Below are 56,832 nucleotides of genomic sequence, written 5' to 3' on the forward strand. Positions count from 1 at the left end.
GGCGCCGGCGGGCAATTCGATAAAGCCGGATCAACCTTGCTGCGTTGCTCCGGCGCTCTTCAGAACTTCCTGCAGCTCGCCGTTTTCATACATCTCGCGCATGATGTCGCAGCCCCCGACGAATTCACCGTTCACGTACAGCTGCGGGATCGTCGGCCAGTTGGCGAACTGCTTGATGCCGTTACGGATTTCGTCGTTCTCGAGAACGTTCACCGAGAAGAACTTCGGCACGCCGCTGTTCTTGAGGATCTGCACGGCGGTCGATGAGAAGCCGCACTGCGGGAACTGGGGCGTGCCCTTCATGTACAGGACGACGGGGTTCGTGGTGACCTGTTCGCGGATGACTTCCTGGGTGTCCATGGTCTATATCCTAAAAAGTTGAGTGTTTCAGTCGGGTAATTCTATGGATGGACGCCGCACGCGTCAATAGCCTCCGCACGCCGTGCGAGCGCGGGACTTGCCGCGATCAGCGACCGCGCCATTGCCCTCCCGACACCCGCTCGATGCCCGCCAGATCCTTCCAGGACGCGATCGACGAAAACCCGCCATCGGTCAGCAGCCCGCGCACCGCGGCAGCCTGGTCGAAGCCGTGTTCCATGAACAGCCAGCCACCGGGTTCGAGGTGACGTGGGGCCTGCGCGGCGATGGCCGCGAGGTCGTCGAGCCCGTCGGGGCCCGCGACAAGCGCGGTGCTCGGTTCGAAGCGCACGTCACCCTCGTCGAGATGCGGGTCGGCTGCCGCGATATAAGGCGGGTTCGCAACGATGAGTTGATAGTGGTCGTCGCCAAGCGAAGAAAACCAGTCGCCGAGCACAAAGGAAATGCTCGCCCGCAAGCGTGCCGCGTTCGCCATCGCGACCCACAGCGCCTCGCGCGACCGATCGACTGCGACGACATCGGCCTGCGGCAGCTCCAGCGCGAGGCTGATCGCGAGCGCGCCGCTCCCGGTACCGAGGTCGAGCACGCGCGTATGTGGCTTGTCGCCGAAATGCGCCAGCGCCAGTTCCACCAGCAGCTCGGTGTCGGGACGCGGAATCAGCACCGCCGGTGTCACGATGAACGGATGGCCGAAGAACTCCCGCTCGCCGGTCAGATAAGCCACCGGCTCACCCGCCTCGCGCCGCTCGACGAGCGAGCGGAATTCAGCCCACTCCGGGGCTTCGAGCCTGGCTTCCGGGTACGCCGCGAGGCGTGCCGCCGAGCACTGCAGCACGTGGCGCAGCAGAATGCGCGCATCGACGACCGCGATCCGCGCTCGTGCCCAGTTCAGCGCGCCGCCGATGTGGGGAGTCGCTTCGGCCATTTTCACGTCACCCGCCTCCCAGCGCCGCCAGCTGATCGGCCTGGTGCTCCCGCGTCAGCGCATCGACGAGCTCGTCCAGATCGCCCTGCATCACCGCATCGAGCTTGTAGAGCGTCAGGTTGATGCGATGATCCGTGACGCGCCCCTGCGGATAGTTGTATGTGCGGATGCGCTCGGACCGGTCGCCACTGCCGACCAGGCTCTTGCGCGTGGCGGCCTCGCGCGCCTGCTGCTCGCGCAATTGCCTGTCCTGGATGCGCGCGGCGAGCACCGACATCGCCTGCGCGCGGTTGCGATGCTGGGAACGATCGTCCTGGCACTCGACGACGATGCCGGTCGGAAGGTGCGTGATGCGTACTGCCGAATCGGTCTTGTTGATGTGCTGGCCGCCCGCGCCGCTGGCGCGGAACGTGTCGATGCGCAGGTCGGCGGGATTGATGTTCACCGCTTCGACTTCATCGGCCTCGGGCATCACCGCCACCGTGCAGGCGGAAGTATGGATGCGTCCCTGCGTTTCCGTCACCGGGATGCGCTGCACACGATGCCCGCCGGATTCGAACTTGAGCTTCGAATACGCCCCGGCGCCGGCGATGCGCAGGATCACTTCCTTGTAGCCGCCCAGATCCGATGGGCTCGACGACACGATCTCGACTTTCCAGCGCTGGCGTTCGGCATAGCGCGTATACATGCGCAGCAGGTCGCCGGCGAACAGCGAAGCTTCGTCCCCCCCGGTGCCGGCACGCACTTCGAGAAACAGGTTGCGCTCGTCGCTCGGGTCGCACGGCAGCAGCGCACACTGCAGTTCGGCCTCCAGCGCCTGCAGGCGCACCGCCCCCGTTTCGAGCTCGCTCTCGGCCAGCTCGCGCATCTCCGCGTCGGCCAGCATCGCGCGCGCGCTCTCGCAGTCGGCCTCGGCCTGGCGGTAAGCGCCGTACAAGGCGACAACCGGTTCGATCTCGGCGCGCTCGCGCCCGAGCGAACGGAATCCATCCATGTCACGCACGGCGTCCCCGGACGACAACTCGCGATCGAGTTCCGCCAGGCGGTGGGTCAGGAGTTCGAGCTTGTCGCGGATGCTCTGCTTCATGAAGGGCGGGATCGACTGGAAAACGAAACAGGTTGGGGGCCGACGACTAATCGGGGGAGTTGCTGAGGTTGAACAACTGCTGCACGAGCCGGCTCGCATCGGCCTGCTGCTCGCCTTCGGACTGATTGAGGTAACGGGTCGGACTATGCATCAGCTTGTTGATCAACCCATGACTGAGCGCATCGAGCACTTTCCGCGGGTCTTCGCCTTTTGCCAGCAGACGCGTTGCCCGCTCCAGTTCGACCGCGCGCACCGTCTCTGCGTGCTGGCGCAGCGCGCGAATCGTCGGCACCGCATCACGCGCCTGCATCCAGTGCAGGAAACCATTGACGCGCGAATCGATGATCTCCTCGGCTTCCAGCACGGCCTGCTGTCGCGACTCGAGACCCGCATCGACGATCTGCGCGAGATCATCGACGGTGTACAGGAAAACGTCGTCGAGCTCGCCGACTTCGGCTTCGATGTCGCGCGGCACCGCGAGATCGACCATCACGATCGGACGGTGGCGGCGCGCCTTGATGGCGCGTTCGACCATGCCCAAGCCGACGATCGGCAGCGGGCTGGCCGTACAGGACACCACGACGTCGAAATGCGGCAGCATCTCGCCGACCACGTCGAGCCGCATCACTTCGGCCCCGAAGCGATGCGCGACCAACTGCGCCCGCGCTTCGGTGCGGTTCGCGACCGCGATCCGCTTCGGGCACGCCCCGGCAAAATACGCGGCACACAGTTCGATCATCTCGCCGGCGCCGATGAAGAGCACGCGCTGGTCCGACATCCGCTCGAAAATGCGCTCGGAAAGATGCAGCGCCGCCGCCGCCATCGACACGATGTTCGCCCCGATCGCCGTCGTCGAGCGCACCTCCTTCGCGACGGCGAAAGTATTCTGGAACAGTTTGTGCAGCAGCGTGCCCATTGTCCCGGCTTCTTCGGCACGGCGGACGGCGTCCTTCACCTGGCCGAGGATCTGCGGCTCGCCGAGCACCATCGAGTCGAGCCCGCTCGCGACGCGGAAGACATGCCGAATCGCATCGCGTTGCGGATAGGTGTAGAGATACGGCGAGACTTCGCTCAACGGCATGTGATGAAAACGCGCCAGCCAGTCGGCAGCGTGCTGCGGTTGCTCGGTGGCGAAGTACAGTTCGGTGCGATTGCAGGTCGACAGGATTGCCGCCTCGCGGACCGTCCGCTCGTGCGTCAGATCATGCAGCGCGTCGTCCAACCGCTCGGGCTGAAACGCCACCTGCTCGCGAATCGTGAGCGGCGCCGTATGATGATTCAGGCCAAGAGCATAAAGTTGCATGCGCGATCGCAGGGGAGCGTAATGCCGCGAATTATAGCACTCCGCGAAACTGCGAAAGATTGAGCAAAATCAGGCAGTTCTGGCAGGCATTCAGCAGCCCGAAAGAAAACGGGCCGGCATTTGCCGACCCGTTTTCGTGTTCTGGTGGCCAGGGACGGAATCGAACCGCCGACACGCGGATTTTCAATCCGCTGCTCTACCAACTGAGCTACCTGGCCGGGAAAGCGCGCATTATAGCCGAATCGGGACCGTCGTCAATCACCTATGCAAAAATCGTTTCTGCCCTACGGCACGCAGGCTCCTCAGGTTACCGAAAATGACGGGAGGAAAGGCTGGGCCGGCGGGGTGACCAGCGAGCCGCGCGGGAACAGGACTTGTGCGGTCGTACCCGGACCTGCCGGGTTCGGATTCAGCGTCACCGTGGCGCGGTGCAGCTCGGCGATCTCCCGCACGATCGGCAACCCCAGGCCCGAGCCGTCCACGCCACTTCCAAGCACCCGATAGAAGCGTTCGAAGACGCGCTCGCGGTCCGCTTCCGGAATGCCGGTGCCGGTATCTTCGATCTCCAAAACGATCGCTCCCGCAACGCGGGTTCGCGCCGTGACGCTGCCGCCATGCGGGGTGTATTTGATCGCGTTGTCGAGCAGGTTCTTGATCAGTTCGCGCAGCAGCACCGGATTGCCCTCGATCGGCAACGGCCGCCCTGCATCCTCGACCCCCAGGTCGATTCCTTTCGCCTGGGCACGTGGATACAGCTCGAGCGCCACGTCGCGCACCATCGCATCGAGGTCCACCTGCTCCACCGCGTACAGTTTTTCGAAGCTCGCTTCCGCGCGGGCAAGCGAGAGCAGCTGGGTGATCAGATGACTTGCCCGGTCAGTACTGTCCGCGATGCGCTGCAACGACTCGCGCAGTTGCTCGGGGTCCGTTTCGAGCAGCGCGAGGTCGGTCTGCATCTTCAGGCCGGTCAGCGGCGTGCGCATCTGGTGGGCGGCGTCGGCGATGAAACGCTGCTGCGCCTGCAGGTTCTCTTCGAGGCGCGCCATCATGTCGTTGAATGCGACGATCACCGGCCGCACTTCCTCCGGAACGCTCGCCGCAGCGATCGGCGACAGGTCGGTCGGACGCCGGCGGCGGATCAGTCTCTGCAGCCGGTTCAACGGCGCAATACCGCGTGTCAGGCCAACCCATACGAGCACGACCGCGATCGGGATGATCGCGAACTGGGGCAGCAGCACGCCGGTCACGACGCGGGACGCAAGGTCGCTGCGCTTGTTGCGCGTCTCGGCCACCTGCACCAGCACCAGCGGGCTGGCGGGTTCAGGCCAGGCGCGCAGAAACTGGTAGGCGATGCGCACCTCTTCGCCGTGAATCACGTCGTCGCGGTACAGCACCTCCTCCGCGACCACGGTCGCCGGCGGCAAGACCGAGGAAATTTCACGGTCTCCGGTGACGACTTCGCCGCTGCTGTCGGCGACCTGGTAATAGACGGTGTCGTCCTGGTCGGCGCGAAACAGCGCCCGCGGCGGCGCAGGAAAATGCACCGCGATATTCCCGCCTTCGATCGACACGAGGCGCCCGAGCGCCCGCACGCTGTCGGCCATCGCCCGATCGTAGGGCTGGTTCGCGAGATTGTCGGCGACGTTGTGCGTGACGATGATGGAGATCGGCCACAGGAACAGCAGTGGCGCGAGCATCCAGTCGAGGATCTCGCCGAACAGCGAGTTCGGCTGCGCCGGAGGCCGATTCGCTGCCGCCGTCTTGTCAGGCTTTCGCCGTCTGGACCGCATCCGGGTTTTCCAGGCAGTAGCCGAGTCCGCGCACGGTGACGATGCGTACACCGCTGTCTTCGAGCTTCTTGCGCAGCCGGTGGACGTAGACCTCGATCGCATTGCTCGAGACCTCTTCCCCCCAGCCGCACAGGTGATCCACGATCTGGTCCTTGCTCACGAGTCGCCCGACCCGCAGGGCGAAGACTTCGAGCAGGCCGACTTCCCGCGCCGACAATTCGACGACCTGCCCGTTGATCTTCGCCACTCGATCAGCCTGGTCGTACGAAAGGCTGCCGATTTCGATGCAGCGCGGCTGCCCGGTGCCGCGTCGCGTCAGCGCCCGGACACGCGCCTCCAGTTCCGGCAGCGCGAAAGGTTTCGTCAGGTAGTCGTCCGCCCCGGCATCGAGCCCTCGCACACGCTCCTCGACCCCGTCCTGGGCAGTGAGGATCAGCACCGGCAGCGCCGATTTGCGCGCGCGCAGGCGTTTCAGGACGTCAATCCCGGGGAGCTTCGGCAGGCCGAGGTCGAGAATCAGCAGATCGTATGTCTGGGTGGCCAGCGCGGTATCCGCCTCGCTGCCGGAAGCGACGTGATCGACGGCGTAACCGCTGCGCTTGAGGGCCCGTCCGAGGCCGTTGGCAATGACTTGGTCATCTTCAGCAAGAAGGATCCGCATGGAAATATGGATGTAAGTTGTCCGTAAGCGGGCACGCCTAGTCTTGCGTCCGCTGTTCTCCTATTACCGGCCCGGGGAATGTGGATGCCTTTCGGCGCGCACATTCCGGGGAGCGCCCGTTCACACAAACGGCGCTCCCTGCCCTTTTTTCCTGACGACCAATCAATTATCCCACCTTTCCGCAAAGTGGCACGTCGACACGTCCACGCTCACGCCAAAGCAAACGGCCCCGCCGCAGCGGAGCCGTTTGCTTTGGCGCCGCCGGGCCCGAAAGCCCGGAAGCACGAGGCGAACCTCAGACCGGCATTACATGCCCATGTCCATGCCGCCCATACCACCCATGCCGCCCATGCCGCCCATACCCCCCATCGAGGGCTTTTCTTCAGCCAGCTCGCCGACCATGCAGTCGGTGGTCAGCATCAGGCCGGCGACCGAGGCCGCATTCTGCAGCGCGATGCGCTCGACCTTGGTCGGGTCCAGCACGCCCATGTCGACCAGGTCGCCGTACTCGCCGGTCGCGGCGTTGTAGCCGAAATTGCCGGTGCCTTCGACGACGCGATTGACGACGACGGACGGCTCGTCACCGGCATTGGCGACGATCTCGCGCAGCGGCTGCTCGAGCGCGCGCAGCACGATCTTGATACCGGCATCCTGGTCGTGGTTGTCGCCCTTGAGGGTGCCGAGGTTCGCGCGGGCACGCAGCAGCGCGACGCCGCCGCCCGGGACGATGCCTTCTTCAACCGCGGCACGGGTCGCGTGCAGCGCGTCTTCGACGCGGGCCTTCTTCTCTTTCATCTCGACTTCGGTCGCGGCGCCGACCTTGATGACGGCAACGCCGCCCGCCAGTTTCGCAACCCGCTCCTGCAGCTTCTCGCGGTCGTAGTCGGACGTGGCTTCCTCAATCTGCGCGCGGATCTGCTTGACGCGGCCTTCGATGCGCGAGCCTTCGCCGGCGCCGTCGATGATGATCGTGTTTTCCTTGCCGATTTCGATGCGCGCGGCCTGGCCGAGCTCGGCCAGCGTCGCCTTCTCGAGAGTCAGGCCGACTTCCTCGGCGATGACCTGGCCGCCGGTCAGCACGGCGATGTCCTCGAGCATCGCCTTGCGACGGTCGCCGAAGCCCGGCGCCTTGACGGAGCAGGTCTTCAGGATGCCGCGGATGTTGTTGACGACGAGGGTCGCCAGCGCTTCGCCTTCGACGTCTTCGGCGACGATCAGCAGCGGGCGACCGGCTTTCGCGACCTGTTCGAGCACCGGCAGCAGATCACGGATGTTCGAGATCTTCTTGTCGAACAGCAGGATGAACGGGTTCTCGAGGATCGCGACCTGCTTGTCCGGGTTGTTGATGAAGTACGGGCTGAGGTAGCCGCGGTCGAACTGCATGCCTTCGACAACGTCGAGTTCGTTCTGCAGTGACTTGCCGTCCTCGACGGTGATCACGCCTTCCTTGCCGACCTTGTCCATCGACTTGGCGATGATCTCGCCGATGTCGGCGTCCGAGTTCGCCGAGATCGAGCCGACCTGGGCGATTTCCTTGTTCGTCGAGCACGGCTTCGACAGCTTCTTCAGTTCTTCGGTGACCGCGATCACGGCTTTGTCGATGCCGCGCTTGAGGTCCATCGGATTCATGCCAGCGGCAACGAACTTCATGCCTTCGCGCACGATCGACTGGGCCAGCACGGTCGCGGTCGTGGTGCCGTCACCGGCGATGTCGGAGGTTTTCGACGCGACTTCCTTGACCATCTGCGCGCCCATGTTCTCGAACTTGTCCTTCAGTTCGATTTCCTTCGCGACGGACACGCCGTCCTTGGTCACCGTCGGCGCGCCGAACGAGCGCTCGAGCACGACGTTACGGCCTTTCGGGCCGAGAGTGACCTTGACCGCGTTGGCCAGGATATTGACACCGGCGACCATACGGTCACGGGCGGAATCACCAAACTTGACTTCTTTTGCAGCCATCGTTCATTGCTCCTTGAATTCTTTGGACGGGTTCGAGCGGGCCGCTCAGGCCTCGACGACGCCCATGATGTCTTCTTCGCGCATGACGAGCAGCTCGTCACCCTCGACTTTCACGGTCTGGCCGGCGTACTTGCCGAACAGCACCTTGTCGCCGACCTTGACGGCCATCGGGCGAACCTTGCCGTCGTCGAGGATCTTGCCGTTACCCACGGCGAGCACTTCGCCCTGATCGGGCTTTTCGCCGGCCGAGTCGGGGATGACGATGCCGCTGGCGGTCTTGCGCTCGGCTTCCAGGCGCTTGACGATCACGCGGTCATGCAAGGGACGAATTTTCATCGAGATGACTCCTTCAGTTCGAATTCAACATGTCTGCGGGCAGACCCGCAGCATAAATTTATCAAGGGCGCGGACCGGCCCGGGACGGTTAGCACTCACTGCCAACGAGTGCTAATAATAGGGACGGCCCCCGCCGATTTCAAGAGCACGGAAACCGATTTCCTGTCGTCGGGAGCGGGAACGCCGAATGCTGCGCTCTTTGCTCCCTCGAAAAGGAGAACAGACATGGCCAAAAGCAGCATTCTCGGTGGCGACGAGACACCCAACGCACCGCCCGGTCACAGCACCGCCGACCTGGGCCCCAGCGACAGTTCGGACAGCGGCAGCGACATCGCCGGCGCGCCGGGCCTGGTTGACGACGCCGGCATCGCGACGGACAGCGGCACGACGTCGGACATGGATCATGGTCGTGGCGCAGGCGCGGACATCGGCGACACCGATCTCGACAGCGACACCGATGCCTCCGGCACCGGCGAACGCCGCGCGGCGGGCCGCGACGACAGCAGCCGCGAGGCGAACGACATCCAGCCGGACAGGATCACGCGCAATCCGGGCGGCCTGACCGGCAAGCCGTGACCGGCCTTGTGGAGCAACTGAAAAACTTACCCGTCCCCTGCCGGAAATGCCTGCCACGGCTGCCGTCGACGAGACGGTTCAGAATGCGATGGCGATGCCGAAATGCAGGCGCAGCCGCTTTTCGTCGTGGCCGTACGCAAGATCGACGGCGAGCGGGCCGGCAGGACTTTTCCAGCGCGCGCCGACGCCGTAGCCGGTCTTGAGAGCGAATGTGTCGCGGCTGTCGGCGGCATCGCCCGCATCGACGAACGCCGCCGCCCCCCACTGCGGCAGGAACCAACGGACATATTCCGCGCTCAGCGTCGCGAGGTAACGCCCGCCGACGGTAGCGTCGCCCTCTCTCACGCCCAGGCTCTCGAACGCGTAGCCGCGTACCGTCTGCGTGCCCCCGGTGCGGAACAGGAAATCGTGCGGCACGCCATCCCGGCTCGGCGCGAGCGTCGCCCCGCCTTCAACGCGCAGGATCAGCACGTCGCGTTCGACAAAAGGCAGATAGCGCACGTAGCGGCCGTAAAGCCGGAGGAAATCCTGGTCTGACAGTACCGCCTTCGCGCCACCCCCGATATCGAACTGCAGCACGTCGCCTCGTCGCGGATCGAGGAGATCGTCGACCCGCCGCCGGATCCATGTCCAGTTCGCCGTCAGCGAGTTGCGGCTCGTCGACGGCGCGCCGTCGGGATCGCGTTGTTCGTGCTGCAGGCGCAGCGCGAGGCGCGTGTCGATGTTGCCGCGCGTCCTCGTGCGCGCCACGCCCACTGCCTGGGTCATCAGCGTCAGCCCCTCGACGGTGCTGCGCTCGATCGCAGCACCAAAGCTGTCCCGATGGCCGGCAGGCGCGGGCGGCAGGAAAACGTCCGCGTACGCGGCGTTGCGGCGCTGCTCGAGCCGCAGTCCGGTGGCGAGCTCCCAACCGCGGTCGAAGAAGTTTACGTCGCGCCAGCTCATTTCGGTGCGAAAACCGGTGTTGGTCGAATAGCCGACGCCGAAGCCGAGGTATCGGGACTGCGCTTCGGTGACCTGGACGCGGATCGGCACGGCTGCGGCAAGCGCCGGATCGCGCTCGATATCGACGACCACCGAACCGAACTGCGGGGAGTTCTGCAGTACAGTCTGCAGCGCGAGGAGGCGCTCCTGGTCGAACGGCTCGCCGGGCTCCAGCATGTTGAAACGTTCGACGAAATCGGGCGGAAGATCCTGCAGGCCCGACACTTCGAGCGGGCCGAGGAAAAAACGCGGCCCGGAGTCGACCGTCACCGAAAGCTGCACGGTCGCGTTGTCCGGATCGACTTCGGCACGGCTGTCGATAATGCGCGCCGCGGCGTAGTCGCGCACGGCGACCCCGTCGAGGAGGCGCGCCTTCGCGTCGTCCCAGGCGCTCTGGCGAAAAGACTCTCCCGGCGCGAGAGCCCATGCCTGGCGCAGCGCAGCACGACGTTCCGCGCGTGTCTCGCCGTCGCCGGCCAGATCGCCGTCGAACAGCAGCTCGACAGCGGCGATGCTCGCCCGCGGACCGGGCTCGACCGACAGCTGCCACCGGCCGTCCGGTTCACGCTGCAAGCGGATCTCGGGCGTGAAATACCCTTCGGTCGCCAGCAGCTCCGTCGCTTCGCGCCGCGTGCGCCGGGCCAGCGCGACACGGTCGGCCTGCACTTCCGGCAGGACCTGCCCATCAGGCTCGAGGATGCGCAGATAGCGTTCGAGCAGCGGCCGCACGCTGTCGGGTGCATCGAGTTCGACCTGCAGCGGAACTTGGGCGAACACGGTACCGGACGAAAGTCCGAGGCACAGCGCAACGAACCACAGCCGGAGCAGCGCATGAATCCGGAAAGCTGTCATGCCCGGATTCTACGGCAGAGGCATGGCCGCAGCGGTTTCCGGATCGTGCTGCGCCTTCACGCTGCGGCGAGAGTGCCCGCAGCGTGATCCCTCACGGACACCCGCCCTGGTGTTCCCGGCTCAGCCTTCGCGATGGTAGGCGGTCACGCGCTCGACTTCGTGGGTCGACCCGAGGATCACCGGCACGCGCTGGTGCAGCTTTGCCGGCTGCACGTCGAGGATCCGCTGGCGACCGGTCGTCGCCGAGCCCCCCGCCTGCTCGACGATCATCGCCATCGGATTCGCCTCGTACATCAGGCGCAGCTTGCCGCCCTGGTCGCGGCACTTCTCGTCCAGCGGGTACATGAAGATGCCGCCGCGCGTGAGGACGCGATGCACATCGGCGACCATCGACGCGACCCAGCGCATGTTGAAATCCTTGCCGCGCGGCCCCGTCCTGCCCTGCTGCAATTCGGCGACATAGCGCTGCACCGGCGGCTCCCAGTGGCGCGCGTTCGAGGCGTTGATCGCATATTCCTGCGTATCCACCGGCACCGTCATGAACGGGTGGGTATAGACGAAGCTACCCATCTCGCGGTCCAGCGTGAAGCCATGCACACCGTTGCCGACGGTGAGGATCAGCAGGGTCGACGGGCCGTACAGCGCGTACCCCGCAGCGACCTGCTCGCGGCCAGGCTGCAGGAAGCACTGCTCGTTGGGCTCCTGGATCCCTTCAGGGAAGCGCAGTACCGAGAAGATCGTGCCGACCGAGATATTGACGTCGATGTTCGACGAACCGTCGAGCGGATCGAACAGCAGCAGATAGCCGCCCTTCGGGTAGTCGAACGGAATCTGATGGACCTCCTCGACCTCTTCCGACGCCATCGCCGCGAGGTGCCCGCCCCATTCGTTGGCCTGCAGCAGAATCTCGTTCGCGATCACGTCGAGCTTCTTTTGCGCCTCGCCCTGGACGTTGTCGGTACCCGCCTCGCCGAGCAGGTCGGCAAGCGCCCCTTTCGAGACATTGACGGCGATTGCCTTTACCGCCCGGGCGACGACTTCGATCAGCAGTCGCAGGTCAGGGCTGGTGCGGCCGGCGCGCTGCTGCTCGATCAGGAATTGGGTTAGCGTGACGCGTCGCATCAATTGACTCCTTGTTGGTCCAGCCGGGCCAGACTTCAGTTTGTTTCGCAACCTTGCGGCGCGGATTATCCCGCGGAAGGCGATCGAGCGCACCACTATGCGCGAACGCGGTTATGATCCTTGGGCGATCGCTGCGCCTGCACATCCGCACGGCTCGTACCGCGCGCCCGCGGGCATCGCACGTCCGGTCCGGCGCGGCTCAAAAATTTTCCCCGTTCAACCCATTCTCCGACTATGCACGTTCTGGTTCTCGGCGCCGGCGTCACCGGCGTCACCACCGCCTGGTATCTCGCCAGGGCAGGCTTCGAAGTAAGCGTGGCAGACCGCCAGCCCGAGGCCGCGCTCGAAACCAGCTACGCCAACGGCGGCCAGATCTCGATCAGCCACCCTGAACCTTGGGCGAACCCCGCTGCCCCGCTCAACGCCTTGCGCTGGCTCGGCCGGGAGGATGCCCCGTTGCTGTTCCGCCCCCACGCCGATCCCGCCCAATGGGCGTGGACGCTCGCGTTCCTGCGTGAATGCCTGCCGCACCGGACGCGGCGCAACACTGCAGCCATCGCCAGTCTCGCCGTGCATAGTGGCGAACGCCTGCGCACGCTGCGCGCGGAAACCGGCCTCGCCTACGATCATCTCGAGCACGGCATCCTGCATCTGTTCTTTACGCCGCAGGAGTTCGCGCGCGTCCCCAACAAGGTTGCAGAACTCGCCACCTACGGCATCCAGGCCCGCTCGTGCAGCCGCGACGAATGCGTCGCGATCGAACCTGCACTCGCCGGCACGGCCGGGGAGCTTGCGGGCGGTCTGTATGCACCGAACGACGAGTCGGGGGACGCTTTCCGTTTCACCCAGGCACTCGCCGAGCGGGCAGCGCAGGCGGGCGTGCGCTTCCATTACAGCACCACGATCAGCCGCATCGACCACAGCGGCGGGCGCATTAACGGCATCGAGGTCCACGACGCCGAAGGACGCAACGGCACCCTCACCGCCGCAGCCTACGTGCTGTGCCTCGGCAGCTACAGCCGCCTGCTGGTCGCCCCGCTTGGCGAGCACCTGCCGATCTACCCGGTGAAAGGGTATTCGGTGACCGTTCCGCTACACGACTTGGCACGGGCCCCCAGCGTCAGCCTCACCGATGAATCGCGCCGCATCGTGTGCTCGCGCCTCGGCGACCGGTTGCGCGTCGCGGGAACTGCGGAATTGAACGGCTACAATACCGACATCAACCTGGCCCGCTGCCAGGCCATCCTGGACTGGCTGGAGGCGCGCTTTCCCGGCGCCACCGACACCGCCGAGGCGCACCTGTGGGCCGGCCTGCGCCCCGCCACGCCCGGCAACATCCCGCTGATCGGGCGGAGCCGCCTGTCGAACCTTTGGTACAACACCGGACACGGGACACTTGGATGGACGCTCGCCTGCGGCTCTGCCAGCTGTCTCGTCGATCTCATGTCGGGCTATCCGGCGCCGGTGCCCAACTTCCCGTTCCTGGGAAACGAAGCCTGATCTGCACCCGGCAACGCTCGTCGCGCTGACCGAGTGCCTCCCCGGCATCCGCAGCCACGCCACGGCCTGTCGACGAACCCGGACCGGGCGCCGTATTCCGTCTTCTTCGGTCCTCGGCGCGAATACGACAAGGACGTGCAGCCTGCTGCTCGGTTACTTGACGATCTTCAGGTGGTTGCGCGCTGCTGACGGACGCTTTTCCGCAGGCGGCGTGGCGGCGGCACTGCCCTCGTCCTGCTGTCCGTCGACCTGCGGGGCCGGGACAGCGGGCGACTCGACCGCCGCTTCAGGCTCGAACGCCATGCCGTGCCCGTTCTCCCGCGCGTAGATTGCAAGGACGTTGGACACCGGGACCGACAGCGCATGGGCGACGCCGCCGAAGCGCGCCTGGAAAGTGATCAGGTCGTTGCCCATGACCAGTTGCTGTGTCGCTTCGGGACCCAGGTTGAGCACGATCTGCCCGTCTTGCGCATAGCCGGTCGGGACCACGGTACGCTCGTCGACGAGTACCGCGATATGGGGCGTGAAGCCCTGGTCGACACACCATTCGAAAATGGCGCGGAGCAGGTAGGGTTTGGTAGATATGTTTGTCATGGTTAGGTAGCGCCCCTCACACGGGGCCTCGGCATTCAGCGCCGCATCACCTTTTCGGACGGAGTCAGGGCATCGATGAAACCCTGCCGGCTGAAAATGCGTTCGGCGTATTTCATGAGGTTCGCCGCGGCCTTCGGCAGTTCGATGCCGTAATGTTCGAGACGCCACAGCAAGGGGGCGATCGCGACGTCGAGCATCGAGAACTCGTCGCCGAGCATGAACTTCTGCTTGACGAAGATCGGTGCGAGCTGGACGAGCTCGTCACGCACGTGGGCGCGGCTCTTTTCGACGCCCTTCTGGTTCTTCTCGAGCACGTCGATGTGTGAGAACAGTTCGTGCTCGAACGTGTGCAGCAACTGGCGGGCACGCGCGCGCAGGATCGGGTCTGGCGGCATCAGCTGCGGATGCGGAAAGCGCTCGTCGATATACTCGTTGATGATGTTCGCCTCGTACAGGACGAGGTCGCGGTCGACCAGCACCGGCACCCGGTTGTACGGATTGATGACGGCGATGTCTTCAGGCTTGTTGTAGAGGTCGACATCGATGACTTCGAAGTCCATTCCCTTTTCGAAGAGCACGATCCGGCAGCGGTGGCTGAACGGATCGGTTGTGCCGGAATACAGGTTCATCATGTTGTTGCAGCTCCTGATACAAAAGCAAAGCGCACCACGCGATGACCGCGTGGTGCGTCAAATTCAGTGAGTGCGCGGATCAGATCCGGCGGCTTCTCAGTGAATATCCTTCCAGTAATTTTTCTTCAAAGCATAGGAGAGCACGAACAGCCCCGCCAGGAAGATCAGTACGTAGATCCCGATCGTCTTGCGTTTGTCGGCCATCGGCTCGCCCATCCAGACCAGGAAGGAGACCAGATCGGCAACCGTCTTGTCATACTCCTCGACGCTCATCTTGCCCGGCGTTGCCAGTTCGAGAGCGATCGATTTTGTGCCGTCCTCGTGCTCGGTGACCTTCGCGACCTGCTGGCCCTGCAGTTCCCACAGCGCGTGCGGCATGCCGACGTTGCCGAATACCACGTTGTTCCAGCCTGTCGGGCGCGCCGGATCACGGTAGAACTGGCGCAGGTACGTGTATATCCAGTCGGCGCCGCTGCCGAACTCGGATGCGCGCTGGCGCGCGATCAGCGTCAGGTCGGGCGGCGTCACCCCGAACCACACTTTCGATTCGGCCGGACGCATCGCGATCTTCATCAGGTCGCCGACGCGTTCGCCGGTGAACATCAGGTTGTCGCGGATCTGCTGCTCGTCGAGACCGATCTGCTGCAGCGTGTTGTAACGCGCGAAGCTTGCGCTGTGGCAGCTCAGGCAGTAGTTGACGAACAGTTTGGCGCCATTCTGCAGCGCGGCCGGGTCGGAGCTGACCGGCGCCTTGTCGAGGTGCAGTTCCGCCCCGGCGGACAGCGCGAGAGCCGGCGCGAACAGCACGATGGCAGCCAGGCGCTTGAGAGTCTTGATCACACGAATGCTCATTTGAACGTCACCCTTTCCGGTTCGGGTTTGCACTTGTCGAGTTTGCTGTACCACGGCATCAACAGGAAGAACGCGAAGTACAGCACCGAGCAGATCTGGGCCGCCAGGGTACGGCCCGGGGTCGGGGGCAGCACGCCGAGGTAGCCGAGGATGAAGAACGCGACCAGGAACACTGCCAGGATCGCCTTGAACAGCCCGCCCTTGTAGCGGATCGACTTCACCGGGCTGCGATCCAGCCAGGGCAGGAAGGCGATGATCACGACCGACGCCCCCATCGCGACGACGCCCCAGAACTTCGCGTCGACGCCGAACAGCGGGTACGTGACCGCGCGCAGGATCGAGTAGAACGGCGTGAAATACCACACCGGCGCGATGTGCAGCGGCGTCTTCAGCGGGTCGGCGGGGATGAAGTTGTTGTACTCGAGGAAGTAGCCGCCGCCCTCGGGCCAGAAGAACAGGATTGCCGAGAACACGATCAGGAAACCGACCACGCCCGCGATGTCCTTCACGGTGTAGTACGGGTGGAACGGAATGCCGTCGAGCGGGATCCCGTTGGCGTCCTTTTTCTTCTTGATCTCGACACCGTCCGGATTGTTCGAGCCGACTTCGTGCAGCGCGACGATGTGCGCCAGCACCAGGCCGATCAGCACCAGCGGCACGGCGATCACGTGAAACGAGAAGAAGCGGTTCAGCGTCGCGTCGGACACCACGTAGTCGCCACGAATCACCAGCGACAGGTCCGGCCCGATCACGGGGATCGCGGAGAACAGGTTCACGATCACCTGCGCACCCCAGAACGACATCTGCCCCCACGGCAGCAGGTAGCCCATGAACGCTTCGGCCATCAGCGCGAGGAAGATCAACGTGCCGAACACCCAGATCAGCTCGCGCGGCTTGCGATACGATCCGTACAGCAGCCCGCGGAACATGTGCAGGTAGACGACGATGAAGAACGCCGACGCCCCGGTCGAGTGCAGGTAGCGGATCAGCCAGCCGCCCGGCACTTCGCGCATGATGTATTCGACGCTGGCGAACGCGACGGGGATGCCGGACGCGTTCAGCGAAGCATCGGGCTTGTAGTGCATGACCAGGAAGATGCCGGTCACGATCTGGATCACCAGCACCAGGAGCGCGAGCGAACCGAAGAAGTACCAGAAATTGAAGTTCTTCGGCGCGTAATATTCCGACAGGTGCGCCTTCCAGGTCGACGTGAGCGGGAAGCGCGCGTCGATCCAGTGCATCAGTTCTTGTGATTTTGTAGTCATCGCTTAGGCCTTTGCGTCGTCACCGATGAGAATCCGCGTATCCGCGAGGAACTTGTAGGGCGGAATCTCGAGATTGTCCGGCGCCGGCATGCTGCGATAGACGCGGCCGGCAAGGTCGAACAGGGAGCCGTGGCAGGGGCACAGGAAGCCGCCCGGCCAGTCGGGCCCGACGCCGCTTTCGGCACCGACCTTGAACTTGTCGCTCGGCGAACAGCCCAGGTGGGTGCAGATGCCGACCGCGACGAGGTATTCGGGGTTGATCGAACGATGCTTGTTCTGCGCGTATTCCGGCTGCATCGGTTTTTCCGAAGCCGGATCGCTCACCAGCGGCTCGGTCTTTTCCAGCGACGCGAGCATTTCGGGCGTGCGCCGCAGGATCCACACCGGTTTGCCGCGCCACTCCACCGTCATCATCTCGCCCGGCGCAAGCTTGCCGATATCCGCTTCGACCGGGGCGCCTGCCGCCTTGGCTCGATCCGACGGCGTCAAGCTGGCAACGAACGGCACCGCCGTCGCGACCACTGCAACGCCACCGACCGCCGAGGTTGCGACAAGCAGTTGCCGACGGCCACTGTCCATCTTCTGATCCACGCTCATGACATCATTCCTGAAAAGAAAGCCATTTCCGGATACAAAAAAACTGCCGGATTCTATCAAACTGGCCGCAACATAAAAAGCATAAAGCTCAAAGGTGTATTCGGATCATGTATTTAACATTGCACGCCGAGGCCCGGAACGGGGTGGCAAGGCGGCGTTTTATGCGCCGCAGCAGGCCGCTGCCGGGAATCAGAGCGGGCGCCTCTCGACGAGCGCCTGGGCGATCGTGCCGGTGTCGGTGTGCTCGAGTTCGCCGCCCACCGGTACGCCCCGCGACAGGCGACTGACCCTGATGCCGCGCGCAGCGAGCAGCTCCGCGACGATGTGGGCCGTCGCCTCGCCTTCATTCGTGAAGTTCGTCGCGAGAATCACTTCCTGCACGGTGCTGTCGGCGACGCGGGCGAGCAGCTTGTCGAACTTGAGCTCGCGCGGACCGATGCCATCGAGCGGCGACAGACGGCCCATGAGCACGTAATACAGGCCGTTGTACGCATGGGTCTGCTCGATCACCGCGAGGTCGGCCGGCATTTCGACGACGCACAGCAGCGACGCGTCGCGCTGCGGGCTCGCGCAGCGCTGGCAGATCTCGGTTTCGGTGAAAGTGTTGCAGCGTTCGCAATGACGCAGCACCGCGAGCGCATTGCCGAGCGCCCGGGCAAGGCGTTCGGCGCCACGCTGGTCGCGCTGCAAAAGATGGTAGGCCATGCGCTGCGCGGACTTCGGCCCGACTCCGGGCAGGCCGCGCAACGCGTCGATCAGCTCGTCGAGACTCGAAGGTGACATTCAGAACGGCAGCTTCATCCCGGGCGGCAGGTTGAGGCCGGACGTGAAGCCCGCCATTTTCTCCTGCGTCGTCGTTTCCACGCGGCGCACTGCGTCATTGACAGCGGCCGCGAGGAGATCCTCGAGCATTTCCTTGTCGTCCATCACCGAGTCGTCGATCGTCACCCGGCGCACGTCGTACTTGCAGGTCATCAGCACCTTGACCATTCCGGCGCCCGACTGCCCCTCGACTTCGACCGAGGCCAGCTGGTCCTGCATCTTCTTCATGTTTTCCTGCATCTGCTGGGCCTGTTTCATCAGCCCGGCAATTCCGCCTTTCATCATCGCCAGATTCTCCGCAAGAGGAATTCAAAGTGGTCTTACCGACGCTTCCACGAGGGACGCGTCGAATCGTTCGATCAGTTCACGCACGAAAGGGTCGCTCTCGAGCGCCGCCACGGCCTCGATGTGCCGCGCCCGTTTTTCTGCCTGGTCGCGCTGCGCCGGGGTTTCGCCGGCGATCGCGCCGGTCTCGATCCTGAGCCGCAGCGGAGCGCCATACTGCGCCGCAAGCGCGTCCTGCAGGCGGTCGAGGAGTCCCGGATTCATGCCCAGCAAATGGCGATGGGTTTCGGACAACCGAAGGTTCACCACACCTTCGACAAATCCGATCCATTCGCAGTGCTGCGCGAGTTCCCGCATCATTCCGCCAAGGCCCAGCACGCGCAGGATCGCATGCCATTCGCCGGCAGCGAAAGCCGATCCGATGTCGAGCCCTGTCGTGCCCGGTGACGCAACTGTGGCTTCCGGCTGCTCGGCGCGCCGCGGAACAGCACTTCCGGGGGCCGTCGCGCTTCGTGCCGGCGGCCGCTCGACCTCCGCGTCGCTTGGGCGCACGGGCGCCGGCGCGGCCGAGGAGGCAGGTTGCGGCACCGATGTTTCGCCGGCGAACGCCTCCGGCGGCAGATCTTCCCATGGAGGAACGGAGTTCGATGGTTCGATCGGACTTTCGGCGACCGCCACCGCACTGCCGGGCGTCGACAAACGCCTCCCGGCTTCGGCAATCGCGCGTTCGCGTGGCAGATGCTCCGCGGGGATTACCTTTGCCGCCGGGGATCTTGCTGCCGGCGCCGCGTCGCGCGGCGCCCCCGATGCCGTCGCCCGTGCTGTGAGGCTCGCAGCCGGCTGTGGCGACGGGGAGATGACACGCGCCCGACCCGCCCCCCCTCCGCCTGCCGCGTCGCCGGGACTGCCGAGCGCCACCGGCTGCTCGGGGCGAAATGCGTGCAGGCGCAGCAGGCTCATAGTGAAGCCCGCATAGTCGTCCGGCGCCAGCGACAGTTCGTCGCGGCCGTGGATGGCGATCTGGTAGGCGAGTTGCAGGAACTCGGCGTCGAAGGCCTCGGCATACGGCGCGAGACGTTGACGTTCCGCCTCGTCGGCGATCGCCGCCGGGGCGAACTGCACGAGCGCGATGCGGTGCAGCAGCGAGGCGAGCGCCTGCAACGCCGCGTCGAACGACAGGCTGCGCGCCTCCATGCGGTCGGCCACGGCGAGCATCCCGGCGACGTCGCCCGCAGCCAGCGCGTCGAGCACCGCGTACAGATGATCGTCGCCGACCGTACCGAGCATGTGCGAGACCTGCTCTTCCTCGACGCGCCCAGAACCGTGCGCGATCGCCTGGTCGAGCAGCGACAGCGCATCGCGCATCGAGCCGTTGGCGGCCTTGGCGAGATGGCGCAGTGCGGGCGCTTCGAAGGGCACGCCCTCGGCCTCGAGAATGCCGCCGAGATGGTCGATGATGTGCCCCGGCGGCATCTGCTTGAGGTTGAACTGCAGGCAGCGGGAGAGCACTGTCACCGGGATTTTCTGCGGATCCGTCGTCGCGAGGATGAACTTGACGTGTTCGGGAGGCTCTTCGAGCGTTTTCAGCATCGCGTTGAACGCATGCCCGGTCAGCATGTGGACTTCGTCGATCATGTAGACCTTGTAGCGCCCCTGCACCGGTGCATACACCGCCTTGTCGAGCAGCGCAGCCATGTCCTCGACGCCGCGGTTCGAAGCGGCATCCATCTCGACGTAGTCGGGAAAACGGTCCGCGTCGATCGCGCGGCAGGCCGCGCAGGTGCCGCAGGGTTCGGGCGTAACGCCGGTCTCGCAGTTCAGCGCTTTGGCGAGAATGCGCGAAATGGTCGTCTTGCCGACGCCGCGCGTGCCCGTGAACAGCCACGCGTGGTGCAGCCGACCGGTGGCGAGCGCATGGCTGAGCGCCCGGACGACGTGTTCCTGGCCGACCAGCGTCGCGAAATTCTTCGGGCGCCACTTGCGGGCGAGAACCTGATAGCTCATGGCAGGATTCTAGCAGAGCGGCCCTCGTCGCGCGGCGCCGCCGCCCCATGGACAGGGCGCACCCCGGCCTGAAACGGGCGCCGCCGGCCCCAATGAGCCGAAGGGCGTCTTCATCGGAAGACGCCCTTCGCGCGATTGTTCGGGGTGGCGAGCCTGACCCCCGGCACTTGCAGGGAACGGCTGTGGCTGCTGCCTTCCGGCCCTGACCAGGTTCACCGCGCTGCAATGCGGGGAGACCCGCCACGGCCGCAATTGTACCAGCTTACGGCGGGCAGCACCCGGCGGTTGATCTCCTCGAGGAAACTCCGCCGGCTCGGCTCCGGACATGAAAACGGCGGGTTGCCCCGCCGTCCGCACTTGCCTTTTGGCGTTACCTGGCGTTGATCAGCCCTTCAGCTCCGGGAAGTCCTCTTCGAAGAACTCCAGCGCACCGCGCACTGTCGAGGCGTCCTTGCCCTGTTCGCTCCTGCGCAGCTCGATGCGCCTGATCTTGCCCGAGATGGTCTTCGGCAGATCGGAGAACTCGATGCGGCGGATGCGCTTGTACGGTGCGAGCTTGTCGCGCGTGAAAGCGAAGATGTCCTTCGCGAGCTCCTTGCCAGCCTCGAAGCCCGGCGCGAGGATCACGTAGGCTTTCGGCACTGCGAGGCGCACCGGATCCGGACTCGGCACAACTGCCGCCTCGGCAACCGCGGGGTGCTCGATCAGCACCGATTCGAGCTCGAACGGGCTGATGCGGTAGTCCGACGCCTTGAACACGTCGTCGGCGCGGCCGACGTAGGTGATGTAGCCATCGGCGTCGATGCTCGCGACGTCCCCGGTGTGGTAGTGACCGTTGCGCATGACCTCGCTGGTCTTCTCGGCGTCACCGGCGTAGCCGAGCATCAGCCCGACCGGACGCTTCGCAAGCACCAGCGACACTTCGCCCTCTTCGGCCGGCTTGTCGTCGGCGTCGAGCAGCGCGATCGTGTAGCCGGGCAATGGCCGACCCATCGAACCGGGTTTGAGAACCTGTCCCGGCGTGTTGCCGATCTGGCACGTCGTCTCGGTCTGGCCGAAGCCGTCGCGGATCGTAATGCCCCACGCCTTTTTCACCTGGTCGATGACTTCAGGGTTGAGCGGCTCGCCGGCGCCGATCAGTTCGCGCAGGTTCGTCTTCACCGACGCGAGGTCCTGCTGGATCAGCATGCGCCACACCGTCGGAGGCGCGCACATCGTCGTGATCTCGTATTTCACCAACACGTCGAGCAGCGCGCGCGCGTTGAAGCGGTTGTAGTTGTACAGGAACACGCAGGCACCGGCGTTCCACGGCGCGAAGAAGCAGCTCCACGCGTGCTTCGCCCAGCCCGGCGAGCTGATGTTCATGTGACGGTCGCCGGGCTGCAGGCCGATCCAGTACATTGTTGACAGGTGGCCGACCGGGTAGGACTGATGGCTGTGCTCGACGAGCTTCGGCTTCGACGTCGTGCCGGACGTGAAATACAGCAGCAGCGGATCGGTGGCGCGGGTGACGCCTTCCGGCGCGAATTCGGGCGACGCCGCGTACGCCTCCTCGAGCGAGAGCCAGCCGCCGGTCGCGCCGCCGACGCTGATGCGCGTGTAGTCGCCGGGAAGTTCCGCGAACTTGTCAGTGTGGGCCTTGCCGATGACGACGTGCCTGACCTGGCCGCGGTCGAGGCGGTCGAGCAGATCTTCGGGCGTCAGCAAGGTGGTCGCCGGGATCACGACGGCGCCGAGCTTGATCGCCGCGAGCATCGTTTCCCACAGCGGCACTTCGTTGCCGAGCATGATCAGGATGCGGTCGCCGCGCACGACGCCTTGGCTGCGCAGCCAGTTCGCGACGCGGTTCGAGCGCGCCGACATCTCGGCGAACGACAGCTTCGCCTCTTGCCCGTCCTCCTCGACGATCCACAGCGCGGGCTTGTCGTTGCCCTGCGCCATCGTGTCGAAGTAGTCCAGCGCCCAGTTGAATTCGGTCAGCTGCGGCCACTGGAAGCCGGCGTACGCGGTGGCGTAGTCGGTCCGGTTGGCCAGCAGGAAATCCCGCGCTTTCAGAAACCCGGCAACTGCAGTCATGTGCTCTCCTTTCCCATATGCAACGCCGCGGACGCCCGTCCGCGACGCGTGTTGTACGCCGGCTCGCAATCCCGGGCTGCCGTCGCCCCGCGACAGGCGCGGCGAAGAAGCGGGGGAACAGTCCGCTGCTGGCGGAGTAATTGAAATCCGGCAATCACGAAAGATCGCCGGGCAGTATTGTGACGTTGACGTCAACGTCATGCAATCACCTCTCGACGGTAGCGTGACCGGACTCCAGCCGACCCCCGCTTCCCGGCCCCTGCTTTCTGTTCATTCGGCATATCGATCAATGCAGATCGGAAAACGTCGAAAAATTTTACAGTCCATTGGGCGGGCAATCTAAACGCCTGCAGCCTTCCCTTTTTAAACAGTAGTTTAGATTCGCAGGAATGCCCCTTGCTGCCTTATCGAGCGACTCATCATCGGCGCGCCACGAGGGCTTCATGCACATGTCCAGCGTCCTCAGATCCATGCTTTTGCTCGCGCTGGCTCCCGTCACGGCCCTCGCGGCGCCTTTCAGCAATATCTATTTCTTCGGCGACAGCCTGTCGGACACCGGCAACGATTTCCTCCTCAGCAGCGCAATCCATGCGGGCGATCCGAGTTTTCCTATCGTCCCCGATCCGATCGGCTACCCCGCTTCCGGACAATTCTCGAACGGCCCGGTCTATTCGGAACTCTTCGCGAGCCGGCTCGGTTTCGACGTGCAGCCGTCGCGGCTCGGCGGGACGAACTACGCTTATGGCGGCGCCGGGACCGGTTCGGTCATCCTGCCGTTCTCGTCGAGCTTCAGCGAGCAAGTACAGCAATACGTTGAGGCGCCCGGGGCTGCGGACCCGGGCGCGCTCTACGTGCTCTTCATCGGATCGAACGATGTAGAGGATATTTTGGCGGGGGCGCCGCCAGCCGCGACGATCGAAGCCGCGATCGGCCGGATCGGCATGGCCGTCGAGGCCCTTGCGCTCGAAGGAGTGGGTCATTTCCTGATTCCCAACGTTCCCGATCTCGGGCTCGTGCCGGCCACCACCGGGAACGGCGCGATTGCGCGAAACGAGGAGGCTACCGCTGCGAGCCTCGCGTTCAACACTGCGCTCGCCGCGTTGCTCGACAGCCTGGGCCACCTCGACCTCCGGACTTTCGACACGTTCGCGCTGCTCAACGATGCAGTCATGAATCCTTCGACCTATGGCCTGACGGACGCGCAGCACTGGTGTCAGCGCGAGACCGGCATCGCGGCGGACGGCCAACCGCTATACGAGCTGCTGTGCAGCGAGGCCGAAGCCGACCGTCATCTCTTCTGGGATTACACCCACCCGACGACCGCCGGCCACCGCGTCCTTGCCGACGCGCTGTTCGCGGCACTCCAGATCCCGGAACCGGGAACGTTCGCGTTGCTGCTCGCGGCCCTCGGCGCGGCGTCGCTCGCGCGTCGCGCCAGTTCGTCGCAAGCCGCCGCCCCCAGGGCGCAAGCGCGGGCGCCGCGCTTCAGGCTGCGCGCTGCCCCGCCGCGACGAGCCGCCTGATCTGCGGCACGCACGACCCGCACGTGGTCCCGCACCTGAGCTTCGCTTGCAGGTCGTCGAAACCCGCGCCGCCGGCGATCGCCGCGGCGATGTCGCTCTCGGACACGTTCAGGCACGTGCAGACGATACGGCCGCGGGTCTTCGCCGCCTCCGGCGGGTTCGCCAACGGCGCGAGGATCCAGCGGCGCAGGTCCGCGGTCGGCTGGCGCTCAACGAGCACGTCGCGCAGCCAGCCGGCGGCCGCGGTCTCGCCGGTGAGGCGCAGGCCGACAAGGAGCCCGTCGTCGATGCGCGCGCGCTTCGTGATGCCGCGCCGGGTGTCGCTGTACGCGAGGCAATGCTCGTCGTCGAGCCCGAGCAAGGCGTCGAGTTCGGCGAGCCACTCGGGCGGAATCGGCTGGTGGTGCGCGATGCGCAGCACGACCGCGGGATGGTCGCGACCGGCGAGCGCGAGCGACGCGTAGCTGAAGCGCTCGAGCCAGGGCGCGAGCGCCGCCGCGCGTTCCAGCGCGAGACCGGCAGCATTGGCCATGAGGTCGCCCGCGGTGACCTTGCCAGCGATCTCGATCGGCGCCGCGTCATCATTCCCGCTCCCCTCCTCGTCACCAGCCGCACCGGGCTCGCCGCGCATGATCAGCGCCTGGAACGGCAGCACCGCCTTCTCGACCTGCACCGCCGCATGCTTGAGCTCCGGCTGCTTCGAGTACGGATCGAAGTCGCGCAGCGTCAGTGCGTTCGCGCCGGCCGAGTTCAGGCTGTTGCCACCCCAGTGCATCGCGATGAATGCCTGGCCGGAGCGGATTTCCGACGAGGCTTCGGCGCGCAGCACGACATCGCCGCGGCGGCTCCTGACGTGCACCAGATCGCCGCTTTTCAGCCCGCGCAGCGCGAGGTCGTCGGCGTGCATCTCGATGCGGGCCTCGTCGACGTGGTTGTACAGCCGCGCGACCTTGCCGCTGCGGCTCATGCCGTGCCACTGGTCGCGCAGGCGGCCGGTCGTCAGGTGCAGCGGATAGCGCGCATCGGCGCGCTCGGCAGTCAGCGCCTGGGTCGGCACGACGAAATGCGCCCGGCCGTCCGCGGTCGGGAAACGGCCGTCGGCATAAAGACGGGTACGGTTCGCCGCATCGACAACATTCGCGGCTTTGGGAAACGGCCACTGCTGCGGCCCGGCGCTGTCGAGGAGGTCGTAAGACAGCCCGGTGATGTCGAGGTCGCGCCCGGCAGTCGAGGCCGCGTGCTCGGCGAAGATTTCGGACGGCACCGCGTACGGGAAGAGGCGCGCCGCCTCCTTGCCGATGCGCGGTCCGAGTTCATGCGCGAAATCGCAGACGATGCGCCAGTCGGCCCTCGCTTCGCCCGGCGGCGTCAAGGCGCGATGAACGCGGGTGATGCGTCGCTCCGAGTTCGTCACCGTGCCTTCCTTCTCGCCCCACGTCGCCGCGGGCAGCAGCAGATCGGCGAACGGCGCGGTCTCGGTGTTGCAGTAGGCCTCCTGCAGCACGACGAAGTCGCAGCGCGCGAGCGCTTCGCGCACCCGCTCCTGCTCCGGCAGCGACTGTGCAGGATTCGTGCAGGCGATCCACAGTGCCTTGATCCGGCCGTCGTACGCGGCGTCGAAGAGTTCGATCGCCGTCAGCCCCGGCGTCGAAGGAACGTCTTCGACGCCCCACAGCCGCGCAACCTCGGCGCGATGCTCGGGGTTCGCGAGGTCGCGGTGGCCGGACATCAGGTTCGCCATGCCGCCGACTTCGCGCCCGCCCATCGCGTTCGGCTGGCCGGTCAGCGAGAACGGGCCGCAGCCGGGGCGGCCGATCTTGCCGGTCGCGAGCGACAGCGCGATCAGCGCGGTGCCATTATGCGTGCCGTGCGTCGACTGGTTCAGCCCCTGGCACCATAGCGACATCGCCGCCTTCGCCTCGCCCCACCAGCGCGCCGCGGTGACGATGTCCTCGGCGCCGCGCCGGCCGAGCCCGCAGACTTCGGCTGCGATCGCCGGGGTGACGTCGCGTACGTGGTCGCGCAGCGCCTCGAAGCCTTCGGTGTGCTCGCGGATGAAGGCGTTATCGACGTAGCCCTCCCACAGCAGCACGTTGAGCATCGCGTTGTAGAGCCAGATGTCGGTGCCCGGCAGGATCGCGAGATGCAGGTCCGCGGTCGCCGCGGTGTCGGTGCGGCGCGGGTCGACGACGATGATCTTCATCTCGGGGCGTGCGGCCTTCGCGTCCTCGATGCGGCGGAACGCGACCGGATGCGCGTACGACGGGTTTGCACCGGCGATCAGCAGGCAGTCGGTCTGCGCGAAGTCCTCGTACGAACAGGGCGGCGCATCGGCGCCGAGCGTCTGCTTGTACGCGGCGACGGCGCTCGACATGCACAGGCGCGAGTTCGAATCGATGTTGTTCGTGCCGATCAGCCCTTTCACGAGCTTGTTGAAGACGTAGTAGTCCTCGGTCAGGAGCTGCCCGGAGATGTAGAACGCCACCGAATCCGGCCCGTGCTCGCGGATCGTCGCGGCAAAACGCTCGGCGGCGGTCGCGATGGCCGTGTCCCAGCCGACGCGTTCGCGCGCGAGGCCGCGCGCCGCGCGCAACTCGGGATACAGCAGCCGGGTCTCGGGCCGCGCGGACAGGTGCAGCGTCGCCCCTTTCGTGCAGAGGCGCCCGAAGTTCGCCGGATGTTCGGGATCGCCGGCGACGCCGGTGATGCGGCGACCGTCATGTTCGATCAGGACGCCGCAGCCGACGCCGCAGTAGGGACAAGTGGCTTTCGTTTTCATCAGGGCTCCGCGGGAGAGGCTCATCGTCGGTCTAGCGCCGACTGAGCAGGAACAACAGGATCAGGTTCAGCAGCAGCGACGCGGCGGCCAGGAGCTTGAGCGCGAGCGCCGGGTTGCGCGCGACGAGCGGCACGCGGCGATGCGTGGCGAGCGGGCGGTGGGCGCCGCGTTCGAGCGCGAGCACGAACTCCTCGGCAGTCTCGAAACGGTCCTTCACCTCGCGCGCGCACGCTTTCAGCAGCACCGCTTCGAGCCATGCCGGAGTGTCCGGGCGGTAGCGTGTCGGCGGCACCGGCTCGCCGAAGCGCGGGTGCTGGAACGGCTCGACCTCGCCGTACGGGTACTTGCGCGTCAAAAGTTCATACAGCGTCACGCCGCACGCGTAGAGGTCCGACGACTCATTCGCCGTCCCGCCATTGAAGAGTTCCGGCGCCATGTACGACGGCGTGCCGGGATTGTTGATCTCGCGCAGCTCTTCGGCGTCGGACGCGGCGACGCCGAGGTCGAGCAGGCGAAGCTGGCCGTGGCGGTCGACATGCACGTTGTCAGGCTTGATGTCGCGATGCACGATGCCGAGCCGGTGCAGGCTGCCGACCGCGCGCAGCAGCGGCCCACCGATCGCGACGAGCTCGTGCGGCGCGAAGCGGTGGCCGCGCGCGAGCCGCGCTTTGAGCGTCTCGCCTTCGTGCCAGCTCATCAGGTAATACAGCGCGCTGCGCGCATCGGCTTCCGCGACCGCGGGGAAGTTTTGCGACGGAGCGCGTCGCGCGAGCCATTCCTCGCGCAGCAACGCGCCGCCCGCCTCGTCGTCGGCCGCGTCGGGGCGCAAGGTCTTCAACACCAGTGCTTCATCGGTCGCGAGACGCGTGACGCGATACAGCAGCGTCACGCGCGATTCGTGCAGCAGTTCCTCTACCCGCAAGTCGTCGAGCACGTCGCCCGCCTTCAGCCGCGGAGGCAGCGGCAGGTGGCGCGCGCTGTCGTACCGGTCGCGCAGCGTGTCCGGCGGCACTGCCTCGACGTTCGCGACCAGCGCGGTGCAGTTGTCGGTCGCGCCGCGCGCCAAGGCTTCGAGCGTCAGCACGTCGGCCGCGTCTTCGGCGCCCGGGTGGCGCTTGAGGATCTCGATGATGCCGCCGTCGCCGAGCGTGCCCCACACGCCGTCGGTGACGAGCACGAAGCGATCACCGGCGGCCATCTCGCCGTCGTCATAGTCGACGGCGAGCTGCGCATCGAGTCCGACCGCACGGCGCAGCACGTTGCTGAGCTCCGGGTGTTCCCAGGTGTGGTCCTCGGTCAGGCGGCACAGCTCGCCCTCGCGCAGCAGGTAGGCGCGCGAATCACCGACATGCGCGACGTGGTAACGCCGCCCGCGCAGCACGAACGCGGTCAGCGTCGTCGCCATGCCAGCGTACTCGCGCGACTTCGCCGACTGGGCGAGCAGCCAGCTGTTCAGCGCGCCGATCACGGCGCCGAGCGATTTCTCGACGCTCCACGTGTCGGGTGTCGAGAAATAGTCCGCAAGCAGTCCGCGCACCGAATATTCGGCCGCCTCCCGGCCGCGCGCATGGCCGCCAACGCCATCGGCGATCGCGAGCAGCAGCCCCTTGGCAGCGAGCGGCGCGCCGTCGGGCGTCACCGCGCCGACGAAATCCTCGTTGCCGGGCCGCAACCCCTGCTGCGAGGCGTGGCCGAGCGTGATTTCGAGCGATTCCGCTGCGGCACGAGGCGACGACGACGCTGGGACGGGGACCGCCGCGTTCCGCAGCGGCACGGGAGCCGGCCTGAACCGCGAACTCGCATCGATGATCCGCGCCACGCCGCTTCTCCGGAGAACGCGTCAGATCTTCGCCGACGTCAGGTGCGCTGCACCCCACGTCGTGCGCCAGCGCGTCTTGACCGCAGTGAGCCCGACCAGCGCCGCGAGCGCGAGCGCGGCGAAGATCAGGAATCCGGATTGATAGCTGCCGGTCGCCTGTTTCGCGTAGCCGAGCGACGACGCGAGATAGAAACCGCCCACGCCGCCGGCCATGCCGACGAGCCCCGTCATCACGCCGATCTCCCTGCGGAAGCGCTGCGGCACGAGCTGGAACACCGCGCCGTTGCCCATGCCGAGCGCGAGCATCGCGGCGACGAACACCACCAGCGCCATCCATGCCGTCGGCAAGCCGACGCTGACGATGCCGAGAAACAGCGCCGCGAGCACGTACATCACCGACAGGCTCTTGATGCCGCCAATGCGATCGGCAACCGCGCCACCGATCGGACGCACCATCGAGCCGGCGAACACGCACGCGGCAGTGAAATAGCCCGCCATCTTCGCGTCGAGGCCGTATTGCGTATTGAAGTAGATCGTCAGCGACGACGCCAGCCCGACAAAGCCGCCGAAAGTGACCGCATAGAAGAACATGAACCACCACGCGTCCTTGTCCTTCAGCACCTTGAAATACTCGGCGAGCGGCTTCGCCGGCGGGCATTCGGGCGCGTCCTTCGCGACCGCGAGGTAGAACGCGAACACGACGACGAGCGGGACCAGCGCAAGGCCGAACACGTTCGTCCAGCCATATGCGATGGCGAGGCCCGGCGCGACGAGCGCCGCGATTGCAGTGCCCGAGTTGCCGGCGCCGGCGATGCCGAGCGCGGTGCCCTGGTGCTCGGGCGGATACCAGCGCGACGCGAGCGGCAGCGCGACCGCGAACGACGCGCCGGCGACGCCGAGGAACACGCCGAGGAGCAGCGTCTGCTCGAAGCTGTGGATGCCGAACTGCCACGCGACGAAAAGCGCCGCGATGACGATGACCTGGCCGATCGCGCCAGCCATCTTCGGCTTCAGGTGGTCGACGAGCACACCCATGAAGATCCGCAGGATCGCGCCGGCGAGCACCGGGATCGCGACCATCAGGCCTTTCTGCGCGTGATCGAGACCGAGGTCGGCGGCGATCTGCACGCCCAGCGGCCCGAGGATCACCCACACCATGAAGGCGAGGTCGAAATACAGGAAGGCCGCGAGCAGCGTGGGCGGGTGGCCGGCTTTGAGGAAAGCGTTCTTGTCCATTGGGTTGGCTCCGGAATCGGTGGTGCGATCAAAAGGTTTGGCGGAAGGCGCTGCGCTCCTGGCTGCGTCGAAGCTTCGCTTTCCGCCCTGCGGCGCGCTTACGCCTTCAGCAGCACCAGCCCGTCGACGAGCTTCACTTCGAACGGCTTCGTGCAACCCACGTCCGGAGCGGCAGCCTCGCCGGTCGCGAGCTCGATCTTCCAGCTGTGCAGCGGGCAGGTGACTTGGCGGCCATGGACGATGCCCTGCGACAGCGGCCCGGCCTTGTGCGGGCACTTGTCGTGCATCGCGAAGACCTCGTCGTCGGCAGTGCGGAAGATCGCGATATCGCCGTGCTTGGATGCGACGACGCGTGCACCGAGCACCGGGATGTCCTCGAGCCGGCAGATCGTCTTCCAGCCGGCATCGGCATCCGTATCGGTATGGGTCTTGCGAAGGGTCATGGCATTCATCGTCTTTCTCATGCTTCCAGGGTTTCGAATTGCGCGCGCAGCGCCTGGGCGGCATCGGCCGCGTAGCGCTCGGCCCACGGGTCCGTGTAGTCCTGCACCGCGTACAGCAGCCGCTCGTACAGGGCCTTCCGGTTCACCGCGTCCTCGACGACGCGCTTCTTGACGTGCTCGAGGCCGACTCGATGCACATAATGCACGGTGCGTTCGAGGTAGAAGCCTTCCTCGCGGTACAGCTGCAGGAACGCGGCCGAATACTCGAGCACTTCCTCGCGCGTCGCGACCTTGCACAGGAACTGCGCGACTTCGGTCTTGATGCCGCCGTTGCCCGCGACGTAGAGCTCCCAGCCGGAATCGACGCCGATCACGCCGACGTCCTTGATGCCTGATTCGGCGCAGTTCCTCGGGCAGCCGGACACCGCGAGCTTGACCTTGTGCGGGCTCCACATGCCGAACAGCATGCGTTCGAGATCGACGCCCATCGCCATCGAGCGCTGCGTGCCGAAGCGGCAGTGTTCGGAGCCGACACAGGTCTTCACGGTGCGGATGCTCTTGCCGTAGGCGTGCCCGGTGGGCATGCCGAGGTCCTGCCACACTTTCGGCAGGTCGTCCTTCCTGATGCCGAGCAGATCGATGCGCTGGCCGCCGGTGACTTTCACCGTGGGGATCTGGTATTTCTCGGCGACGTCGGCGATACGGCGCAGCTCGGCCGGCGTCGTGAGGCCGCCGAGCATCCGCGGCACGACCGAGTAGGTGCCGTCCTTCTGGATGTTCGCGTGCGCGCGCTCGTTGATGAAGCGGCTCTGCGGGTCGTCCTTCGCCTCGTGCGGCCACGTCGAGATCAGGTAGTAGTTCAGCGCCGGGCGGCAGGTCGCACAGCCGTTCGGCGTCTTCCACGCCATCATGTCCATCGCGGCGGGGATCGTCAGCAGCTTGTGGTCGCGGATCGCTTTCCTGACGTCGCCGTGCGACAGCTCTGTGCAAGCGCACACCGCCTTGTCGTGCACGCTGACCGCCTGGTAGGCGCCGCCGATCGTCGAGGCGAGGATCTGCTCGACAAGGCCGGTGCACGAGCCGCAACTGGAGGCCGCTTTCGTGTGCTTCTTGACGTCGTCGATAGTGAACAGGCCTTTCTCCTTGATCGCCTTGACGATCGTGCCCTTGCACACGCCGTTGCAGCCGCACACTTCGGCGCTGTCGGGCATCGCTGCGGCCTTGTTCTCGCCCTTGTGGCCGGCGTCGCCCAAGTTGTTCTGGCCGAACATCAGGTGGTCGCGGATCGCGCCGATGTCCTGGCCGTCCTTCATCAGCTGGAAGTACCACGCGCCATCCGCGGTGTCGCCGTACAGCACCGAGCCGACGATGCGGTTGTTCCTGAGGACGATGCGCTTGTAGACGCCGCCCTGCCTGTCGTGCAGCACGATCTCCTCGGTGTCGGCGCCACCGGAAAAGTCGCCGGCCGAGAACACGTCGATCCCGGTGACCTTCAGCTTCGTCGAGGTCACCGAGCCTTCATAGCGGCCGATGCCGAAGTTCGCGAGGTGGTTCGCGCACACCTTTCCCTGCTCGAACAGCGGCGCGACGAGCCCGTACGCGACGCCGCGGTGCGCGACGCATTCGCCGACCGCGTAGATCCGCGGGTCGGTGATCGTCTGCATCGTGTCCGAAACGACGATGCCGCGCACGCGGCCTTCGCCGCAGTGGAGGCCGGCGGACTCGGCGAGCGCGTAGTTCGGGCGGATTCCAGCGGCGACGACGACGAGGTCGGCGGGGATCTCGCCGCCGTCCTTGAAGCGCACGCCGGCCACGCGCCCGGCGTTGTTCTTGTCACCGCCGCCTTCGACGAGGGCGTCCGTCTGCTTCGCGAGCAGGAACTTCATCCCCTTCGCTTCGAGCGACGCCTGCAGCATGTCGGCTGCGGCGCGGTCGAGCTGGCGCTCCATGATCCAGTCCGCCAGATGCACGACGGTGACGTCCATGCCGCGCAGCATCAGCCCGTTCGCGGCTTCGAGGCCCAGAAGGCCCGCGCCGATGACGACCGCGTGCCGATAACGGGCGGCGGCATCGATCATCGCCTCGGTGTCGGCGATGTCGCGGTACGCGAGCACCCCCGGCAGCTCCTTGCCCGGAATCGGCGGGATGAACGGCGTCGAGCCGGTGGCGACGAGCAGGCGGTCGTACTCCGCTTCGGTGCCGTCGCCGGCGATCACGCGCCGACGCACGCGGTCGATCTTCGTGATCCGCTTGCCGGCGTGGAGCGTGATGCCGTTGTCGCGGTACCAGCCGAGATCGTTGAGCATGATCTCCGGCAGCGTCATCTCGCCGGCGAGCACCGGCGACAGCAGGATGCGGTTGTAGTTGCCGTGCGGCTCGGCGCCGAACACGGTGATGTCGTACAGGTCGGGAGCGTGCTTGAGCAGTTCCTCGAGGGTGCGTACGCCGGCCATGCCGTTGCCGATCATCACGAGTTTCATTTTTTTCATGCTGTATCTCCTTGCGAATTCAGTCGGGCTGCCCGGCGTGCTGCGACGCCGCTGAGCGCGGCAACGCTCCCGACCGAGTTATCGCAAGACCAGTGCCAGCTTCACATGGATGATACAAAACACTGTTTTTATTATCTTTTATAAGATCACGTTCGAAAATGGCGTCTCCCGGGCTGCACGAAGGACACCAATCCGGTGCATTGTCCGGCATGCTGCACCACAACATGGCGGGCGGTATTGGCAGGCGTACTGTCCCGGGGCGCCTGCCAACCGAACTATATTGTTTCCAAATGTAATTCAAAAAAACTTTGCCCAACTTGTGCCGTAAGTTCCCTATGCTGACAGTGCGCTGTCGGCAGCTCTGAAAAAGGCAAACCCGTCGAAAGGCGGGGACGCAAAATCACCGGTCTACAGGGGTCGCCCCATGACAGCGGGATTGCCAGGCGATGCAGTCGCTCTCCTCTCGGGTGGGGCTGTTTATCTGCTGTCCGCATTTCCTCGCGTGTTCCACGGATCGGCCCGGAGAAACGCGAGGAATCGAAGATGAACGACACGCCCATGAATACCCGCCCCAACCGGTCCCGGCGGGTTTCACCGCAGCGCCGCAATGTTTCCCTCCTGCTCGCGCTGGCCCTTGCCGGTTCGGGAGGCTCGATGGCGGCATACGGCGCGGACGACACTCCCGCGTGGGTGCCCGGACGAATCCTGGTCCAGCCCCGCCCCGGCCTGCCGGAAGCCGCTTTCGAGAAGATCATCAAGGCTCACGGCGGCAAATCCGTCGAGCGCATCGGAGCGATCAACGTGCATATCGTGCAATTGCCGCCCAACGCGTCCGAGAAGGCCGTCGCCGCGTTGCTGAGCAAGAACAAGCATCTGAAGTTTGCCGAGCGGGACATGATCATGCCGCCCGACAGCACCAATGATCCCTATTACTCGAAGGCCTGGCACCTCCCGAAGATCGGCGCACCGACCGCCTGGAACACCAGCACCGGGGAGCAAATCATCATTGCCATCCTGGATTCGGGAGTCGATGGCAGTCACCCGGATCTCGCTGGCAAGCTTCTGCCGGGCTGGAATTTCTATGATGGCAACTCGAACACTGCCGATGTCACCGGCCATGGTACGAAAGTCGCCGGAACCGCTGCTGCGGCAAGCAACAACAGCCTCGGAGTCGCCTCGGTGGCGGGCGGCGCGATGGTTCTTCCCGGGCGCGTCGCCAGTACGAGCGGTACCGCGTCGTACAGCATGATGGCAAAAGGCGTGACATGGGCGGCCGACAAGGGGGCGCGAGTGGCCAACATCAGCTACAGCGGCGCGCGGGGGTCATTGACGGTGCAGAACGCGGCGCAATATCTGAAGAGCAAGGGCGGATTACTGGTCACCTCCGCCGGAAACACCGGTGGCGAGGAAGCCGTTGCCCCGAGCGACACGCTGATCGCCGTATCCGGCACCACGAGCAGCGATGCCAAGGCGAGCTGGTCGAGTTACGGCAGCTACGTAGATGTGGCTGCCCCGGGAGCCGGGATCTATACGACGGTGAACGGCGGCGGCTATGGATCCGTTAGCGGCACGTCGTTCGCGAGTCCGGCTGCTGCCGGGGTCGTCGCCCTGATGATGGCAGCCAATTCCTCGCTCTCGCCCGATGACATCGCCGGATACCTGTTCGCGACTGCCGTCGACTTGGGGAATCCGGGTTTCGACAAATACTACGGACACGGCCGGATCGATGCGGCGGCTGCAGTGCAGGCGGCTGTGACGGCCGTGGCGAAGGATACCGCAGCACCGACCGTGAGCATTGTTTCACCCGCGGGCGGGGCAACGGTGCAGGGCGTGGTGACCGTTGACGTGGCGGCGAGCGACAACGTTGCAGTCAGCCACGTCGAGTTGCTGGCGAATGGCGCCAAGGTCGCCAGCGCCGCGAGCGCGCCTTACGGCTTCAGCTGGGACAGCACCACAGTGGCGGACGGCGCCACCACGCTCACCGTACGTGCCTACGATGCAGCAGGCAATTACGCTTCGCGCGCCGTCAACGTGACGGTGGCCAACACCGCCACGTCAGGCACTGCTGACACAGAGGCTCCGGCAGCGACGATCAGCAACCCCGGCGACGGCAGCAAGGTTAGCGGCAACATCACCGTAGAGGCCCATGCTTCCGACAACGTCGGAGTGTCGTCGATGCGCCTGTACATCGACGGCGCGCTCGTCAGCAGCGTCACCGGGAACAGCCTGAGTTATCGCTGGAATACGCGAAAGATCGCCGCGGGTCCGCATGAGGTGGTGGTGGATGCGCAAGATGCTGCCGGAAACACGGACCGCAGGATCGTGGCGGTGTCCCGCTGACGCTGTGAAGGCTACGGCGCGACCATTCGGAGCAAAAGCGAAGCGCGCAGGACTGTCTGCGCGCTTCTCCCGAATCAGGCCGCAAAGAGAGCTGCAATCACGCCCCGGTTTTCCTGCGGCGCATTGCCCACAATCCCAGCAGGCCGGCTCCCAGGAGGAGGGTCGTGCCGGGCTCCGGAACTTCTTCTTCGCCGCCCTCGCCACCGCCACCGCCACCGCCACCGCCACTCTGGGCGTCATGGGAGAACGGCGCAAACAGGGACGGGGGGACGTCGACGTCGCCGACAACGCAATTCGGATTGTTGCCGCAGATTGCAATCACTTCGAGGTTGTAGAGGTCGAAGTGGATCGCAACGCTTTCGTCGAGATCCCCGACGCCGATCGTAAAAGTCTGATAGAACATGCCCGTACCTGCGATCGGCCCTTGGCCGGGAGCGGCCTGCATGTCGTACACACCGGACTCGGCAGCCCCAGCGAAATCGAAGGTGTATTCGGAGAAAAAAGTGTCGAAGATGCCATGAGTGCCGAGATCACCGGGATCGGAGAGCTGTGTCGCCACGGTTTCGATCGGCGGCACGCCATAGGTCATGTCTGCGGTCACGGCGATCGTGTCGCTGTTGAACGTAAACGACCCCAGATCCGAGTCCGCCGGCCCCGTCGGAGGAACGAGAGCCATCGACAACCCATAGGTGTCGGTCACGGTGCTTGACGCATCGGGATTCAGATACGCAAAGAGCGTGAACGTGTCATCTTGCGCGATGATGGTTTGGGTGGCGTTATCGTAAACGCCGTTGAGGATATCCAGTTGCAAAGTCGGTATGGCGTGCACTGTGCCTGCGAAGGCGAGACTCAATGCGGCCGCTAAAGTTTTATGCACGATTTTCATGATCCAGCCCTCATCTCCGCATTTGTGTTTGTTGCACAGGGGTCTCAAAATGACTCACCCCCCTTCATATGCATCTAAAGCACATTCCGTACCGCACACGTACCGATATGGTTGAAAAGCCTTTTTTTGGCTTTTCGCTTCCGGCTCAAGACCATGTGTAAAAATCGCCGACAGCGTGCGAAGGTTGCTGGACAGACGAAGCCCGCCACGCCCTGCGACCTCTTCGCGGATCGCGGCGGTCAAGGGCAGCCATCGCCAAAACCGGTGCGACGGTGCCTGTGCCACAATTTCGCCCTTGATTTAGCCGCGGAAAACGCAGAAGACAGGGTGGCCATGACTGCAGCTCGGCCGCCGCAGAGTGGGGCCGCCCGTTTCTCCCGCCGCCCGCGCGGCTTCACCCTGCTCGAACTGCTCGTCGTGATGGTCATCATCGGCCTTCTCGCCGGCTACGTCGGCCCGCGCTTTTTCGCGCAAATCGGCAAATCCGAAGTCAAGACTGCGCGCGCCCAGATCGACGCGCTGGAAAAGGCGCTCGACCACTACCGCCTCGATCTCGGCCACTATCCTTCGACCGAACAAGGCCTCGATGCGCTGGTGAACTCGCCGGGCGAGGAACGCTGGGAGGGCCCTTATCTGCGCAAGGCCGTGCCAAGGGATCCGTGGGGCAAATCCTATGAGTATCGCTACCCGGGCGAACGCAGCGAGTTCGACCTGTACTCTTTCGGCGCCGACGGCCGACCCGGCGGCGAAGGCGACGGAGCCGATGTGGTGAACTGGTAAGCGCAGCGGCACTTCATGCGCTACCGTCTCAAGGCCCTCACCGCCGACGCGTCCGTGATCGAAACCGAGCTGGAAGCCACCAGCGAGGCCGAAGCCCGGACGCTCGCCGCGGCACAGGGGCTGTCGATCCTAACCCTGCGCGCGACCGCGGGTGCTTCGCGCGTTGCAGGCCGCTTCCCGCTGCTGCTGTTCAACCAGGAGATGCTCGCGCTGCTGCGCGCGGGCATTCCGCTCGCCGAGGCGATTTCCGCGCTGGCTGAAGGGGAAGGCCGTCGGGCGGTGCGAGCCGTGCTGTTGAAGCTGCAAGGCGCGCTGCGCGAAGGGCGCTCGCTGTCGAATGCACTGGAAAGCGCGTCCGAAGCGTTTCCCTCGTTCTACATCGCAATGGTTCGCGCAGCAGAACGCACCAGCGACCTCGACCTCGCACTGGAGCGCTACATCGCGTACCAGCAACAGGTCGAGACGCTGCGCGGCAAGCTGGTGAGCGCGGCGATCTATCCGGTGTTGCTGCTCGCGGTCGGTGGGCTGGTCGTACTTTTCCTGCTGGGCTACGTGGTGCCGCGCTTCTCGCACATCTACGCCGACGTCGGCAGCGACCTCCCGTGGCTATCGCGGGTGTTGCTCGACTGGGGCCAGTTCGTCGAACATCACGCGGCCGGACTCGGCGTCATCGTGCTGGGAGCAGTTTTCGTCACGATCGCCACTGCGCGCGCTCCCACGCTGCGCGCGGCGGCGGGTCGCCAGCTCTGGAAGGTGCCCATGCTGGGCAAGCGCCTGAAGGTGTTCCAGCTCGCCCGCTTTTACCGCACGCTGGGCATGCTGCTGTCAGGAGGAATTCCGGCGATCACCGCGCTGCGCATGGTCGCCGGCCTGCTTTCGCCGGGGCTGCGCGGCAGCCTCGAACTCGCGATCGAAGGCATTCGCGAAGGCCGCGCATTTTCCGCGACGCTCGCGGCCCACGGCCTCACGACCCGAGTGGCGCTGCGCATGCTGGAAGTGGGCGAACGCGCCGGCAATCTCGGCGAGATGCTGACCCGCTCGGCCGAGTTCCACGAGAACGACACCGCCCGGCAGGTCGAATGGCTCACGCGCCTGTTCGGACCGCTGCTGATGCTCATCATCGGCTGCGCGATCGGCCTGATCGTGGTGCTGATGTACCTGCCCATCTTCCAGCTCGCCGAGACCATCGGATGAACCACGAAACCGTGATCCCCGGGCACGACCTGTCACCCTCACAGCACCCGCCTTTCTCCGCGAACGAACTCGCCGCCGCGCGGGCCACCGGAGGCCGGCTGCTCGATGCCTTGGCCCGGCTCGAAGAGGCGCCCACCGAACGGCTGGCGCGTCTCGGGGCAACCGTCCATCTGCCCGTCATCGGCTCAGCCTGCCTGATGACTCTGGCGCCCGATTTCGCCGCAATCGACTTCGAGACTTCGCTGCGGCGCGAATGCGTGGCCGTGCGGGACGAGGCCGGCGCGCTGCTGGTGGTGCTGGCCGATCCGTTTGATGACGATCTGCTCGACGGCCTCGGCGCGCGTCTGGTCGAGCCTTTCACGCTGGCGCTCGCGGACCGCGACGACCTCGGCGCCTGTCTCGCGCGCCACGAGGACGAAGTGCGCCGCGCCGCCGGCGTCACCGACGCGCGCGAGGCCGGCAGTGGCAGCGATGACGTCGAGGACCTGTCGCTGCGCCGCATCAGCGCCGACGCGAGTCCTGTCGTGAAGCTGGTCAATTCCACGCTCTACGACGCGCTCAAGCAGGGCGCGAGCGACATCCACCTCGAGGCAGTGCCCGGCGGCCTCGTCATCAAGTATCGCGTCGACGGCGTCCTCTCCCGCGTCGGCGGCGCTTCGGGCAACGATCTGGCCGAACAGGCGATTTCGCGCCTCAAGGTGATGGCCGAGCTCGACATCGCCGAAAGCCGCGTGCCCCAGGACGGTCGCTTCAAGGCGCAGGCGAGCGGGCGCGAAATCGATTTCCGCGTGTCGATCATGCCCAGCATCCATGGCGAGGACGCGGTGCTGCGCATCCTCGACAAGGAACACCTCACGCGCGAGATGAGCGGCCTGACCCTCGAGGCGCTCGGCTTCGATCCCGGCTCGCGCACCCTGCTGCGCCGCCTCGCCAGCGAGCCTTACGGCATGCTTCTCGTCACTGGCCCGACCGGCAGCGGCAAGACGACGACGCTCTACGCGGTGCTCGGCGAAACCAATCACGGACTGGACAAGATCGTCACGATCGAGGACCCGGTGGAATATCAACTCGCCGGCGTGCTGCAGATTCCGGTGAATGAAAAAAAAGGCCTCACCTTCGCCCGCGGCCTGCGTTCGATCCTGCGCCACGACCCGGACAAGATCATGGTCGGCGAGATCCGCGACCCCGATACCGCTGAAATCGCCGTGCAGGCCGCGCTCACCGGCCACCTGGTGTTCACCACCGTGCACGCCAACAGCGTGTTCGACGTGATCGGCCGCTTCATGCACATGGGGATCGATCCCTACAACCTCGTCGGAGCCCTGAATGGCGCGGTCGCCCAGCGCCTCGTGCGGATCAACTGCCCGCACTGCAGCCGTGATGTCGTCCCCGATCCGCAGCTCGTCGCCGAGTCGCAACTGGGCGACAGCGCAAGCTTCCGCTTCCGCGCCGGCACCGGCTGCGGCCACTGTCGCGGCTCGGGCTACCGCGGCCGCCGTGCAGTCGCCGAAGTGCTGTTCCTCGACGATGAGCTGCGCGAACTGATCGTCAGCCGCGCGCCGCTACGCAGCATGAAAGAGGCGGCACGTCGCCGCGGCTTCCGCTCTTTGCGCACAGCCGTCACGCAGCTGGTGGAAAAAGGGGAAACGACCCTCCAGGAGTTGAACCGTGTCACGCTCCTCGGCTGATCTGCTGCTGTGCCTCGAAGCCGGGGCGTGGACGCTCGGCACGGGGCCGGACGTTCGCCGGATCGCGTTCGGCGGGGCGACGCCGGCGCCCGCGCTGGAAGCGCTCGATGCCGCCGCCACGCCCCCGCGCAGTCGCCTCCAGATCGTGATCGACGACAGCTGGCTGCGCTACCTGGTCGTGCGCTGGCCGGATGCCTTGCGCGGCCGCGAGGAGCGCCAGGCTTACCTCGCCCACCGTTTCCGCGAGGTGCACGGCGTTGCCGAGCCGGAGTGGACGTTCGCGTTCGACCGCGGTCCGGTGCATTTCCCGGTCCTCGCTTGCGCCGCGCAGCGCAGCGTGATCAATGCGCTCCAGGCTTTCGCCCGTGCGCGCCGGCTGCGCCTCGTCGGCGTCGCAGGTTGCTTCGTGCATCGCTTCAACCGGTTGCAGCGCCGCCTCGACAGCGCTCCGGGAGATTTCGGTGCGCTCGCGGTGGCACGTGGCTCCCGGCTCACCGTCGGCTTGTGGCGCGACGGGGCGTGGCAGGCGCTGCGCAGCCAGAACGTCGGCGATCACGGGCCGCAGATCCTGCGTCAGACGCTCGAGAGCTGGACGCTGCGCATGGCGGGGGCGGATCGCGGAGGCGTGCTCTATGCTTCCGGCATCGCCCCCGCCGCGCCCACGGGCTGGCGCATCGAAGACGCGGGAGACGCTTCATGGCCCTGATTCGCGGCGCCCCCGCGCCGCTGATCCTCGATTTCGCCCCGATTCGCCGCCGTTCCGGCTGGCTCGGCTGGGTGTTGTTGAGCGTCGGGCTCGTCGCCGTCGGCTTCGAACTGGTGGCGTTCGAAACCGCCCGCGCCGACCTCTCCGAGCGCGAAGCGATCGTCGCCCGCCTGCGCCACCAGCTGCAGCGCAAGCTCTCCGTGGCGGCCCCTGCGCCCCCGTCGGCTCCGGCCTCGGTGAAGGAAGCACAGGCAGCGATCAAGGTTGCGGCGCAAAGGAATGCTGACTGGAGCGGCCTCTTCGCCGCGCTGGCGAGCGCGCGCAGCGACGATGCCGCGATTCTCGAAATCCATGCCGACGCTGCCGGCGGAACCCTGCAGCTCGTCGGCGAGGCACCCGCCCTCGGCGCAGCGTTCGACCATCTCCGCCACCTGCAGCAACAAGACGGGCTGCGCGACGCGCGCATCGACCGCCATGAATGGACGAACGGCGACGGGGGCGACGTCGTGCGCTTCGCGACCAGCGCGCGCTGGGGAAATGCGCGATGAGACATGGCGCACGCATCCAGGAGGCGGTCCTGCGGGCGATCCTGCACGCGGGATGGGCCGGGGCATTCGGCGCGTCGCTGCTCGCCTTCGCCCTGGCGTTCGGATTCTCCGGCGACGCCGAGATCGGCGCCCAACGCGACACGCTCGCCGAGGAGCGTGCCCGGCTGCTGCGCCCGGCACGGCCTGCAGCCGGGGCGACATCCGATCCCCGCAGCCGGATCGACCGCTATTACGCGGTGTTTCCGGTCCGCGCTGCGTTGCCGGCAAGGCTCGACCGCCTGCACGCAGTGGCCGAAGCCCAAGGCATCGAGATCGAGAGTGCCGCTTACGACACGGCCGATGTCCCCGACACTCCGCTGGAGCGCATCTCGCTCACGCTGCCGGTCAGGGGCGACTTCACGCGCGTCTACGCCTGGCTTGCCGAGGCGCTGCGCGAGATCCCCGAGCTCACCCTGGAAGCGCTGTCGGTCAAGCGTGCCGCTGCCGACAGCACTGAAGTCGAAGGCGAGGCGCGGTTCGTGCTCTTTGTCAGGAGCGATCGATGAGCCGCGACAGACGCCGCAGGCTCTTCATCGGCGCCGCGCTCGTCGCGACCCTGGCCGCCACTTGGTGGGCGGCCTTGATCGACGATGAGATCGGCTTGCCGGTCGACGAAGACCCCCTGGTCCGCGATGGCTCGCGCACTCCGGCAACGACCAGGCGCGCCCGCGCGCCGCAGCCGATGCCGTCGCTGGACGGACTGAGCGTCGAGCGTGCGCCTCTGCCGGACGTCGCTGCCGACATCCTGCCGCCGACGCAGCTTCACCCTCCCGCCGAACTGGCAACACCGTCCCCCGCGCCGGCCGTGCCGGACGCGCCGCCCTTGCCTTTTCGCTTCGTCGGCGCGCTGGAAGAAAATGGCGGGCTGACCGCATTCCTCCTCGAAGGCGAACAACTGCGCGTCGTGCGCGCCCACGACACCATCGACGAGCGCTACCGCGTCGAACGCGTCACGACCGCCTTCATCGAATTCACTTATCTGCCACGGCGCATGCGCCAGGTGCTCAACGTTTCGGGCTCGTCATGATCCTCAGTACAACTGCCGCCATGGCGGCAGCCCCACCGGTTTTTCGCATCCTGCACGGGCGACGGGTCCGTCGCGACCCGGGGGCGAAGTGGATGGACTACGGTCGCGCGATTTTCGCTGTCCTGGTCCTGATCTCCTTTCTTTCCGCATGCAGCACGACGAAAGATCCGGTCGAGCGCAGCCGCGCCGAATTTTCCGGCGGCGATCGCACCCAGGCGTTCGCGCGGCTGCGGCAGGCCGTGCGCGATACGCCCGACGATCCGGAACTGCGCGCCTATTACATCCGGCAGCGCGAGCTGCTCACCGCGGAGCGTCTCGCGGACGCCGAACGCGCCCGGGCAGCGGGACGCCTCGACGAAGCTGCACGACGCTATCGCGACGCGCAGGAGATCGATCCCGATCATCCTCGCGCACGCGCCGGACTCGAGGCGATCGAAGCCGACCGGCGCCGCGCGCGGCAATTCGCCGAGGCCGAAGCCGCATGGGCGCGCAACGACCTCGCAACCGCCGAGCGGCTCGTGCGCGCGCTGCTCGCCGGGGCGCCGAACAACGCCCGCGCGCGCCGGCTGCTGCGCGACATCGAGGAGCGTGCCGAGCGTCGTGCGCCGCTCGCCGAGGCGCTGACCGGTCCGCTCTCGAAGCCGGTGACCCTGCAGTTCCGCGACGCGCCTTTGCGAGTGGTTTTCGAGGCGCTGTCGCACGCGGCAGGGCTCAATTTCGTCTTCGACCGCGACGTCAGGGTCGATACGCCGGTGACGCTTTTCGTACGCGACAGCTCGGTCGACGAAGTCATCAAGCTGGTCGCCGTCACGCAGCAGATCGAGCGCAAGGTTCTCAACGCGAATTCGGTGCTGATCTATCCGGCGACTCCGGCGAAGCAGCGCGACTACCAGGAACTCGTGACGCGCAGCTTCTACCTCGCGAACGCCGACGCGAAACAGGCCCAGAGCCTGCTCAAGCAGCTGGTCAAGAGCAAGGACATGTTCATCGACGAGAAGCTCAACCTGCTGGTGATCAAGGACACACCCCAGGCAGTCCGCCTGGCCGAACGCCTGCTCGCCTCGCTCGACGTTGCCGAGCCCGAAGTCATGCTGGAGGTCGAAGTGCTGGAAGTGGCGCGCAGCAAGCTGCGCGAACTCGGCCTCGATTTTCCCGACGAGATCGGTTATGGCCTGCTGCGCAGCCAGCAGCAGATCACCCAGACCCAGACTGCAGCCGGAATCGTCAGCGAAGTCGTCACCCTGCCCGGCAGCGAGATCGCGCCGGGCGTGGTACCTCGTGCGCAGTGGGGCGACCTCACCGGCTACGTGACGAATCCGGCCCTGACCCTTCGCCTGCGCGCCGAGGACGGCGACACGAACCTGCTCGCGAACCCGCGCATCCGGGTGAAGAACCGCGAGAAGGCGAAGATTCACATCGGCGAGAAGCTGCCGGTGTTCACGACGACGTCGACCGCGAACGTGGGAGTTTCCGCGTCGGTGAGCTACCTCGACGTCGGCCTCAAGCTCGATGTCGAACCGGCGGTGACGCTCGATGACGAGGTGGCGATCAAGGTTGCGCTCGAAGTCAGCAACATCGTCCGCGAAGTGCCGGGACCGTCGGACTCGCTCGCGTACCAGGTCGGCACGCGTAGCGCCACGACGGTCCTGCGGCTGCGAAACGGGGAGACCCAGGTCCTCGCCGGCCTGATCAGCGACGAGGAACGCCGCAGCGCGCAGCGCCTGCCGGGCCTGGGCGACCTGCCGCTGATCGGTCGCCTGTTCTCGAGCGAGCGCAACAACGCGAGCAAGACCGAGATCGTCCTCCTGATCACACCGCGCATCGTGCGCAACATCGTCGCCCCGTCGCTCGCGCGTGCTGACCTGCCTGCGGGCACCGACGCGAGCATCGGCGCGGCGCGGCTGGCGCTCGGCCCAACCCTGCCCGGCAGCCTCGGGCTGTGGGGCTCGGGTTCGGATGCGGGCGTGCCGAGCCAGGCGCCCGACGCCCTCCCCCGCAGGCCATCGCTCCCGGACGACGCGCCGCTGCTCGCGCCGCCTGAGACAGCGCCGGACGGCCCGGCCGTCCTGAGCATCCAGGCTCCGTCCGTGGCCCGCAGCGGCGAGCGTATTCATGTCACGCTCGATGTCGTCGTGCCGGGGTCGATCGCCGGGGGCGAAGCCATCCTCGGCTTCGACCCACTGCGTCTTGAACCTGCGGGCGGCCAGCCGGCCGGGAATGGCCGGATCAGCGTCGACCTCCCCGCGGGAGCGGAGCACGTCACTGTCCAGGTGCCGTTCGTCGTGCGTCCGGGCACGAGCGGCACGGTGGATATTTCCCTCGAGGACGCGACCGTGCGCCGCAGCAGCGGCGAAACCACGACGCCCGAAGGAAGCGGAGGCGTCGTCAGCATCGAGGTGACGCTTTGAGGAGGGGTCGGTGAGCGCAAGAGCGTTGCGCGGCTTCACTCTCATCGAACTCGTCGTGACGGTTGCGATCGTCGCCGTGCTCGCGAGCGCCGCGATGCCGCTTGCCGAGCTCACCGCGCAGCGGGCGCGGGAGTCGGAACTGCGCGCGGCGCTGCGTGCGATCCGCGGCGGCATCGACGCCTACAAGGCCGCTTTCGACGCGAACCGGATCGAGCGCGAGGCCGGCGCTTCGGGCTATCCGCCCGACCTCGCCGCGCTCGTCAAGGGCGTGCCCGACGTCACCGATCCGAACAGCCGGAAAATCTATTTTCTGCGGCGCATTCCGCGCGATCCGTTCTTCACCGACCCGAGCGTGCCCGCCGAACGCACCTGGGGCCTTCGCAGTTATGCGAGCCCGCCCGAGACGCCGGCCGAAGGCGAGGACGTCTTCGACATTCATTCGCTGTCACGACGAGTCGGGCTGAACGGTGTTCCGTACCGCGAATGGTAGAGATATCCGGACCGGACATGACTGAGCGTCGCTCCCCGAACGTTTCCCGCGGCCCGTCCCGGCCAGCCGGTTTCACGCTCATCGAACTGTTGGTGGTGATGGCGATCATCGCGACCCTGCTGTCGATTGCGGCTCCGCGCTATTTCGACCATCTGGACCGGGTGCGCGAAGCGACGCTGCGCCAGTCTCTCGCGGTCGTTCGCGACGCTATCGACAAGTACCGCGCCGATACCGGGATCTATCCGCAGAATCTGGACGACCTGGTGAGCCGGCGCTACCTGCGCGCGGTGCCAAAGGACCCGATCACCGAATCCGACGCGACGTGGAAGCTCCTGGCGCCACCCGATGGCGACGGCGAAAACGAAGGTGTCTGGGATATTCGCAGCGGCGCCGCGGGACAGGCGTCCGATGGCGGAAATTATGCGGACTGGTAGGCGCGAGCGCGGCTACACCTATCTCCTGGTGCTGTTTGCCGCCGCTGCGCTGGGATTGTTCGCAGCCGAAGTCGGAGTCGTGTGGCAGAAAGTGGTGGCGCGCGAACGCGAGGCCGAACTCCTCTTCATCGGCAGCGAGATCGCCCGCGCGATCGGCCGCTACCATGCCGACTCGCCGGGTGCTCCGGCGTGGCCGACGAGCCTCGAGGAACTTGTCGAAGATCGACGCTTCCCGACCGTCAGACGCCATCTGCGGCGCATCTACCGCGACCCGCTGACCGCACGCCCGGACTGGGGACTGGTGCGGGAAGGCCAGGCGATCGTCGGCATTCACAGCCGGGCGACCGGCGAACCGATCCGCAAGGCCGATCTGCCACCCGAGCTGGGCCCCGCCGCGGCCAGTGCGGCGCGCTACGACGAATGGATCTTTCGGCCGGCTGAACCGATCAGCGCGAGCGATGCGCTGCCGGCGGCGGAGAGCCTGTGACGAGAGCTCCGACGGCCGCGGCGGCGCCTCGGCCGTAGCGCACACGGGCAATTGCGGAAGCACCTTGCTGCAATGCGACGCGGGCAAGCTGCGTGAAACGGGAATCCCGTTCGTCCGGCTGTCCCGCGGTCTCGCGCCTGGCGGGCTCAGCTGCCACGCTGGCGCCGCGCCTCGAACAGGCAGATGCCGCTGGCGACCGAGACGTTCAGGCTCTCGACGGTGCCGAGCATCGGGATGCGCGCGAGTTCATCGCAGGTCTCGCGCGTGAGCCTGCGCAGGCCGTCGCCTTCGGCGCCGAGAACCCACGCGACCGGCCCTTTCTGGTCGACTTCGTACACCGATTTCTCCGCCTCGCCGGCCGCGCCGACGACCCAGATGCCCGCTTCCTGCATTTCGCGCAGCGCGCGGGCGAGATTCGTCACGGTGACGTATGGCACGCTGTCCGCCGCGCCGCTGGCGACCTTGATTGCGGTCGCATTGAGGCCGACTGCGCGGTCCTTCGGCGCCACCACCGCGTGCGCGCCCACCGCGTCCGCGACGCGCAGGCAGGCGCCGAGGTTGTGCGGGTCCTGCACGCCGTCGAGCACCAGGATCAGCGCGTTTTCCTCGAGCACTTCGAGGACGTCGGCAAGCTTCAGCTCGCGGCTCTTCGCATCGACGCGCGCGACGACTCCCTGGTGGCGGCGCGTGCCGACCATGCCATCGAGACGCTCCGCCTCCGCCTGGATCAGGCGCACGTTCTGCGACTCGGCGAGCCGCACGACGTCTTTCGCGCGCGCATCGGTGCGCTGTGCGGACAGGTAAAGCTCGAACACCGACTCCGGGTCGCGTCTGAGCTTGCCGAGTACGGCATGGAAACCGTAGATCAGTCGCGATTCCACCCGGCCTTCACGGGCGGCAGGCGCCTCGGGAGCATCACCCCCGTCGGGTTCCCCGCGAGTTCGGACCGGGCTGCGGCTGTCTGCGCCGAAGCCGGCGCCTCGCTGATGCGCCGGGCGCCGGCCAGCTGCAGTCGTGTGGATCGGGCGTTGCTTGCTTGAGGGCTTGTCAGCCACGGGCGGTGCCTTTCTTTTTGCCTGTTGCGGGTTTATCGGTAGCCGGTTCGCCGGCCGGCCTTGCCTTGCGAGGCTTCCTGGCGACCCCCTCTTGCGGCGCGGCCGCCTGCTGGTCAGGCGTGACCGTTACGGGAGGCTGGAACAGCGCGGCGACCTGCTTGCGTCCGCGTCCTGCCCGCGGGGCAGCCGGCGCATCGACGAGCGCGGTCGCGACCTCGGCGACTTCCGCTGCTTCGCCTGCGTGACCGAACTCGACCTTCTCGGTCCGCTTGCGCTCCTTGGCGGTCTTGCCGACCCGTTCGGTCGGCCGCTGCGGCCCTTCGATCAGGCGGAAATCGATCTTGGTCGTCTCCAGATCGACCCGCACCAGTTGCACGCGTACGCGGTCGGAAAGCCGGTAACGCGCCCCGGTGCGCTCGCCGGCCAGTTCGTGGCGCGTTTCGTCATAGTGGAAATAGTCGCTGCCCAGATCCGAGATATGCACCAGCCCCTCGATGAAAATGTCGTCGAGGGCGACGAAGAGGCCGAAGGGTACCACCGCCGACACGCTGCCGGAAAACTCCTCGCCGACCTTGTCCTGCATGTAATAGCACTTCAGCCAGGAGACGACGTCGCGCGTCGCCTCGTCGGCGCGCCGCTCGGTCGCCGAGCAGTGCATGCCGATCTGGTCCCAGTCGCCGGCCTCGTACGTCCGGTTCTCGAGCGCGGCCTTGATCGAGCGATGCACGAGCAGGTCCGGGTAGCGCCGGATCGGCGACGTGAAGTGCGTGTAGGCCTCGTACGCGAGGCCGAAGTGGCCGACGTTGTCCGGGCTATACACCGCCTGGCGCAGCGAGCGCAGCATCACCGTCTGCAGCAGCTGCGCGTCCGGGCGCTCCTTGACTTTCTCGAGCAGCTTGCCGTAATCCCCCGCCTTCGGCTCGTCGCCGCCGCCCAGGCCAAGCCCGAATTCGGTGAGGAAGTTGCGCAGCTTCTCGAGCTTCTCGGGAGTCGGCCCTTCGTGCACGCGGTACAGCGCGGGATGTTCGCGCTTCTGCAGGAACTCGGACGCGCAGACGTTCGCCGCGAGCATGCATTCCTCGATCAGGCGGTGCGCGTCGTTGCGCACTTCCGGGACGATGCGCTCGATCTTGCCCGCTTCGTCGAAGATCATCCGCGTCTCGGTCGTCTCGAAATCGATCGCACCGCGCTTGGCCCGTGCCTTGAGCAGCACGCGGAACAGCTTGTCGAGGTTCTCGAGGTGCGGCAGCAGCGGGCAAACCGCATCGCGCGCGGCGGGATCCTGTTCATACAGCGCGGCGGCGACCTGGTTGTAGGTGAGCCGCGCGTGCGAGAACATCACGGCCGGGTAGAAGCGGTATGCCTTGATCGCGCCGGTCGGCGAGATGCTCATGTCGCACACCATGCACAGGCGTTCGACCTGCGGGTTCAGCGAACACAGTCCGTTGCTGAGCTTTTCCGGCAGCATCGGGATCACGCGCCGCGGGAAATACACCGAGTTGCCGCGGTCCTCGGCGTCCGCGTCGAGACTGCCGCCGGCCTCGACATAGTGCGACACGTCGGCGATCGCGACGATCAGCCGGAAACCCCGCCCCTGGCGCTCGCAATACACTGCATCGTCGAAGTCCTTCGCCGTTTCACCGTCAATCGTCACCAACGGCAGATTCGTGATGTCCTCGCGGCCGACCCAGTCCTTCTTGCGCACCTTGAGCGGCAGCTTGCGCGTCTCGGCCTTTGCTTCGGACGAAAACTCGTACGGCAGTTCGTGCTTGCGCAGCGCGATCTCGATTTCCATGCCGGGATCGGCGTAGTTGCCGAGCACCTCGACGACCTTGCCGATCGGCTGCGCGAACTTCGTCGGCTGCACGACCAGTTCGACGGTCACGACCTGACCCGGCACCGCCTTCTTGCCCCCCGGCGCGAGCAGGATGTCCTGGGCGAGACGACGGTTTTCCGGCACGACCACCTGCACGCCGTGCGTATCGAGCACGCGCCCGACGACGCGGGTGTTCGCGCGTTCGAGCACTTCGACGATCTTCCCTTCGGGCCGGCCGCGCCGGTCGAGACCGGTGACGCGGGCGATCACGCGGTCGCCATGCAGCACTTGGCGCATTTCCTTGGGCCCGAGAAAGACATCGGGCTGCCCATCGTCACGGATCAGGAAGCCGAAACCGTCCGCATGCCCCACGACGCGGCCGCGGATCAGGTCCGCCTTGTCCGGCAGCAGGAAAGCATCGCGCCGGTTGCGGATCACCTGGCCGTCGCGCTCCATCGCGCGCAGACGGCGCTCGAACAGTGGCGCTTCGTCGGCGGTGACGTCGAGCGCACTGCACAGCTCCGCGAAACTCATCGGCACGCCTTGTTCGGCGAGCATCTGCTCGACATATTCGCGGCTCGGCAACGGATTCTCGTACTCTGCCGACTCGCGCTCGAAGAACGGGTCAGCGCGTCGAATATCACTCGGCGAGCGATTCTCCACGGGGCCGGCAGGACTCTTCGTTTTGGATCCGGATTTTTTTGGTCTTATGGTCATTGACATTCTCTGGTTGATGCTTATAATGCGCGGCTCTTGCCCAGATGGCGGAATTGGTAGACGCACTAGTTTCAGGTACTAGCGCTGCGAGGCGTGGAGGTTCGAGTCCTCTTCTGGGCACCAGTTCTGCAGGAAAGCCGACCTTGAGTCGGCTTTTTTGTTGTCTGTCCATGTCATGCAGTCGTTGCAGGCAGGGACCAGCGAGCCGCTTTGCCAAAACCCGACTTGCCGGTATACTCCGTCCGCCTGCCCAGATGGCGGAATTGGTAGACGCACTAGTTTCAGGTACTAGCGCCGCGAGGCGTGGAGGTTCGAGTCCTCTTCTGGGCACCAGATCCAAGCAAAAGCCGGTCGTTCGACCGGCTTTTGCTTTTTCCAGCCCTCCGCGAGCCGCGGAACTCCCGCTCTCAGGCACCGAACGGATGGCGGCGCAGGATCGTTTCATCGCGCTCGGGACCGGTCGAGATCACGTCGATCGCAATCTCGCAAATCTCCTCGATGCGGTGCAGATACGCGCGCGCTTCCTGCGGCAGCGCCTCCCAACTCTGTGCGCCGAAAGTCGTGCCGCTCCAGCCCGCCATCGTCTCGAAGATCGGTTCGCAGCGCGTGACTTCCTCGGAGCCCATCGGCAGCAGATCGATGCGCCGGCCGTCGAGCATGTAGCCGGTGCAAAGCTTCAGCTCCGACAGGCCGTCGAGCACGTCGAGCTTCGTGATGCACAGGCCAGTCACGCCATTGATGATGATCGAGCGCTTCAACGCCCCGAGGTCGAGCCAGCCGCAGCGGCGCTTGCGCCCGGTGACCGTCCCGAACTCCCGCCCTTTCGACGACATCTGCTGTCCCGGCGTGTCGGCAGTCTCGATGTCGAGCTCGGTCGGAAACGGCCCGCCGCCGACGCGCGTGCAATAGGCTTTCGTGATCCCGAGCACATAATGCAGGCGCCCCGGACCGACGCCCGAGCCTGCGGCCGCCTGTCCGGCGACGCAGTTGCTCGACGTGACGAACGGATAAGTGCCATGGTCGATGTCGAGCAGTGTGCCCTGCGCACCTTCGAACAGGAGGCTGCCGCCGGACTTGTTGACCGCATACAGCTCGGCGGAGACGTCGGCGACCATCGGCCGGATCTCTTCCGCATCGGCCATCGCCTGCTCGAACACCGATCCGAACTCGACCGCTTCGGCACCGAGGTGCTGCGTCAGCACGAAGTTGTGATAGTCGAGGTTCGCGCGCAGTTTCGCGGCAAAGCGCTCGCGGTCGAACAGGTCATAGACGCGCAGCGCGCGCCGTGCGACCTTGTCTTCGTAGGTCGGACCAATTCCCTTGCCGGTCGTGCCGATCTTGTCGCCGGCACTTTTCGCCGCCTCGCGCGCGCGATCGAGCGCTGCGTGGTAGCCGAGGATCAGCGGACAGCCCGGGCTGATGCGCAGCCGGTCGCGCACCCTGATGCCACCGGCCTCGAGCGTACGGATCTCGGACAGCAGGTGGTGCGCATCGAGCACGACGCCATTGCCGATGTAGCATGCGACGCCTTCGCGCACGATGCCGGACGGCACAAGGTTCAGCTTGTATTCGTTCGCGCCGATCACCAGCGTGTGACCCGCGTTGTGCCCGCCCTGGAAGCGCACCACGCCGCGCGCATGATCGGTCAGCCAGTCGACGATCTTGCCCTTGCCTTCGTCGCCCCACTGCGTGCCGACAACCACTACGTTCTTAGCCATTTACTTCATTCTCCCTGAAGCGATTCGACCGTCCAGCGGCCCTCACGCCTGATCAGTTGCCGATCGCAACCGGCCTCGTTCCAGCTTCCGTCATGGCCGGGAAGTTCGGTCATCACGACCTCGCCCCGGCTGCGCAATTGTGCAACGAGCGCCTCCAGTGCGGCGTCGCCGCCGGCCGGCGCCAGGATCGCGCCGGGCTGCCCGACATCGGCGAGGCGCACCGCCAGTTCGCGCAAATCGAGGCTGAAGCCGGTGGCCGGCCGTCCGCGGCCGAAAGCTTCCCCAACGCGGTCGTAACGCCCACCGAGCGCAAGCGCTGCCGGCGAGCCTCCGCCGTAAGCCGCGAACACGACGCCACTGTGGTAATGGTAGCCGCGCAAATCTGCCAGATCGAAGCTGACCGGCAGATCGCCGAGCGCTGCGGCGAGGCGGCTCAGATCGTCCAGTGCCTCGCGGATTTCGGCGTCGTCAGGCAGGCACACCCGCGCCTTGTCGAGCACCTCGGCGCCGCCATAAAGGCCCGGCAATGCGAGCAGTGCGGAGCGCACCGGCTCGGCCACGCCGGCGACGAGCGCGTGCAGGTCCGGCAGGTCCTTCGCCTGGAGCAGGTCGAAGAGTTCCTCCTCGCGCCCCGGCACCATCCCGGCACGCGCGGCGAGCACGCGGAACAGACCGACATGCCCGAGGTCGATGCGGCTCGCCGGCACCTCCGCGAGGCGCATCACCTCGGCGAGCAGCCGGATGATTTCGATGTCGGCGTCGAGGCCGGCATGGCCGTACAGTTCGGCGCCGAGCTGCAGCGGCTCGCGCGTCGCGGTAAGCGTCGAAGGCAGGGTATGCAGGACGCTGCCGCAGTAGCACAACCGCGACACGCCGCGGCGGTTCAACAGGTGCGCGTCGATGCGCGCGACCTGCGGCGTCATGTCGGCGCGCACGCCCATCGTGCGGCCGGACAACTGGTCGACGAGCTTGAAAGTCCGCAGCTTGAGGTCCTGCCCGGCTCCGGTCGTCAGGGAGTCGAGATATTCGAGCAGCGGCGGCACCACCAGCTGATAGCCGTGGGAGCGGAACGCATCGAGCAGGCGACGGCGCAGACGCTCGATCTTGTCTGCCTCGGCCGGCAACGCGTCCTGGATGTGATCGGGAAGAACCCAGCGCATGATAGTCAGGAAAGGAGAAACAGCAGCACGACGCCGATCAGCATCGACGACAGTCCGATGAACCGGATCTGACCGTCAGCCATCTGCGCCAACCGCAAAAAAGTTTCGCGCCAGGCGGCTGGCGCGACAAAGGGCAGGATGCCTTCGATCACCAGCATCAGCGCGAAGGCCATCAACAAGGTGTTGCCCATCCGTTCAGTTCTTGCCGCCCCCGTCGGAATCCTTCATGAATCTGAAAAACTCCGAACTCGGGTCTACGACCAGCAGGTCGTTCTTGCTGTCGAAAGCCTGGCGGTAGGCCTCGAGGCTGCGGTAGAACGAGTAGAACTCCGGATTCCGGCCATACGCTTCGCCGTAGATGCCGGTCGCCTTGGCGTCGCCAGCACCTTTGGCCTGCTGCGCGTCGCGGTAGGCCTCGGCGATGATGACTTCGCGCTGACGATCCGCATCGGCACGTATCTTCTCCGCAATCGCACCACCTTCGGAGCGCAGCTCGTTGGCGACGCGCTTGCGCTCCGCCTCCATGCGGCGATAGACCGACTCCGACACTTCGAGCGGCAGATCGACCCGCTTGAGCCGCACATCGAGGATCTGGACGCCGATCTTGCGCGCGTCCTCGTCGGCACGCGTACGCATGTCTTCCATGATCTGGTCGCGTGCGCCGGACACCACGTCATGCACGGTGCGCCGGCCGAATTCCTCGCGCAGGCCCGAATTGACCGTCTGCAGCAGGCGGATGCGCGCGCGCGCCTCGTCCCCGGCCACCGAGACGTAATACAGCTTCGGGTCGATGATCCGCCACTTGACGAAATGGTCGACGAGGACGTTCTTCTTCTCCGCGGTGATGAAGCGCTCCGGCTCCGGCGTATCCATCGTCAGGATGCGGCGGTCGAAAAAGCGCACGTTCTGGATCATCGGCCACTTGAAGTTCAGGCCCGGCTTGTCGATGACTTCCTTGACCTCCCCGAGCTGGAATACGACGGCGAACTGACGCTGATCGACGGTAAATAGCGTCATTGACGCAAGGACGCCGATAAACAGCAGCGCGCCCGCAACGAGCGACATCTTGTCACGCATCAACGCTCTCCCCGCTCACGGTCACGCAACACATCGCGGCTGCGGGCATCGAAGGAACTGTCGGCCCGCGGGGTCGGGACGGGTGCGGCCGGGGGCGGAGGCGACGAAGTCACCGGCTCCTGCGCCTGCGCCGTTCCGACGCCCTGCAGCAGCTTGTCGAGCGGCATCAGGAGCAGATTCCCGTTGCCCTTCGCATCCACCATCACCTTGCTGGAATTCGACATCACGTGCTGCATCGTGTCCAGATACATCCGCTCGCGCGTCACCTCAGGTGCGCGCCGGTATTCCTCGAGCACCTGGGTGAAGCGACTCGCCTCGCCCTCGGCATTCGCGACTACCCGCTCCCGATAGGCGTTCGCCTCCTCGATAAGACGGGATGCCGTTCCGCGGGCGCGCGGTATCACGTCGTTCGCGTAGGCCTCGCCCTCGTTGCGCGCGCGCTCGCGATCCTGACCCGCTTTCACCGCATCGTCGAAGGCTGCCTGAACCTGCTCCGGCGGCTGCGCATTCTGCATCGTCACGCGACTCACCTGGATGCCCGTTTCGTAACGATCCAGAATTTTCTGGATCAGTTCGTGGGCGCTCGCCGCGATCTGCTCGCGTCCTTCATACAACACGAAGTCCATCTTGCTTCTGCCGACGATCTCGCGCATTGCCGATTCGGCGGCCTGGATCACCGACTCGTCCGGAAAGCGGTTGTTGAACAGGTAATTCTCCGGGCTGCTCAGCACGTACTGGACCGCGAACTGGATATTGATGATGTTTTCGTCATCGGTCAGCATCAGCGACTCGCGCAGCACCTTGTTGCGCTCGGTGCCGCGATAGCCGACCTCGACGGTCCGCACCCCGGTCAGATCGACGATCTCATTGCTCTCGATCGGATAAGGCAGGCGCCAGCGCAGGCCGGGATCGGTGGTCTGCACGAAGTTGCCGAAGCGCAGCACGACGCCGCGCTGGTTCGCGTCGACAATGTAGAAACCGCTCGCGAGCCAGACGATGAAAATCAGCGCCAGCAGCGCGCCGATTCCGCCGCCGAACTGGCGGAAAGAAATCTGCGGCATCTGCGGTCCGCCGCCGCCTCCACCGCTGCCGCCGTTGCGTCCGCCGCGCTTGCCACCGAACATGCTCGACAGCCGCTGGTTGAAATCACGCCAGATGTCTTCGAGATCCGGGGGACCCTGGTTCCCGCCGCGATTTCCGTCGCCGCGCTTGCCGTCGTCATTCCCCTGGTTGCCCCAGCGAGGGTCATTGAGTGACATTAGAACGCCTGTAATCACGTTTGAATAGGATCGATGTCGGTAAGATTCGGCGAAGATCCCGCAGGATCTTCCGGGGCAGCCGCAGCCGCACGTGCCGCTTCGGCCAGAGCATCGCGCAGCAGGCCCAGTCCTTCGCCTGTCCTGGCGCTCAAAAAAACGCGGTCGATCTTACCATATTCATCCCGGTTGGCCGCCGCTTCGGCCTGGGTGAGGTCGATCTTGTTCATCACCATGATCTGCGGCACGTCGCCCGCGCCGATCTCGACGAGCACGCGATTGACCGCATCGACTTGCGCTTCACGGTCCTCGCTGGCTGCATCGACGACGTGCAGCAACAGGTCGGCGCTGGCGGTTTCCTCGAGCGTGGAGTGAAAAGCCGCGACCAGGGAATGCGGAAGATCGCGGATGAAACCGACGGTATCCGAGAGCACGACATTCCCCCCCTCGCCGACATACAGACGGCGCGAGGTCGTGTCGAGCGTCGCGAACAGCTGGTCGGCCGCGTACGCACCGGCTTTCGTCAACGCGTTGAAGAGCGTCGATTTGCCGGCGTTCGTGTACCCGACGAGGGACACCGACAGCACGCCCCGCCCCAGCCGGCCGCGCCGACGCACGCGGCGCTGCTTCTCGATCCGGGCCAGCCGCTCTTTCAGCGTCCTGACCCGCATGCCGAGCAGGCGGCGGTCGGTTTCGAGCTGCGTCTCGCCCGGCCCGCGCAGGCCGATGCCGCCTTTCTGCCGCTCGAGGTGAGTCCAGCCGCGGACGAGCCGTGTCGACAGGTGGTCGAGCTGCGCGAGTTCGACCTGCAGCTTGCCTTCGTGGCTGCGCGCGCGCTGCGCGAAGATGTCGAGGATCAGTGCAGTGCGGTCGATGACACGGCACTCGAGCGAACGCTCGAGGTTGCGCTGCTGTGCCGGCGACAGCGCGTGATTGAAAATGACGAGGTCGGCGTCATGAACGCGCAACGCCTCGGCAATCTCGTCGACTTTCCCGCGCCCGGCGAACAGCGCCGGATCGGGCTTTGCACGCCGCCCGCCGATGACCGCTTCGACACTCGCGCCCGCGCTGACGGCGAGCAGCCTGAGTTCGGAAAGGCGTTCGTCGAGTGCCCCCTGATTCAGATCGAGTTGAACAAGAACGGCCCGCTCACCGGAAGCAGGACGCTCAAACATGGAGACTCGACAAAGCCGGGAATGACTGCTCGATGGATCGGGACTCAGCTATTGCCTTCACCCGAATCCTGCTGCTGGATATTGACCGGACGTGCAGGCACGACCGTGGAGATCGCATGCTTGTAGACCATCTGGGTAACGGTGTTCTTCAGCAGAACGACGTATTGGTCGAAGGATTCGATCTGGCCCTGCAGCTTGATGCCATTCACCAGGTAAATCGCGACCGGCACATGCTCCCTGCGCAAGGTATTCAGAAACGGGTCTTGTAGAAGTTGCCCTTTATTGCTCATTTTAAAACCTCGAAGCTCTATCTTCTTGTGAATGTAAAGGATTATATGCTGCGCCGCAATATTGGCGCCGGCACGTCCTCCCGGTGCGGAGCCTATTCTTTCCCTATAAACGGATTGTGCGCAGTACGGAATTGTATCCGCAACGGCGTTCCCTGCAGCTTGAACGCCTCCATGAAGGTCCGTTCGAGATAGCGCACGTACGAGGTCGGCACATGATCGAGTGCCGCGCCGTGAATGACGACCACCGGAGGGTTGTTGCCGCCCTGATGCGCATAACGCATCTTCGGCCGGAAAACCCCGTGGCGCGGCGGTGCCTGTTTCGCGAGCGCAGCCTGCATCGTGCGCGTGAGGCGCGGGGTCGACAGGTTGACCATCGCAGCGGCATACGCTGCGTCGACCGACTTCATGACTGCGGCAACGCCCGCGCCCTTCAGTGCCGAAATGTAGTGAAAGCGCGCGAACGAGAGGAAATTGAGCTTGCGCGTGAGGTCCTGCTTGATGAGCTCGCGGCGGTAGTCGTCGACGTCGTCCCATTTATTGACTGCGACGACCAGCGCGCGTCCCGCCTCGAGGATGAATCCCGCGATATGCGCATCCTGGTCGGAAATATCCTGCGATGCGTCGAGCACCAGGACGACCACATTCGCCTGCT

The 56,832-nt window shown here is 65.9% G+C and carries 50 protein-coding genes, 3 tRNA genes, 1 other RNA gene and 1 riboswitch (1 of these 55 only partly in view); of the genes, 17 read left to right on the top strand and 37 right to left on the bottom strand.

Annotation, left to right across the window (positions count from 1 at the left end):
* Window positions 1-30: 30 nt before the first annotated feature.
* From grxD to groES, 9 genes are all read right to left on the bottom strand, one after another.
* On the bottom strand, window positions 31-360 hold the full coding sequence (gene grxD / locus EBN1_RS03215; RefSeq protein WP_011236472.1) for a Grx4 family monothiol glutaredoxin: 330 nt from the start codon (window positions 358-360) through the stop codon (window positions 31-33).
* A gap of 106 nt (window positions 361-466) precedes the next feature.
* On the bottom strand, window positions 467-1,303 hold the full coding sequence (prmC, locus tag EBN1_RS03220; protein ID WP_041646882.1) for a peptide chain release factor N(5)-glutamine methyltransferase: 837 nt from the start codon (window positions 1,301-1,303) through the stop codon (window positions 467-469).
* Between the two features lie 7 nt (window positions 1,304-1,310).
* Window positions 1,311-2,390, bottom strand: coding sequence for a peptide chain release factor 1 (prfA, locus tag EBN1_RS03225; protein WP_011236474.1), 1,080 nt, complete (start codon window positions 2,388-2,390; stop codon window positions 1,311-1,313).
* Between the two features lie 46 nt (window positions 2,391-2,436).
* On the bottom strand, window positions 2,437-3,693 hold the full coding sequence (hemA, locus tag EBN1_RS03230; RefSeq protein WP_011236475.1) for a glutamyl-tRNA reductase: 1,257 nt from the start codon (window positions 3,691-3,693) through the stop codon (window positions 2,437-2,439).
* Between the two features lie 142 nt (window positions 3,694-3,835).
* Window positions 3,836-3,911, bottom strand: a tRNA-Phe gene (locus tag EBN1_RS03235).
* Between the two features lie 84 nt (window positions 3,912-3,995).
* Window positions 3,996-5,483, bottom strand: coding sequence for a sensor histidine kinase (locus EBN1_RS03240; protein WP_041645654.1), 1,488 nt, complete (start codon window positions 5,481-5,483; stop codon window positions 3,996-3,998).
* On the bottom strand, window positions 5,458-6,144 hold the full coding sequence (locus EBN1_RS03245) for a response regulator transcription factor (RefSeq protein WP_011236477.1): 687 nt from the start codon (window positions 6,142-6,144) through the stop codon (window positions 5,458-5,460). Before EBN1_RS03245 ends, EBN1_RS03240 begins: the two co-directional genes overlap by 26 nt.
* A 306-nt stretch (window positions 6,145-6,450) precedes the next feature.
* Window positions 6,451-8,103: a chaperonin GroEL gene (groL, locus tag EBN1_RS03250; RefSeq protein WP_011236479.1), complete on the bottom strand. Its 1,653-nt coding sequence runs from the start codon at window positions 8,101-8,103 to the stop codon at window positions 6,451-6,453.
* A gap of 45 nt (window positions 8,104-8,148) precedes the next feature.
* Entirely contained in the window at window positions 8,149-8,439 is a 291-nt protein-coding gene (gene groES, locus EBN1_RS03255) for a co-chaperone GroES (protein ID WP_004311482.1), read from the bottom strand.
* Between the two features lie 225 nt (window positions 8,440-8,664).
* Here groES and EBN1_RS03260 point away from each other — a divergent pair, with 225 nt between their 5' ends.
* Entirely contained in the window at window positions 8,665-9,015 is a 351-nt protein-coding gene (locus tag EBN1_RS03260; protein ID WP_049780161.1) for a hypothetical protein, read from the top strand.
* A gap of 78 nt (window positions 9,016-9,093) precedes the next feature.
* On the opposite strand, the gene EBN1_RS03265 is transcribed toward EBN1_RS03260, so the two are convergent.
* Window positions 9,094-10,851: an autotransporter assembly complex protein TamA gene (locus tag EBN1_RS03265; RefSeq protein WP_011236481.1), complete on the bottom strand. Its 1,758-nt coding sequence runs from the start codon at window positions 10,849-10,851 to the stop codon at window positions 9,094-9,096.
* A gap of 120 nt (window positions 10,852-10,971) precedes the next feature.
* A complete protein-coding gene (locus EBN1_RS03270) occupies window positions 10,972-11,973 on the bottom strand; it encodes a class 1 fructose-bisphosphatase (RefSeq protein ID WP_011236482.1) in 1,002 nt (333 codons plus the stop codon).
* Between the two features lie 234 nt (window positions 11,974-12,207).
* Here EBN1_RS03270 and EBN1_RS03275 point away from each other — a divergent pair, with 234 nt between their 5' ends.
* A complete protein-coding gene (locus EBN1_RS03275; protein WP_011236483.1) occupies window positions 12,208-13,473 on the top strand; it encodes a D-amino acid dehydrogenase in 1,266 nt (421 codons plus the stop codon).
* Between the two features lie 153 nt (window positions 13,474-13,626).
* Here the strand turns inward: EBN1_RS03275 and EBN1_RS03280 are convergent, their stop codons facing one another.
* The 10 genes from EBN1_RS03280 to EBN1_RS03325 form a co-directional block, all read right to left on the bottom strand.
* The gene (locus EBN1_RS03280; RefSeq protein WP_011236484.1) at window positions 13,627-14,067 is read right to left on the bottom strand and encodes a ClpXP protease specificity-enhancing factor; all 441 of its coding nucleotides are present in this window, start codon (window positions 14,065-14,067) and stop codon (window positions 13,627-13,629) included.
* 35 nt (window positions 14,068-14,102) lie between these two features.
* Window positions 14,103-14,699 (bottom strand): glutathione S-transferase N-terminal domain-containing protein, encoded by a 597-nt coding sequence (locus EBN1_RS03285; protein ID WP_011236485.1) that lies wholly within the window; start codon window positions 14,697-14,699, stop codon window positions 14,103-14,105.
* A 96-nt stretch (window positions 14,700-14,795) separates the two neighbouring features.
* The gene (locus tag EBN1_RS03290) at window positions 14,796-15,551 is read right to left on the bottom strand and encodes a cytochrome c1 (RefSeq protein ID WP_011236486.1); all 756 of its coding nucleotides are present in this window, start codon (window positions 15,549-15,551) and stop codon (window positions 14,796-14,798) included.
* Complete coding sequence (locus tag EBN1_RS03295) at window positions 15,548-16,816, bottom strand: cytochrome b (RefSeq protein ID WP_011236487.1); 1,269 nt, start codon at window positions 16,814-16,816, stop codon at window positions 15,548-15,550. Before EBN1_RS03295 ends, EBN1_RS03290 begins: the two co-directional genes overlap by 4 nt.
* Before the next feature lie 3 nt (window positions 16,817-16,819).
* Window positions 16,820-17,413, bottom strand: a complete 594-nt coding sequence (gene petA, locus EBN1_RS03300; protein WP_011236488.1) for a ubiquinol-cytochrome c reductase iron-sulfur subunit — start codon at window positions 17,411-17,413, stop codon at window positions 16,820-16,822.
* 189 nt (window positions 17,414-17,602) lie between these two features.
* Window positions 17,603-18,196, bottom strand: coding sequence for a recombination mediator RecR (gene recR / locus EBN1_RS03305; protein WP_011236489.1), 594 nt, complete (start codon window positions 18,194-18,196; stop codon window positions 17,603-17,605).
* The gene (locus EBN1_RS03310; protein WP_011236490.1) at window positions 18,197-18,520 is read right to left on the bottom strand and encodes a YbaB/EbfC family nucleoid-associated protein; all 324 of its coding nucleotides are present in this window, start codon (window positions 18,518-18,520) and stop codon (window positions 18,197-18,199) included.
* Window positions 18,521-18,544: 24 nt separating this feature from the next.
* Entirely contained in the window at window positions 18,545-20,524 is a 1,980-nt protein-coding gene (gene dnaX, locus EBN1_RS03315; RefSeq protein ID WP_011236491.1) for a DNA polymerase III subunit gamma/tau, read from the bottom strand.
* 143 nt (window positions 20,525-20,667) lie between these two features.
* Window positions 20,668-20,766, bottom strand: an RNA gene (gene ffs / locus EBN1_RS03320) — signal recognition particle sRNA small type.
* A 142-nt stretch (window positions 20,767-20,908) separates the two neighbouring features.
* Window positions 20,909-22,600, bottom strand: a complete 1,692-nt coding sequence (locus tag EBN1_RS03325; RefSeq protein ID WP_011236492.1) for an AMP-binding protein — start codon at window positions 22,598-22,600, stop codon at window positions 20,909-20,911.
* 443 nt (window positions 22,601-23,043) lie between these two features.
* Between EBN1_RS03325 and EBN1_RS03330 the strand changes: the two genes are divergently transcribed.
* Window positions 23,044-24,123: an SGNH/GDSL hydrolase family protein gene (locus EBN1_RS03330; RefSeq protein ID WP_162014366.1), complete on the top strand. Its 1,080-nt coding sequence runs from the start codon at window positions 23,044-23,046 to the stop codon at window positions 24,121-24,123.
* Here the strand turns inward: EBN1_RS03330 and EBN1_RS03335 are convergent.
* From EBN1_RS03335 to nirB, 5 genes are all read right to left on the bottom strand, one after another.
* Window positions 24,086-26,902 carry a nitrate reductase gene (locus EBN1_RS03335; protein ID WP_011236494.1) on the bottom strand — a complete coding sequence of 939 codons (2,817 nt, stop codon included), beginning with the start codon at window positions 26,900-26,902 and terminating at the stop codon, window positions 24,086-24,088. The two genes, EBN1_RS03330 and EBN1_RS03335, sit on opposite strands and share 38 nt — an antisense overlap.
* 31 nt (window positions 26,903-26,933) lie before the next feature.
* The gene (locus tag EBN1_RS03340; RefSeq protein WP_011236495.1) at window positions 26,934-28,721 is read right to left on the bottom strand and encodes a bifunctional protein-serine/threonine kinase/phosphatase; all 1,788 of its coding nucleotides are present in this window, start codon (window positions 28,719-28,721) and stop codon (window positions 26,934-26,936) included.
* Between the two features lie 21 nt (window positions 28,722-28,742).
* Window positions 28,743-29,957: a nitrate/nitrite transporter gene (locus EBN1_RS03345; RefSeq protein WP_011236496.1), complete on the bottom strand. Its 1,215-nt coding sequence runs from the start codon at window positions 29,955-29,957 to the stop codon at window positions 28,743-28,745.
* 98 nt (window positions 29,958-30,055) lie between these two features.
* Window positions 30,056-30,400, bottom strand: a complete 345-nt coding sequence (nirD, locus tag EBN1_RS03350) for a nitrite reductase small subunit NirD (RefSeq protein WP_011236497.1) — start codon at window positions 30,398-30,400, stop codon at window positions 30,056-30,058.
* Between the two features lie 17 nt (window positions 30,401-30,417).
* Window positions 30,418-32,889 carry a nitrite reductase large subunit NirB gene (gene nirB, locus EBN1_RS03355; protein ID WP_011236498.1) on the bottom strand — a complete coding sequence of 824 codons (2,472 nt, stop codon included), beginning with the start codon at window positions 32,887-32,889 and terminating at the stop codon, window positions 30,418-30,420.
* 359 nt (window positions 32,890-33,248) lie between these two features.
* Window positions 33,249-33,333: riboswitch (cyclic di-GMP riboswitch) on the top strand.
* Window positions 33,334-33,432: 99 nt separating this feature from the next.
* Between nirB and EBN1_RS03360 the strand changes: the two genes are divergently transcribed.
* Window positions 33,433-35,229 (top strand): S8 family serine peptidase, encoded by a 1,797-nt coding sequence (locus tag EBN1_RS03360; protein ID WP_011236500.1) that lies wholly within the window; start codon window positions 33,433-33,435, stop codon window positions 35,227-35,229.
* Window positions 35,230-35,326: 97 nt separating this feature from the next.
* Here EBN1_RS03360 and EBN1_RS03365 read toward each other — a convergent pair whose 3' ends face one another.
* Entirely contained in the window at window positions 35,327-36,115 is a 789-nt protein-coding gene (locus tag EBN1_RS03365) for a choice-of-anchor N protein (protein ID WP_041645659.1), read from the bottom strand.
* Window positions 36,116-36,448: 333 nt separating this feature from the next.
* Here EBN1_RS03365 and gspG point away from each other — a divergent pair, with 333 nt between their 5' ends.
* From gspG to EBN1_RS03420, 11 genes are read left to right on the top strand one after another with little or no spacing between them, the layout of a single operon-like run.
* Window positions 36,449-36,895 carry a type II secretion system major pseudopilin GspG gene (gspG, locus tag EBN1_RS03370; RefSeq protein WP_011236502.1) on the top strand — a complete coding sequence of 149 codons (447 nt, stop codon included), beginning with the start codon at window positions 36,449-36,451 and terminating at the stop codon, window positions 36,893-36,895.
* A 15-nt stretch (window positions 36,896-36,910) separates the two neighbouring features.
* Complete coding sequence (locus tag EBN1_RS03375) at window positions 36,911-38,089, top strand: type II secretion system F family protein (RefSeq protein WP_011236503.1); 1,179 nt, start codon at window positions 36,911-36,913, stop codon at window positions 38,087-38,089.
* The gene (locus EBN1_RS03380) at window positions 38,086-39,777 is read left to right on the top strand and encodes a GspE/PulE family protein (RefSeq protein WP_011236504.1); all 1,692 of its coding nucleotides are present in this window, start codon (window positions 38,086-38,088) and stop codon (window positions 39,775-39,777) included. Before EBN1_RS03375 ends, EBN1_RS03380 begins: the two co-directional genes overlap by 4 nt.
* Window positions 39,758-40,483, top strand: a complete 726-nt coding sequence (locus EBN1_RS03385) for a hypothetical protein (protein WP_011236505.1) — start codon at window positions 39,758-39,760, stop codon at window positions 40,481-40,483. The genes EBN1_RS03380 and EBN1_RS03385 overlap by 20 nt, the downstream gene beginning before the upstream one ends.
* Complete coding sequence (locus tag EBN1_RS03390; RefSeq protein WP_011236506.1) at window positions 40,474-41,031, top strand: hypothetical protein; 558 nt, start codon at window positions 40,474-40,476, stop codon at window positions 41,029-41,031. Before EBN1_RS03385 ends, EBN1_RS03390 begins: the two co-directional genes overlap by 10 nt.
* Entirely contained in the window at window positions 41,028-41,576 is a 549-nt protein-coding gene (locus EBN1_RS03395; protein WP_011236507.1) for a GspMb/PilO family protein, read from the top strand. Before EBN1_RS03390 ends, EBN1_RS03395 begins: the two co-directional genes overlap by 4 nt.
* A complete protein-coding gene (locus EBN1_RS03400) occupies window positions 41,573-42,097 on the top strand; it encodes a hypothetical protein (protein ID WP_011236508.1) in 525 nt (174 codons plus the stop codon). The genes EBN1_RS03395 and EBN1_RS03400 overlap by 4 nt, the downstream gene beginning before the upstream one ends.
* On the top strand, window positions 42,094-44,505 hold the full coding sequence (locus EBN1_RS03405) for a type II secretion system protein GspD (protein WP_241762799.1): 2,412 nt from the start codon (window positions 42,094-42,096) through the stop codon (window positions 44,503-44,505). Before EBN1_RS03400 ends, EBN1_RS03405 begins: the two co-directional genes overlap by 4 nt.
* Before the next feature lie 10 nt (window positions 44,506-44,515).
* Window positions 44,516-44,995, top strand: coding sequence for a type II secretion system protein (locus tag EBN1_RS03410; protein ID WP_011236510.1), 480 nt, complete (start codon window positions 44,516-44,518; stop codon window positions 44,993-44,995).
* 17 nt (window positions 44,996-45,012) lie between these two features.
* On the top strand, window positions 45,013-45,429 hold the full coding sequence (locus EBN1_RS03415; RefSeq protein WP_049780164.1) for a type II secretion system protein: 417 nt from the start codon (window positions 45,013-45,015) through the stop codon (window positions 45,427-45,429).
* Window positions 45,416-45,916 carry a general secretion pathway protein gene (locus EBN1_RS03420; protein WP_041645663.1) on the top strand — a complete coding sequence of 167 codons (501 nt, stop codon included), beginning with the start codon at window positions 45,416-45,418 and terminating at the stop codon, window positions 45,914-45,916. The genes EBN1_RS03415 and EBN1_RS03420 overlap by 14 nt, the downstream gene beginning before the upstream one ends.
* Window positions 45,917-46,062: 146 nt before the next feature.
* Here the strand turns inward: EBN1_RS03420 and rlmB are convergent, their stop codons facing one another.
* Both rlmB and rnr read right to left on the bottom strand, forming a co-directional pair.
* On the bottom strand, window positions 46,063-46,797 hold the full coding sequence (gene rlmB, locus EBN1_RS03425) for a 23S rRNA (guanosine(2251)-2'-O)-methyltransferase RlmB (protein WP_011236513.1): 735 nt from the start codon (window positions 46,795-46,797) through the stop codon (window positions 46,063-46,065).
* A gap of 166 nt (window positions 46,798-46,963) precedes the next feature.
* Window positions 46,964-49,504: a ribonuclease R gene (gene rnr / locus EBN1_RS03430; protein WP_011236514.1), complete on the bottom strand. Its 2,541-nt coding sequence runs from the start codon at window positions 49,502-49,504 to the stop codon at window positions 46,964-46,966.
* A gap of 38 nt (window positions 49,505-49,542) precedes the next feature.
* Between rnr and EBN1_RS03435 the strand changes: the two genes are divergently transcribed.
* Together EBN1_RS03435 and EBN1_RS03440 are read left to right on the top strand one after the other, a co-directional pair.
* Window positions 49,543-49,627, top strand: a tRNA-Leu gene (locus EBN1_RS03435).
* A gap of 125 nt (window positions 49,628-49,752) precedes the next feature.
* A tRNA-Leu gene (locus tag EBN1_RS03440) sits at window positions 49,753-49,837 on the top strand.
* A gap of 74 nt (window positions 49,838-49,911) precedes the next feature.
* Here EBN1_RS03440 and EBN1_RS03445 read toward each other — a convergent pair.
* The 8 genes from EBN1_RS03445 to der all read right to left on the bottom strand — a co-directional run.
* A complete protein-coding gene (locus EBN1_RS03445; protein WP_011236515.1) occupies window positions 49,912-51,222 on the bottom strand; it encodes an adenylosuccinate synthase in 1,311 nt (436 codons plus the stop codon).
* Between the two features lie 5 nt (window positions 51,223-51,227).
* Window positions 51,228-52,382 (bottom strand): ATP phosphoribosyltransferase regulatory subunit, encoded by a 1,155-nt coding sequence (locus EBN1_RS03450; protein WP_011236516.1) that lies wholly within the window; start codon window positions 52,380-52,382, stop codon window positions 51,228-51,230.
* Between the two features lie 5 nt (window positions 52,383-52,387).
* Window positions 52,388-52,573: a DUF2065 domain-containing protein gene (locus EBN1_RS03455; RefSeq protein ID WP_011236517.1), complete on the bottom strand. Its 186-nt coding sequence runs from the start codon at window positions 52,571-52,573 to the stop codon at window positions 52,388-52,390.
* Window positions 52,574-52,577: 4 nt separating this feature from the next.
* On the bottom strand, window positions 52,578-53,459 hold the full coding sequence (gene hflC, locus EBN1_RS03460; protein ID WP_011236518.1) for a protease modulator HflC: 882 nt from the start codon (window positions 53,457-53,459) through the stop codon (window positions 52,578-52,580).
* A complete protein-coding gene (gene hflK / locus EBN1_RS03465; protein WP_011236519.1) occupies window positions 53,459-54,718 on the bottom strand; it encodes an FtsH protease activity modulator HflK in 1,260 nt (419 codons plus the stop codon). The genes hflC and hflK overlap by 1 nt, the downstream gene beginning before the upstream one ends.
* Window positions 54,719-54,732: 14 nt before the next feature.
* Window positions 54,733-55,890 carry a ribosome rescue GTPase HflX gene (gene hflX, locus EBN1_RS03470; protein ID WP_011236520.1) on the bottom strand — a complete coding sequence of 386 codons (1,158 nt, stop codon included), beginning with the start codon at window positions 55,888-55,890 and terminating at the stop codon, window positions 54,733-54,735.
* A 44-nt stretch (window positions 55,891-55,934) separates the two neighbouring features.
* The gene (hfq, locus tag EBN1_RS03475) at window positions 55,935-56,180 is read right to left on the bottom strand and encodes an RNA chaperone Hfq (RefSeq protein WP_011236521.1); all 246 of its coding nucleotides are present in this window, start codon (window positions 56,178-56,180) and stop codon (window positions 55,935-55,937) included.
* Between the two features lie 92 nt (window positions 56,181-56,272).
* Window positions 56,273-56,832, bottom strand: the 3' portion of a protein-coding gene (gene der, locus EBN1_RS03480) for a ribosome biogenesis GTPase Der (RefSeq protein WP_011236522.1). Its footprint extends 769 nt past the window's final position; the window shows 560 of its 1,329 coding nt (coding positions 770-1,329); its start codon lies off the right edge, out of view; its stop codon occupies window positions 56,273-56,275.

The sequence above is a fragment of the Aromatoleum aromaticum EbN1 genome (assembly GCF_000025965.1).
GTDB lineage: Bacteria > Pseudomonadota > Gammaproteobacteria > Burkholderiales > Rhodocyclaceae > Aromatoleum > Aromatoleum aromaticum.

Excerpts from the sequence above, each read along its gene's own strand:
- EBN1_RS03360 (WP_011236500.1), top strand. The coding sequence starts at position 33,433 with ATGAACGACACGCCCATGAATACCCGCCCCAACCGGTCCCGGCGGGTT.
- groL (WP_011236479.1), bottom strand. The coding sequence starts at position 8,103 with ATGGCTGCAAAAGAAGTCAAGTTTGGTGATTCCGCCCGTGACCGTATG.
- EBN1_RS03390 (WP_011236506.1), top strand. The coding sequence starts at position 40,474 with ATGGCCCTGATTCGCGGCGCCCCCGCGCCGCTGATCCTCGATTTCGCC.
- EBN1_RS03325 (WP_011236492.1), bottom strand. The coding sequence starts at position 22,600 with ATGACTGCAGTTGCCGGGTTTCTGAAAGCGCGGGATTTCCTGCTGGCC.
- EBN1_RS03275 (WP_011236483.1), top strand. The coding sequence starts at position 12,208 with ATGCACGTTCTGGTTCTCGGCGCCGGCGTCACCGGCGTCACCACCGCC.
- prfA (WP_011236474.1), bottom strand. The coding sequence starts at position 2,390 with ATGAAGCAGAGCATCCGCGACAAGCTCGAACTCCTGACCCACCGCCTG.
- EBN1_RS03345 (WP_011236496.1), bottom strand. The coding sequence starts at position 29,957 with ATGGACAAGAACGCTTTCCTCAAAGCCGGCCACCCGCCCACGCTGCTC.
- EBN1_RS03240 (WP_041645654.1), bottom strand. The coding sequence starts at position 5,483 with ATGCGGTCCAGACGGCGAAAGCCTGACAAGACGGCGGCAGCGAATCGG.
- EBN1_RS03280 (WP_011236484.1), bottom strand. The coding sequence starts at position 14,067 with ATGACAAACATATCTACCAAACCCTACCTGCTCCGCGCCATTTTCGAA.
- nirB (WP_011236498.1), bottom strand. The coding sequence starts at position 32,889 with ATGAAAAAAATGAAACTCGTGATGATCGGCAACGGCATGGCCGGCGTA.
- EBN1_RS03450 (WP_011236516.1), bottom strand. The coding sequence starts at position 52,382 with ATGCGCTGGGTTCTTCCCGATCACATCCAGGACGCGTTGCCGGCCGAG.
- EBN1_RS03455 (WP_011236517.1), bottom strand. The coding sequence starts at position 52,573 with ATGGGCAACACCTTGTTGATGGCCTTCGCGCTGATGCTGGTGATCGAA.
- EBN1_RS03400 (WP_011236508.1), top strand. The coding sequence starts at position 41,573 with ATGAGCCGCGACAGACGCCGCAGGCTCTTCATCGGCGCCGCGCTCGTC.
- recR (WP_011236489.1), bottom strand. The coding sequence starts at position 18,196 with ATGTCACCTTCGAGTCTCGACGAGCTGATCGACGCGTTGCGCGGCCTG.
- EBN1_RS03290 (WP_011236486.1), bottom strand. The coding sequence starts at position 15,551 with ATGAGCATTCGTGTGATCAAGACTCTCAAGCGCCTGGCTGCCATCGTG.
- nirD (WP_011236497.1), bottom strand. The coding sequence starts at position 30,400 with ATGACCCTTCGCAAGACCCATACCGATACGGATGCCGATGCCGGCTGG.
- EBN1_RS03335 (WP_011236494.1), bottom strand. The coding sequence starts at position 26,902 with ATGAAAACGAAAGCCACTTGTCCCTACTGCGGCGTCGGCTGCGGCGTC.
- petA (WP_011236488.1), bottom strand. The coding sequence starts at position 17,413 with ATGAGCGTGGATCAGAAGATGGACAGTGGCCGTCGGCAACTGCTTGTC.
- EBN1_RS03260 (WP_049780161.1), top strand. The coding sequence starts at position 8,665 with ATGGCCAAAAGCAGCATTCTCGGTGGCGACGAGACACCCAACGCACCG.
- prmC (WP_041646882.1), bottom strand. The coding sequence starts at position 1,303 with ATGGCCGAAGCGACTCCCCACATCGGCGGCGCGCTGAACTGGGCACGA.
- EBN1_RS03420 (WP_041645663.1), top strand. The coding sequence starts at position 45,416 with ATGCGGACTGGTAGGCGCGAGCGCGGCTACACCTATCTCCTGGTGCTG.
- gspG (WP_011236502.1), top strand. The coding sequence starts at position 36,449 with ATGACTGCAGCTCGGCCGCCGCAGAGTGGGGCCGCCCGTTTCTCCCGC.
- EBN1_RS03415 (WP_049780164.1), top strand. The coding sequence starts at position 45,013 with ATGACTGAGCGTCGCTCCCCGAACGTTTCCCGCGGCCCGTCCCGGCCA.
- EBN1_RS03365 (WP_041645659.1), bottom strand. The coding sequence starts at position 36,115 with ATGAAAATCGTGCATAAAACTTTAGCGGCCGCATTGAGTCTCGCCTTC.
- EBN1_RS03310 (WP_011236490.1), bottom strand. The coding sequence starts at position 18,520 with ATGATGAAAGGCGGAATTGCCGGGCTGATGAAACAGGCCCAGCAGATG.
- EBN1_RS03445 (WP_011236515.1), bottom strand. The coding sequence starts at position 51,222 with ATGGCTAAGAACGTAGTGGTTGTCGGCACGCAGTGGGGCGACGAAGGC.
- groES (WP_004311482.1), bottom strand. The coding sequence starts at position 8,439 with ATGAAAATTCGTCCCTTGCATGACCGCGTGATCGTCAAGCGCCTGGAA.
- EBN1_RS03380 (WP_011236504.1), top strand. The coding sequence starts at position 38,086 with ATGAACCACGAAACCGTGATCCCCGGGCACGACCTGTCACCCTCACAG.
- hflX (WP_011236520.1), bottom strand. The coding sequence starts at position 55,890 with ATGTTTGAGCGTCCTGCTTCCGGTGAGCGGGCCGTTCTTGTTCAACTC.
- rnr (WP_011236514.1), bottom strand. The coding sequence starts at position 49,504 with ATGACCATAAGACCAAAAAAATCCGGATCCAAAACGAAGAGTCCTGCC.
- EBN1_RS03405 (WP_241762799.1), top strand. The coding sequence starts at position 42,094 with ATGATCCTCAGTACAACTGCCGCCATGGCGGCAGCCCCACCGGTTTTT.
- hemA (WP_011236475.1), bottom strand. The coding sequence starts at position 3,693 with ATGCAACTTTATGCTCTTGGCCTGAATCATCATACGGCGCCGCTCACG.
- dnaX (WP_011236491.1), bottom strand. The coding sequence starts at position 20,524 with ATGAGCTATCAGGTTCTCGCCCGCAAGTGGCGCCCGAAGAATTTCGCG.
- EBN1_RS03375 (WP_011236503.1), top strand. The coding sequence starts at position 36,911 with ATGCGCTACCGTCTCAAGGCCCTCACCGCCGACGCGTCCGTGATCGAA.
- EBN1_RS03395 (WP_011236507.1), top strand. The coding sequence starts at position 41,028 with ATGAGACATGGCGCACGCATCCAGGAGGCGGTCCTGCGGGCGATCCTG.
- hflK (WP_011236519.1), bottom strand. The coding sequence starts at position 54,718 with ATGTCACTCAATGACCCTCGCTGGGGCAACCAGGGGAATGACGACGGC.
- EBN1_RS03330 (WP_162014366.1), top strand. The coding sequence starts at position 23,044 with ATGCACATGTCCAGCGTCCTCAGATCCATGCTTTTGCTCGCGCTGGCT.
- EBN1_RS03270 (WP_011236482.1), bottom strand. The coding sequence starts at position 11,973 with ATGCGACGCGTCACGCTAACCCAATTCCTGATCGAGCAGCAGCGCGCC.
- EBN1_RS03245 (WP_011236477.1), bottom strand. The coding sequence starts at position 6,144 with ATGCGGATCCTTCTTGCTGAAGATGACCAAGTCATTGCCAACGGCCTC.
- hflC (WP_011236518.1), bottom strand. The coding sequence starts at position 53,459 with ATGCGTGACAAGATGTCGCTCGTTGCGGGCGCGCTGCTGTTTATCGGC.
- EBN1_RS03265 (WP_011236481.1), bottom strand. The coding sequence starts at position 10,851 with ATGACAGCTTTCCGGATTCATGCGCTGCTCCGGCTGTGGTTCGTTGCG.
- EBN1_RS03285 (WP_011236485.1), bottom strand. The coding sequence starts at position 14,699 with ATGATGAACCTGTATTCCGGCACAACCGATCCGTTCAGCCACCGCTGC.
- hfq (WP_011236521.1), bottom strand. The coding sequence starts at position 56,180 with ATGAGCAATAAAGGGCAACTTCTACAAGACCCGTTTCTGAATACCTTG.
- EBN1_RS03295 (WP_011236487.1), bottom strand. The coding sequence starts at position 16,816 with ATGACTACAAAATCACAAGAACTGATGCACTGGATCGACGCGCGCTTC.
- grxD (WP_011236472.1), bottom strand. The coding sequence starts at position 360 with ATGGACACCCAGGAAGTCATCCGCGAACAGGTCACCACGAACCCCGTC.